This window comes from Microbispora sp. CL1-1 (assembly GCF_012034195.1).
Classification (GTDB): Bacteria; Actinomycetota; Actinomycetes; order Streptosporangiales; family Streptosporangiaceae; genus Microbispora.
Map to the genome: position 1 here is coordinate 1 of NZ_JAATEK010000053.1, position 47,855 is coordinate 47,855.

At 70.2% G+C, this 47,855-nt stretch carries 53 protein-coding genes and 2 pseudogenes; 29 read left to right on the forward strand and 26 right to left on the reverse strand.

All coding sequences use genetic code 11. The annotated features are described in order from the left end of the window. Nucleotides 1-35 precede the first annotated feature (35 nt). A pseudogene (locus HCK04_RS36035) lies at nt 36-287 on the forward strand (transposase); the annotation flags it as partial. Nucleotides 288-407: 120 nt separating this feature from the next. Here the strand turns inward: HCK04_RS36035 and HCK04_RS44475 are convergent. The 4 genes from HCK04_RS44475 to HCK04_RS36055 all read right to left on the reverse strand — a co-directional run bounded on the left by HCK04_RS44475 (nt 408) and on the right by HCK04_RS36055 (nt 2,102). Further along, complete coding sequence (locus HCK04_RS44475) at nt 408-527, reverse strand: DUF2637 domain-containing protein (RefSeq protein ID WP_142651873.1); 120 nt, start codon at nt 525-527, stop codon at nt 408-410. A 139-nt stretch (nt 528-666) separates the two neighbouring features. Beyond that, complete coding sequence (locus HCK04_RS36045) at nt 667-888, reverse strand: helix-turn-helix domain-containing protein (protein ID WP_142651826.1); 222 nt, start codon at nt 886-888, stop codon at nt 667-669. Beyond that, complete coding sequence (locus tag HCK04_RS36050) at nt 885-1,808, reverse strand: NlpC/P60 family protein (protein ID WP_142651827.1); 924 nt, start codon at nt 1,806-1,808, stop codon at nt 885-887. The genes HCK04_RS36045 and HCK04_RS36050 overlap by 4 nt, the downstream gene beginning before the upstream one ends. Before the next feature lie 15 nt (nt 1,809-1,823). Further along, nucleotides 1,824-2,102, reverse strand: coding sequence for a helix-turn-helix domain-containing protein (locus tag HCK04_RS36055; RefSeq protein WP_142651828.1), 279 nt, complete (start codon nt 2,100-2,102; stop codon nt 1,824-1,826). A gap of 191 nt (nt 2,103-2,293) precedes the next feature. On the opposite strand from HCK04_RS36055, the gene HCK04_RS36060 reads away from it, so the two are divergent. The 10 genes from HCK04_RS36060 (at nt 2,294) to HCK04_RS36105 (ending at nt 12,334) form a co-directional block, all read left to right on the forward strand. Further along, entirely contained in the window at nt 2,294-2,584 is a 291-nt protein-coding gene (locus HCK04_RS36060; RefSeq protein ID WP_142624562.1) for a hypothetical protein, read from the forward strand. Continuing rightward, nucleotides 2,581-3,198, forward strand: a complete 618-nt coding sequence (locus tag HCK04_RS36065) for a hypothetical protein (protein ID WP_142651829.1) — start codon at nt 2,581-2,583, stop codon at nt 3,196-3,198. The genes HCK04_RS36060 and HCK04_RS36065 overlap by 4 nt, the downstream gene beginning before the upstream one ends. 42 nt (nt 3,199-3,240) lie before the next feature. Then, a complete protein-coding gene (locus HCK04_RS36070) occupies nt 3,241-4,356 on the forward strand; it encodes a hypothetical protein (protein WP_142651830.1) in 1,116 nt (371 codons plus the stop codon). After that, nucleotides 4,353-5,801: an SCO6880 family protein gene (locus HCK04_RS36075; RefSeq protein ID WP_142651831.1), complete on the forward strand. Its 1,449-nt coding sequence runs from the start codon at nt 4,353-4,355 to the stop codon at nt 5,799-5,801. The genes HCK04_RS36070 and HCK04_RS36075 overlap by 4 nt, the downstream gene beginning before the upstream one ends. Continuing rightward, complete coding sequence (locus HCK04_RS36080) at nt 5,795-7,171, forward strand: hypothetical protein (RefSeq protein ID WP_142651832.1); 1,377 nt, start codon at nt 5,795-5,797, stop codon at nt 7,169-7,171. Before HCK04_RS36075 ends, HCK04_RS36080 begins: the two co-directional genes overlap by 7 nt. Further along, nucleotides 7,168-8,907, forward strand: coding sequence for a TraM recognition domain-containing protein (locus HCK04_RS36085; protein WP_142651833.1), 1,740 nt, complete (start codon nt 7,168-7,170; stop codon nt 8,905-8,907). The genes HCK04_RS36080 and HCK04_RS36085 overlap by 4 nt, the downstream gene beginning before the upstream one ends. After that, on the forward strand, nt 8,904-9,296 hold the full coding sequence (locus HCK04_RS36090; protein ID WP_142651834.1) for a DUF4913 domain-containing protein: 393 nt from the start codon (nt 8,904-8,906) through the stop codon (nt 9,294-9,296). The genes HCK04_RS36085 and HCK04_RS36090 overlap by 4 nt, the downstream gene beginning before the upstream one ends. Nucleotides 9,297-9,312: 16 nt before the next feature. Further along, a complete protein-coding gene (locus HCK04_RS36095) occupies nt 9,313-9,714 on the forward strand; it encodes a hypothetical protein (RefSeq protein WP_142651835.1) in 402 nt (133 codons plus the stop codon). 6 nt (nt 9,715-9,720) lie between these two features. Next, a complete protein-coding gene (locus HCK04_RS36100) occupies nt 9,721-11,295 on the forward strand; it encodes a hypothetical protein (RefSeq protein WP_142651836.1) in 1,575 nt (524 codons plus the stop codon). Between the two features lie 100 nt (nt 11,296-11,395). After that, nucleotides 11,396-12,334 carry a hypothetical protein gene (locus HCK04_RS36105; RefSeq protein ID WP_142651837.1) on the forward strand — a complete coding sequence of 313 codons (939 nt, stop codon included), beginning with the start codon at nt 11,396-11,398 and terminating at the stop codon, nt 12,332-12,334. Between the two features lie 24 nt (nt 12,335-12,358). On the opposite strand, the gene HCK04_RS36110 is transcribed toward HCK04_RS36105, so the two are convergent. The 7 genes from HCK04_RS36110 to HCK04_RS36140 form a co-directional block, all read right to left on the reverse strand. Beyond that, nucleotides 12,359-12,925 (reverse strand): HAD domain-containing protein, encoded by a 567-nt coding sequence (locus tag HCK04_RS36110; RefSeq protein ID WP_142651838.1) that lies wholly within the window; start codon nt 12,923-12,925, stop codon nt 12,359-12,361. A gap of 18 nt (nt 12,926-12,943) precedes the next feature. After that, nucleotides 12,944-13,594 (reverse strand): class I SAM-dependent methyltransferase, encoded by a 651-nt coding sequence (locus tag HCK04_RS36115; RefSeq protein WP_142651839.1) that lies wholly within the window; start codon nt 13,592-13,594, stop codon nt 12,944-12,946. Further along, entirely contained in the window at nt 13,591-14,511 is a 921-nt protein-coding gene (locus tag HCK04_RS36120; protein WP_205831148.1) for a phosphotransferase, read from the reverse strand. Before HCK04_RS36120 ends, HCK04_RS36115 begins: the two co-directional genes overlap by 4 nt. 66 nt (nt 14,512-14,577) lie before the next feature. Next, on the reverse strand, nt 14,578-15,324 hold the full coding sequence (locus tag HCK04_RS36125; RefSeq protein ID WP_142651840.1) for a hypothetical protein: 747 nt from the start codon (nt 15,322-15,324) through the stop codon (nt 14,578-14,580). A 44-nt stretch (nt 15,325-15,368) separates the two neighbouring features. Beyond that, the gene (locus tag HCK04_RS41580) at nt 15,369-15,521 is read right to left on the reverse strand and encodes a hypothetical protein (RefSeq protein WP_205831149.1); all 153 of its coding nucleotides are present in this window, start codon (nt 15,519-15,521) and stop codon (nt 15,369-15,371) included. A gap of 189 nt (nt 15,522-15,710) precedes the next feature. Further along, nucleotides 15,711-16,004: a hypothetical protein gene (locus tag HCK04_RS36135; protein WP_142651842.1), complete on the reverse strand. Its 294-nt coding sequence runs from the start codon at nt 16,002-16,004 to the stop codon at nt 15,711-15,713. A 58-nt stretch (nt 16,005-16,062) separates the two neighbouring features. Next, a complete protein-coding gene (locus HCK04_RS36140; protein ID WP_142651843.1) occupies nt 16,063-17,313 on the reverse strand; it encodes a helix-turn-helix domain-containing protein in 1,251 nt (416 codons plus the stop codon). Between the two features lie 111 nt (nt 17,314-17,424). Between HCK04_RS36140 and HCK04_RS36145 the strand changes: the two genes are divergently transcribed. Further along, nucleotides 17,425-17,985, forward strand: a complete 561-nt coding sequence (locus HCK04_RS36145) for a flavoprotein (RefSeq protein ID WP_142651844.1) — start codon at nt 17,425-17,427, stop codon at nt 17,983-17,985. 32 nt (nt 17,986-18,017) lie between these two features. Further along, a complete protein-coding gene (locus tag HCK04_RS36150) occupies nt 18,018-18,191 on the forward strand; it encodes a hypothetical protein (RefSeq protein WP_168066541.1) in 174 nt (57 codons plus the stop codon). A gap of 280 nt (nt 18,192-18,471) precedes the next feature. Here the strand turns inward: HCK04_RS36150 and HCK04_RS36155 are convergent, their stop codons facing one another. Genes HCK04_RS36155 through HCK04_RS36165 form a run of 3 tightly spaced genes read right to left on the reverse strand, consistent with a single transcriptional unit; the run spans nt 18,472 to nt 21,181 of the window. Continuing rightward, a complete protein-coding gene (locus HCK04_RS36155) occupies nt 18,472-19,788 on the reverse strand; it encodes a hypothetical protein (protein WP_142651845.1) in 1,317 nt (438 codons plus the stop codon). A 9-nt stretch (nt 19,789-19,797) separates the two neighbouring features. Further along, nucleotides 19,798-20,250 (reverse strand): hypothetical protein, encoded by a 453-nt coding sequence (locus tag HCK04_RS36160; protein ID WP_142651846.1) that lies wholly within the window; start codon nt 20,248-20,250, stop codon nt 19,798-19,800. 31 nt (nt 20,251-20,281) lie between these two features. Further along, the gene (locus HCK04_RS36165) at nt 20,282-21,181 is read right to left on the reverse strand and encodes a copper resistance protein CopC (protein ID WP_142651847.1); all 900 of its coding nucleotides are present in this window, start codon (nt 21,179-21,181) and stop codon (nt 20,282-20,284) included. Between the two features lie 337 nt (nt 21,182-21,518). Here HCK04_RS36165 and HCK04_RS36170 point away from each other — a divergent pair, with 337 nt between their 5' ends. The 5 genes from HCK04_RS36170 (at nt 21,519) to HCK04_RS36190 (ending at nt 25,363) form a co-directional block, all read left to right on the forward strand. Then, nucleotides 21,519-22,037, forward strand: coding sequence for a hypothetical protein (locus HCK04_RS36170; protein WP_142651848.1), 519 nt, complete (start codon nt 21,519-21,521; stop codon nt 22,035-22,037). A gap of 186 nt (nt 22,038-22,223) precedes the next feature. Further along, the gene (locus HCK04_RS36175; protein ID WP_168066543.1) at nt 22,224-22,904 is read left to right on the forward strand and encodes an SCO family protein; all 681 of its coding nucleotides are present in this window, start codon (nt 22,224-22,226) and stop codon (nt 22,902-22,904) included. After that, nucleotides 22,901-23,389: a copper chaperone PCu(A)C gene (locus HCK04_RS36180; RefSeq protein WP_142651850.1), complete on the forward strand. Its 489-nt coding sequence runs from the start codon at nt 22,901-22,903 to the stop codon at nt 23,387-23,389. Before HCK04_RS36175 ends, HCK04_RS36180 begins: the two co-directional genes overlap by 4 nt. Continuing rightward, a complete protein-coding gene (locus HCK04_RS36185) occupies nt 23,386-24,606 on the forward strand; it encodes a Dyp-type peroxidase (protein ID WP_142651851.1) in 1,221 nt (406 codons plus the stop codon). The genes HCK04_RS36180 and HCK04_RS36185 overlap by 4 nt, the downstream gene beginning before the upstream one ends. Before the next feature lie 40 nt (nt 24,607-24,646). Beyond that, complete coding sequence (locus tag HCK04_RS36190; RefSeq protein ID WP_142651852.1) at nt 24,647-25,363, forward strand: thioredoxin domain-containing protein; 717 nt, start codon at nt 24,647-24,649, stop codon at nt 25,361-25,363. 63 nt (nt 25,364-25,426) lie between these two features. Here the strand turns inward: HCK04_RS36190 and HCK04_RS36195 are convergent, their stop codons facing one another. Further along, complete coding sequence (locus tag HCK04_RS36195; protein ID WP_142651853.1) at nt 25,427-26,728, reverse strand: acyl-CoA dehydrogenase family protein; 1,302 nt, start codon at nt 26,726-26,728, stop codon at nt 25,427-25,429. A 137-nt stretch (nt 26,729-26,865) separates the two neighbouring features. On the opposite strand from HCK04_RS36195, the gene HCK04_RS36200 reads away from it, so the two are divergent. Both HCK04_RS36200 and HCK04_RS36205 read left to right on the forward strand, forming a co-directional pair. Continuing rightward, the gene (locus HCK04_RS36200; RefSeq protein WP_142651854.1) at nt 26,866-28,677 is read left to right on the forward strand and encodes a CoA transferase; all 1,812 of its coding nucleotides are present in this window, start codon (nt 26,866-26,868) and stop codon (nt 28,675-28,677) included. Beyond that, nucleotides 28,674-30,287 carry a class I adenylate-forming enzyme family protein gene (locus HCK04_RS36205; RefSeq protein WP_142651855.1) on the forward strand — a complete coding sequence of 538 codons (1,614 nt, stop codon included), beginning with the start codon at nt 28,674-28,676 and terminating at the stop codon, nt 30,285-30,287. The genes HCK04_RS36200 and HCK04_RS36205 overlap by 4 nt, the downstream gene beginning before the upstream one ends. Before the next feature lie 149 nt (nt 30,288-30,436). Here the strand turns inward: HCK04_RS36205 and HCK04_RS44480 are convergent. Further along, nucleotides 30,437-31,108 (reverse strand): annotated as a pseudogene (locus HCK04_RS44480) (sigma-70 family RNA polymerase sigma factor); the annotation flags it as partial. A gap of 40 nt (nt 31,109-31,148) precedes the next feature. Between HCK04_RS44480 and HCK04_RS36215 the strand changes: the two are divergent. Together HCK04_RS36215 and HCK04_RS36220 are read left to right on the forward strand one after the other, a co-directional pair. Beyond that, nucleotides 31,149-32,330, forward strand: coding sequence for an MFS transporter (locus HCK04_RS36215; RefSeq protein WP_205831150.1), 1,182 nt, complete (start codon nt 31,149-31,151; stop codon nt 32,328-32,330). Next, on the forward strand, nt 32,327-33,367 hold the full coding sequence (locus tag HCK04_RS36220; protein WP_142651856.1) for a sugar ABC transporter permease: 1,041 nt from the start codon (nt 32,327-32,329) through the stop codon (nt 33,365-33,367). The genes HCK04_RS36215 and HCK04_RS36220 overlap by 4 nt, the downstream gene beginning before the upstream one ends. On the opposite strand, the gene HCK04_RS36225 is transcribed toward HCK04_RS36220, so the two are convergent. The 9 genes from HCK04_RS36225 to HCK04_RS36265 all read right to left on the reverse strand — a co-directional run bounded on the left by HCK04_RS36225 (nt 33,286) and on the right by HCK04_RS36265 (nt 41,147). Further along, entirely contained in the window at nt 33,286-34,362 is a 1,077-nt protein-coding gene (locus HCK04_RS36225) for an FAD-dependent monooxygenase (RefSeq protein WP_168066545.1), read from the reverse strand. The two genes, HCK04_RS36220 and HCK04_RS36225, sit on opposite strands and share 82 nt — an antisense overlap. A gap of 53 nt (nt 34,363-34,415) precedes the next feature. Next, entirely contained in the window at nt 34,416-35,207 is a 792-nt protein-coding gene (locus HCK04_RS36230) for a zinc ABC transporter substrate-binding protein (RefSeq protein ID WP_142651858.1), read from the reverse strand. Beyond that, nucleotides 35,204-36,037, reverse strand: a complete 834-nt coding sequence (locus HCK04_RS36235) for a metal ABC transporter permease (RefSeq protein WP_142651859.1) — start codon at nt 36,035-36,037, stop codon at nt 35,204-35,206. The genes HCK04_RS36230 and HCK04_RS36235 overlap by 4 nt, the downstream gene beginning before the upstream one ends. Continuing rightward, on the reverse strand, nt 36,034-36,696 hold the full coding sequence (locus tag HCK04_RS36240) for an ATP-binding cassette domain-containing protein (protein WP_142651860.1): 663 nt from the start codon (nt 36,694-36,696) through the stop codon (nt 36,034-36,036). The genes HCK04_RS36235 and HCK04_RS36240 overlap by 4 nt, the downstream gene beginning before the upstream one ends. A gap of 323 nt (nt 36,697-37,019) precedes the next feature. Continuing rightward, on the reverse strand, nt 37,020-37,604 hold the full coding sequence (locus HCK04_RS36245) for a hypothetical protein (RefSeq protein WP_142651861.1): 585 nt from the start codon (nt 37,602-37,604) through the stop codon (nt 37,020-37,022). 172 nt (nt 37,605-37,776) lie between these two features. Continuing rightward, nucleotides 37,777-38,952 (reverse strand): cytochrome P450, encoded by a 1,176-nt coding sequence (locus tag HCK04_RS36250; protein ID WP_142651862.1) that lies wholly within the window; start codon nt 38,950-38,952, stop codon nt 37,777-37,779. Between the two features lie 135 nt (nt 38,953-39,087). After that, nucleotides 39,088-39,711, reverse strand: a complete 624-nt coding sequence (locus HCK04_RS36255; protein WP_142651863.1) for a copper resistance CopC family protein — start codon at nt 39,709-39,711, stop codon at nt 39,088-39,090. Further along, nucleotides 39,708-40,304, reverse strand: a complete 597-nt coding sequence (locus HCK04_RS36260; protein ID WP_168066547.1) for a copper resistance protein CopC — start codon at nt 40,302-40,304, stop codon at nt 39,708-39,710. The genes HCK04_RS36255 and HCK04_RS36260 overlap by 4 nt, the downstream gene beginning before the upstream one ends. 222 nt (nt 40,305-40,526) lie before the next feature. Then, nucleotides 40,527-41,147 (reverse strand): MFS transporter, encoded by a 621-nt coding sequence (locus HCK04_RS36265; protein ID WP_142651865.1) that lies wholly within the window; start codon nt 41,145-41,147, stop codon nt 40,527-40,529. Nucleotides 41,148-41,336: 189 nt separating this feature from the next. On the opposite strand from HCK04_RS36265, the gene HCK04_RS36270 reads away from it, so the two are divergent. The 4 genes from HCK04_RS36270 (at nt 41,337) to HCK04_RS36285 (ending at nt 44,057) form a co-directional block, all read left to right on the forward strand. Beyond that, nucleotides 41,337-41,909, forward strand: coding sequence for an MFS transporter (locus HCK04_RS36270; protein WP_142651866.1), 573 nt, complete (start codon nt 41,337-41,339; stop codon nt 41,907-41,909). A gap of 250 nt (nt 41,910-42,159) precedes the next feature. Continuing rightward, a complete protein-coding gene (locus HCK04_RS36275; protein ID WP_260617530.1) occupies nt 42,160-42,600 on the forward strand; it encodes a copper chaperone PCu(A)C in 441 nt (146 codons plus the stop codon). Further along, nucleotides 42,593-43,855, forward strand: a complete 1,263-nt coding sequence (locus tag HCK04_RS36280) for a Dyp-type peroxidase (RefSeq protein WP_142651867.1) — start codon at nt 42,593-42,595, stop codon at nt 43,853-43,855. Before HCK04_RS36275 ends, HCK04_RS36280 begins: the two co-directional genes overlap by 8 nt. 4 nt (nt 43,856-43,859) lie before the next feature. Next, a complete protein-coding gene (locus tag HCK04_RS36285) occupies nt 43,860-44,057 on the forward strand; it encodes a recombinase family protein (RefSeq protein ID WP_205831152.1) in 198 nt (65 codons plus the stop codon). Between the two features lie 500 nt (nt 44,058-44,557). On the opposite strand, the gene HCK04_RS36290 is transcribed toward HCK04_RS36285, so the two are convergent. Then, on the reverse strand, nt 44,558-44,995 hold the full coding sequence (locus HCK04_RS36290; protein WP_142651869.1) for a helix-turn-helix transcriptional regulator: 438 nt from the start codon (nt 44,993-44,995) through the stop codon (nt 44,558-44,560). A gap of 411 nt (nt 44,996-45,406) precedes the next feature. Here HCK04_RS36290 and HCK04_RS36295 point away from each other — a divergent pair, with 411 nt between their 5' ends. The 3 genes from HCK04_RS36295 to HCK04_RS36305 all read left to right on the forward strand — a co-directional run. Continuing rightward, entirely contained in the window at nt 45,407-46,255 is an 849-nt protein-coding gene (locus tag HCK04_RS36295; RefSeq protein WP_142651870.1) for a DUF2637 domain-containing protein, read from the forward strand. A gap of 12 nt (nt 46,256-46,267) precedes the next feature. Next, nucleotides 46,268-47,329 (forward strand): toprim domain-containing protein, encoded by a 1,062-nt coding sequence (locus HCK04_RS36300; RefSeq protein WP_142651871.1) that lies wholly within the window; start codon nt 46,268-46,270, stop codon nt 47,327-47,329. Then, nucleotides 47,298-47,855 (forward strand): hypothetical protein (locus HCK04_RS36305; RefSeq protein ID WP_142651872.1); only part of this gene is annotated, 558 nt, incomplete at its 3' end. The genes HCK04_RS36300 and HCK04_RS36305, both read left to right, overlap by 32 nt.

A 47,855-nucleotide genomic window follows, 5' to 3' on the forward strand; every position in this document is an offset into this window, starting at 1 on the left:
ACGCCTGAGCCTGGACCCGCGTCGACACCCACCGGCCCGGTCACCGGTGGCTGCTGATCCGTCGCGACCTGACCACCGGGGAACTGGCCTTCTACCGTTGCTACGCATCCACGCCGGTGCCGCTGGTCGCCCTGGTGCGCATCGCCGGCATCCGCTGGACGGTCGAGGAGTCCTTCCAGGCCGCCAAGGGCCAGGTCGGGCTGGACCACTACCAGGTCCGCAGCTGGAACGGCTGGCACCGCCACATCACGCTGGCGATGCTCGCCCTGGCCTTCCCCGCGGGCCTGGCCGCATCCCAGCCCGGCGGCGACGAAAAGCACCTGCCTTGACTATGCCGGAGATCCGTCGCCTGCTGATCAGGCCACCGCCCGCCGATGCCACTACCAGCGCAGACCTCACTCATGATCTCAAAATGTCACTGGAGTACTTAGGTGGTCCTCACCGTGCCGAAGGCAGAGTTCGTGCATGTGCTTGAACGAGACCACCGCTGCGATCAGCGCCAGAAGCGCGACACCCGCGATCGTCATACACCGGATGCGTCGCGCAGCCAGGGAGAGACCGGTTTCCACAACCGCTCACCTCTGGTCGAGTAGGAAGCGGGTGGTGAGGGCGAAGGGATGTGTAATTGGTTCGTCTCCCCCCTCCGACATCAACCCCCATGTGAGATCAAGGATTGCCCCCGAGCTGCGGCTCCACCCCAAGAAGCTTGAGCAGTTCGGCTGTAGGGACGAGGTAGGCGACGCCGACGCGGATGACGCGGCAGGGGAACTCGCCCTTCTTGGCCAGCTCGTACGCCTTGGTCCGCCCAAGCCCAAGAGCCCGGGCGGCGGTGAGCAGGTCGACCGTCGCAGGCAGTTGCTGCAGCTCGGCCAGGGTGAGGCCCTTCATTTCTTCTCCATCAAGCTTGCCGGCCGGGTGAACCCGACCACATCAGAACGAGCGGAATAGGACGCGTAGCGCACGACGTCTCCGGTGTGCGGCGCGTGGATCATCTGGCCGGGAGTGACGACGACCCCGACATGCCCGGGCCCGCCGGCTCCCGGGTGCATGAAGACCAGGTCGCCGGGCTGCTCCTGGCCGCGAGTGACAGTGGGCCCCTGGCGCCACTGGTCGGCGGCGACACGCGGCAGCAGGATTCCCGCGTACTGATAGGCGCGCATGGTCAGCCCCGAGCAGTCGAACGCGCCTGGCCCCTCAGCTCCCCACGCGTACGGCTTGCCAAGCTGCATCCGCGCGTAGGCGAGGACACGGCCGGCCACGGCAGTCCGCGCCGCAGGAAGCGCGCACAGCTCCTCCCCCACACCAGCCGAGCCCGAAGAGTAACCGCGGGCGAAGCCGAGGACCCGGCGGACGTACCAGTCGGCGTGGTTGTAGCGCCAGACGGCCCGGTACATGTCCGCCGGCGCCCCGTTCGCCTTCAGGTACTTCGCCGCCGACGGGATCGCGTCGGCCGGGTCGTAGACATCCGTTCGGCCGTCGCCGTTCCCGTCCACGCCGTACGCCGCCCAGGTCGTATCAAGGAACTGCATGGGGCCCATCGCGCCGGCGCGGTTCGCACCATCCCGGATGCCGACACCGGTACCGCGCCCGTGGTCGCTTTCGGCCTTGCCAATCCCCGCGAGCACTTGCCAGGGGATGCCGTACTTCTGCCCAGCCTGCTGATACAGCTGCAGGTAGTCCGGCGGGATGCCACCGTCCTGCCCCTGACCACAGCCAACGGAGCCGTTCAAGGCGGTGAACGCCAGGATCAGCCCGAGCGGTATCGCGATGAGCAGACCGGCGGCCGCCACGAGCAGCCGCGCGGTCATCGAGACCGGCCGGTGTCACAACTCCCGCGCAGCTCGGTCCCGAGCTTGCTGCGTCGCCAGCCGTCCGGCGCCCGGCCTGCTCTCCTCATTTCCACTGCCCCCCGCTATCGGATGGGGCTGTTGCAGCACGTCGAGGACCGCGTTCCACGAGTAGCGGTAGTCCTTGCCGGTCCGCAGCGCCGGGATCTGGCCGGCGCTGGCCATGCGGCGGACGGTCTGGGCCGACAGCCCGAGCTTGGCGGCCAGTTCCTTGGTGGTCAGCACATCCGGATCACGCCCAAGCGGATCGGTCATGGTCACTCCTCGTGGTCAGCGGTCACCGTTCAGTTTCCCCCACGCGACTGCGACAGCACGTCTTGTGAATACCTGAAGACGGATGCAGCCGTTTGAGACTGCTTGCGCTCTGGAATACCCACGGAGCGTGACAGTCACGCTACCGATTGCGACAATCCATCGACCCCATGTCAGCAAAGGGAGGGCAATCCATGCTGGTCAGCGCAGTTGCCGACATGCTTCAGGCGGGGCCGGTGCCGAATCCGGCGCCGATCGCACCGCCGGGCCTAGAGAGGCCGATCACGACCATCCTCGGCTGGGGCAAGTGGGGCGTCATCGTCGCGGGCGTCGCCGGCCTGCTCATCTGCGGCGCGCAGATGGCGATCGGCCGCAAGAACCGCTCGTCCTTCGCGGCCGACGGCGCGTCCGGCATCCCCTGGGTGCTCGGCGGGCTCAGCCTGGCCGCGACCGCCTCCGGCATCGTCGGGATGTTCCTCCGATGAAGGCGCCCGCCCTCGTCCTGGTGCTGCTGACGGCGTGCGCCTGCGGCACGTCGACAACACCGGCTCCCCCGGCCCGCCAGGCGCGCATCACCTGGCTGGACTTTCATGGAGTACGGCTGCCGCTGTCGGACCTCGACGGCCCGCGCGTGCTCGACCATGACCGCGCCAAGGGCTTCTCCCACACCCGGGAGGGTGCGCTGCTCGCCGCGCTGCACATCGGCGTACGGGCGAACTCGCAGTGGGGCCCGACCGTGTTCGAGCCCACCATCACCGAGCAGGTGGTCGGTCCGGACGCAGGTCGTCTCCTGGAGCAGACGCGGACCACATACGAGGAGAGCAGGCAGGAAGCCGGACTCCCCCAAGGCAGTCCGCTCGGCAAGGCCTACGTGGATGAGGAGGCCTACCGCTGGGAGTCCTACGCCGCCGATGCCGCCACCGTCGACATCGTCAGCGCCGGCCCGGACCGACGCGGCACCACGGTCCGAGCCACCACCCGCATCCAGGTCGTCTGGCGGGACGGCGACTGGCGCGTGGTCGCGCCACTGGACGGCGACTGGGGCAACGCCGCGACGGAGCTCAAGTCTCTCGACGGCTACACCCGCTTCAAGGAGTGACCAACCATGCCGTGCGAGAGCCTGCTTTCTCCAAGCTGTTCAGTGACCGAGTACGTCGCCGGCAAGGTGGCCGCCGGGGCCGCCAACGGCGTGCTGGGCGAGATCGCCAAAGCCATCCAGGACGGCGTGGCATGGGTGGTCGGCAACAGCATCTCCTGGTGGGTCAGGGTGCCCTCGCCCGACCTCGCCACCGAATCAGCCGTGGACCGTTTGCGCGAATGGACGTTGCCGATCGCGATCGCGGTCGCCGTACTCGGTGTGCTCAGTGCGGGCGGCAAGATGGCACTGACCCGCAAGGGCAGCCCGCTGGTCGACGTCGGCTCCGGCCTGGTCGTCATCGCGACGACCTCGACCATCGGCGTGCTGACGGCTTCGATGCTCGTCAAAGCTGGCGACGCCTGGTCCACCTGGGTCCTCGACACCGTCTCCCATGACGACTTCGGCCGGCGCCTCACGAAAATCCTGGCTCTGACCGGCGCGGCACCCGGTGTGGTGATCGTGCTGGGGGTCGTGGCCATCTTGATCGGCGTGGTGCAGGCCGTGCTCATGCTGTTTCGCGAGGCGGCCCTGGTCGTGCTCGCCGGCCTTCTCCCCTTGGCCGCCGCCGGGTCGATGACTGTGATGACCAAGCCGTGGTTCCGCAAGGTGACCGGCTGGATGCTCGCCCTGATCTTCTACAAGCCCGCCGTCGCCGCCGTGTTCGCCACGACGTTCACCATGGTCGGCGAAGGCAAGGACGTACGGACCATCCTCATGGGGTTCGCGATGATGCTCCTGTCGCTGATCGCCATGCCGGTGCTGATGAAGTTCTTCACGTGGACGACGGGCTCGCTGGCAACCGCCGGTGGAGGTGGCGGCATCCTCGGAGCGAGCGTCGCCGGAGCCGTCGCCCTCAGCTCCTTCCGCAACTCGTCTTCGTCCTCCTCCCCCACGGGCGCGAGCAGCCACGCCGATTACTTGTCATCCCAGCTCGGGGGCAGACGAGCGTCAACTGGCGCGCCCCCATCCTCTGGGACGACGACCGCGGGCTCGACGACGGCAGGAGCAGGTGCCAAAGCGGCGGGACCAGCTGCCGCCGCGGCGTCGACCGCGGCGAGTGGCGTGGCATCCGGCGCGAAGACCGCGGCGAACTCCATGCGAGAGGACCACCAGCGATGACGGACATCCGTACCTACGGAGGCTGGCGCCGACGGCGCGGGCTCGGCCTGCTCGGCCTGGGCACGACCGGGACGTTCGTCGCGCTGGGTGCGCTCACCGCACTGGTCCTCACCGTGTCCGTGGACCTCCGTGCCGCGCTCTACACCGGGCCGCCCACTGCCCTGGCTGGAGCACTGGTGCTTATCCGGGTCAGCGGCGTTCCCGTCGCCCACCTCGTCACGCGCCGGATCCGCTGGTCGTACGGCAAAGCCCGCGGTCACACCCGCTACCGCGCCGGAGTCGTCGTCGCTCACCCCCGCGCCTTTCAGCTCCCTGGGGTTCTGGCCGCGACTCGGCTGATGTCAGCCGAGGACGCCTTCGGCCGGCCGTACGGCATCGCGTGGGATCGCCGCACCGGGCTGTTCACCGCGACGCTGAAGGTGTCGCCCGCGTCGACCTGGCTGGCGGAGCGGTCGGACGCCGACGCCTGGGTGTCCAATTGGGGTGCCTGGCTGGCCTCGCTCGGACACATGCCGGCCGTCCGCTGGGCCACGGTCACCGTCGACACCGCGCCCGAGCCCGGCTCCGCGCTCGCCGACACCGTCGGCCGCGCGCTGTCCTCCACGGCTCCCGAGGCGGCGGCCCTGCTCATGCGGCAACTGGTCAGTACGGCACCGCGTACGGCGGCCCGCGTGAACACCTACGTGAGCGTGACGTTCGACCCGGCCCGCTCCCCCGCCGGACAGGGCGACATGAGCACGGCAATCGGCGAGCTCGGCCGCACCACCGACGCGCTGGCCTCCGCGCTCGGATCGTGCGGCGTCACCGTCACCGGCCGGGCGACCGCCGCCGAGCTGGCTGGAATCGTCCGTGCCGCATACGATCCCGCCGCCAGAGCCGACACCGCCCGCGCCGATGACCTGACATGGGCGGACGCCGGTCCGATCGGCGCCGAAGAGCACCCAGATCACTACCGGCACGACAGCGGGATCAGCGTGAGCTGGGCCTGGCACGAGGCGCCACGCCAGAACGTCCCCGCCGACGTACTCAGCCGCCTGGTCGCTCCGGGTCCATACCCGAAGCGGGTCAGTCTCCAATACCGTCCGTTGCCCGCCGCCGAGGCCACACGGGTGCTCGAAGACGAGGTCAACGCCGCCGCGTTCCGCGAGCAGTACCGCCGCCGGACCGGGCGGGACGAGACCGCCCGTGACGCCTACGACCAGGCCCGCGCCCGGCAGGCCGCCGCCGAGGAAGCCACCGGGGCCGGGGTCACGCTCGTGACGCTGTACGTCACCACCACGGTCACTCACGAAGAGGACCTGGCCCAGGCCGTCGCGGTCACCGAGGCCGCCGCGGAAGCCTCCCGAATCCGGCTGCGCCGCCTGTGGGGCAGCCAGTCCGCCGGGTTCGCCACCACCTTGCCCTGCGGCGTCTGCCCGGCCGAGCTGACCAGGAGGTCATGGTGAAGACTCCCGCACGCGGCTGGCGAGAGCCGTACGGCGGATGCGCCGTGCACGTGGAGGCCGGCGCGGAGTTCCAGGCGACCACGGCACAAGTGTGCGGCCTCTTCCCGTTCGTGGCCGGCTCGGGCTCCCCCGCCATCGGCACACCGATCGGCCGCCACCAGCTGTTCGGGGAGGTCGTCTGCCTCGACCCACTGGCCTGGCTGCGCGCCGGGCTGGTCACCAACCCGGGCGTGTTCGTCCTCGGCCAGCCGGGGACCGGCAAGTCGACCCTGGTCAAGCGGCTCATCGTCGGGGCCATCGCGTCCGGCTCGACCGCGCTGATCCTCGGCGACACCAAACCCGACTACACCATGCTCGTCGAGCACGTCGGCGGACAGGTCATCCGCGTCGGTCGCGGCCTCGACCGCATCAACCCCCTCGACGCCGGGCCGCTCGGCGCCGCCGTACGGACCCAGCGCGGGGCCGAAGCCGAACGCACCCGCTGGGAGCTGCGCGGACGGCGGCTCTCGCTGCTGATGGCGCTCTGCACGCTCATCCGCGAGGCACCGGTCAGCAACGCCGAAGAGGTCATCCTCGGCCGGGCCATCGACCTGCTCGACGAACGCCTCACCGCCCCGACCGTGCCCGACGTGCTCGCCGTACTCGAAGAAGGCCCCGAAGCGCTGCGATCGGCCGCGCGGACTGACGACCCGGAGCGATACCGCGAGCGGGTCAGCGACCTCGTCTTCACTCTCGAACTGCTCTGCACCGGTTCGCTTGCCGGCGTCTTCGACGGGCCGACCACCCGCCCCATCGACCTGACCGCGCCCGCGGTCTCCGTGGACATCTCCCGCGTCGGCGCGGCCGGCGACAAGCTCCTGACCGCAGCGATGCTGTGCACTTGGGCATACGGCTTCGCCATGGTCGACGGCACGACCGGCCACTCCTATATGGCGGTCATGGACGAGCTGTGGCGGGCGCTGCGCGGGGCGCCGGGTTTGGTCGAGTACGCCGACAGCCTGACTCGGCTCAACCGCGCCAAGGGCATGGCCTCCATCATGATCACTCACTCGCTTGCCGATCTGGAGGCACTGCCCACCGAGGAGGACCGGGCAAAGGCTCGCGGCTTCATCGACCGCAGCGCCATCACCGTGCTGGCCGGGCTGCCCCCGCGCGAGCTGGCCCGCGTCAGCGAGATCACCCGCCTGACCGGGCCGGAGCAGGAGCTGGTCGCCTCCTGGTCCGCGCCGGACACCTGGCAACCGGGCGCCCGGCATCCGGGTCGCGGCAAGTACCTCATCAAGACCGGCGACCGGCTCGGCATCCCGGTCGAGCTCGCGCTCGTCGGCGTCGAGCACGAGCTCTACGACACCGACCAGGCGATCCGATGACGAGAGCGGTGGGACCGCGCACCGGATTCACCCCGCACGGCGCGACCGGAGCGTGGATAGCGCTCTTCGCGGGGTGGGGCGTCGTTGCGTTCTTCGGCCTCATTTGGGTCGCCGCCCGCGTCGCGGCCGCCCTGTTCGGCGGGCGGGTCCGCGAGTTCGGCACCGACTTCGCATGGCGTGTGCTCGAAGGCCGTACGGCATCCGCCTGGCCCAGCACCCCGACGCTCGCCGTTGTCGTCGTTGCCGCCGTCCTCCTGACTACCGCGCTCGGCATCGTCGTGGCCGCCTGGTGGTTCGTCATCGGACGGCTGCCCGATCCGGTGGATCCGGTGGCCGCCCTCGCGGACAATCCCGGGCTCGCTGCGCTGAAGCCGGAGGCGGCAGAGAAGAAGGCGCGCGAGCTGCGGCCGTCCCTGTCCGGGGCGGTGATGCCCTGCGACATCGGGCTGGCGCTCGGCGACCTGATGCGAAGCGGGCCCACGCTGTACGCCTCCTGGGAGGACACCATCGTGGCCTTCATGGCCCCCAGGTCGGGCAAGACGACCTGCCTGAGCATTCCGTACGTGCTCTCGGCTCCTGGGCCGGTCATCGCGACGTCGAACAAGTCCGACCTGTGGGCGGCGACAGCCTCACTTCGTGCTGCCGAGGGCACTGTGTGGCTGTTCGACCCACAGCACATCACCTATCAGCCGCAAACATGGTGGTGGGACCCGCTACGCGGTCTCGCGACGGTGGAGGACGCTCACCGCCTCGCTGGGCACTTCGTCCTCACCGTCGACGACGGCACCAAGCGTGACCTGTGGGGACCCGCCGCGCAGGACCTGCTCTGCGCGTTGTTCCTCGCCGCCGCGTCCTCCGGCCGCACGATGCGCGATGTCGCCAAATGGCTCGACACGCCTGCCGTACCAACGCCGGTTGAGCTGCTGGAGGCCGCAGGCTTCTCCCTGCTCGCCTCGTCGCTGCGCGGCGCGCAGAACGGCGCGGTCGAGACACGCGACGGCATCTACCAGACAGCCCGCACAGCCGCCAAAGCACTGCGCGACGAGGCGATAATCTCCTGGGTCACGCCGTCGGCCCTGCCGGTCTTCGACCCGCAGGCTTTCGCCGCTGGAACCGACACCCTCTATCTGTTGTCGAAGTCGCGCTCGGCTGCCGCGCCGCTGATCGCCGCGCTCACCGACACCGCGATGCGGGCCGCCGAACGCCGGGCTGAGCGCATGGGCGGCAGGCTCGACCCGCCGATGGTCGTCTCCCTCGACGAGGCGGCCAACATCTGCCGGATCGCCGACCTGCCCGAGCTGTACAGCCACCTCGGCTCGCGCGGCATCGTCCCCGTGACGATCCTCCAGTCGTACGAGCAAGGCGTCACGGTGTGGGGCGAGGCGGGCATGGCCGCCATGTGGGGTGCGGCCACCCGCAAGGTCATCGGTGCCGGCGTCGACTCCCCGCGCCTGGCTCGTGACCTGGCCACGCTCGTCGGCCAGCACGACGTGCCCGTCCGTTCCGTCTCGTACGCCGACGGCCGGGCCTCGGAGCAGATCTCGCTGCGCCGGCAGGACATTCTCGAACCCGCCGCCATCCGCGCGCTCCCGCCGGGGACCGCGCTGCTGCTGGCCACCGGCGGACGTCCCGCCCTGATCTCACTGCTCCCCTGGTACGAGAGCCGCGACGCCGACCGGATCCAAGCCTGCCGTGACCGGCTCGAACGGCTCATCGCGGAAGGAGCGGCACGATGACCGAACCGGTCTACGAGACGGTCGAGGAATGGGTGACCGAGCGATTTGTCCCCATGTACCGGCGGACGCTCGGTGGGGAGTTCCGCTGGTGCGCCCAGTGGTGGAGGCACGCCGAGGCCATCTCGCGGCTCACGGCACTCTGGCACGCCTGGGAGGTGTTGCGCCTGGAAGCGGGCACCGGCATGGGCGTCTGGTACCGCGACCACCTCGACCACCAACTGCCCATCCTGCTCGGTGCCCGCGGCCCCTTCTATCAGTGCAGTGAGGACGAACACCTCGAACCCCATCTGGCCAACGTCGACCCCGCCCCGCCTGGCTGGTGGCCCTCTTCCACAGAATCCGCTTCGGATGGTCCGGCGGATGAGCCCGAGCTCGACAGTCATGTCTGAATCACTAGGAGGTCTCGTGTCCCTGATCGATGAGCTGTCCAAGGCGCACGCCGAGCTGGAGGCATGGCGCGACGTCGACACCGCTCTACACGCGTTCCTGGTCGCATCGGAGGCGGCCAGGGCCATGGAAGGCGCGAGTGATCCAGAGGAGTTTCCGGCATGGGTCTCGGCCGGAAGCGCCGCGTTCGAGGGTGCGTCCGCGCTCAGAGCGGTTCCCGCTACGGCGTACGAGATGCCGCTGGTCTTCAAGGACGCCGACGACCGGTCGGCTGTCACGGAGGCGATGGCGGCCCTGGGCGGGCTCCTCCGAGAGGTGATGGCCGAAAGGGCTCTCGATCTGAAGACCCCGGACGCCCGGCTCGCCGCGCTGACCGCCTCACGTTGCGGCACCCGCATCCAGCTTTTCCTGGGCGGGTGAGCGACCATGGCAACCGTCTTCGGCGACTTCTTGCGTGAGGCGTCCGAGCAGATGAACACCGCCGTCTATTGCGCCGAACGCTCCGTTTCCGGTGTCGCCGCCATCGCGACGATCGAGCCGGCGCGCCGGATGACGACGGTCCTACTCCGATACTTGGACGATCTCGCGCCTGAGCGCGCCCCCGCGCACGAGCGGCTGTCCCATCTGTGGGACCGAGTGAACCATCCACGCGTCCTGCTGCAGGAAGCCGACGTGATCCTGCGCGACCTCGACCGGCAACTCGCCGGCCGGAATCGCAACACTGCGCATCCCGTCCCGGTCCATGTCGCAGGCGCCGCGCTCGCCCTCGGCACCGGCCATGACCTGCTGAAGACGCACTACAACCCGCGATCGGACTGGGCGAACGCGATTGAGGACATGGGCGTCCGGCACGCGGTGCTGGACGTCGTGGCACGCCAGGCACAGCTCCTCGGCCGAGTCGTGAAGGCGGCCCGAGCCGAAGTGCGCAGGGCGGGTCTGGACAGCGTACGGCTCGACCGGTTGGTCACCGCCCTGCAGACCGCGGGTGACATCGCCTTCCGAGTGACGGCGCCGGGAGCCACCGAGACGCTGGCCGCCGTACCCCTCAGGGCGACCCGGCCGCCCTCGGCGCTACCTGCGACCGCTTCGGTCGAGCAGCTCTGCGCCGGGATCATCACGAACGCCGAGGGCATACGCACGGCCCAGCCCGAGGCGGGAGGACAGCTGTCGTCCGCGGACTGCCGACGTAACGCCACCGCCGCTGTCGTGGCCCTTCACTGCGCCTACCAGGCCGTCACAATGCTGACCCGGCGGCACACCGAACTGCATCCCGCCCGCGAACTGCTCGTCCGCCGCACGCTACGCCTGTCCGCAGAAGGCCTTCACCGTGTGCTCGACCGCTGGCAGGCCGTACGGCACCGCTGGCAGCGGCTCCTGTTCGACCAGCGACGCCCGAGCCCCGCGGATCACCTTGACCAGATGACCATTCGCCTGGGCCGTCTCATCTCGACCAACCCGGAGTGGACCTTCGAGCTGCGGAACCTGCCGACGCTGAAGTCCCCAGCCGAGCTGGCGCCGACGACCGCGGACATGTCGCAGATCCTGCTTTCCGTCCGGCACGCCGTAGAAGCCCTCGCCGTACTCGGCCATCGTGATCTGGCGCAGGTCACCGCCCCTGGCCAGATCGAAGCGATCCACGCGATGTCGAGAACCACCGCTGCCGTGAACGGCCAGGTGGGAGCATCCGGGGTACGAGCCCTCGTGGGGGCGTACCGAGACGTCGTCGGCTACACGAACTCGGTGCTTGCGGATCTCAATCGAGCTGCTCTCGATACGGCCACTCCTGGGGAGCGTCCGAGCGTCATGGTCGCGCTGTCCATCCTCGACCGCCGCCGAGATCCCGCCCTGGTCTCGGCACTCTTCGACGACACCACCGTGGCCAACAGCGCGACGGCATCGCAGTACACCTCGAACATCCGGGTGGCTCCCATCGGCGCGGTCACGGCAGCCTCAAGGTCCAACTCCGACGGCGGACGGCAGGCAAGCAAGCCGACGAGGTAGTGGCGGGGAGCGGGAAGACTTTGGTTGTCTCCCCGGCTCTCGTGCGCTCCGCCATCCTGGCCCTGGGCGGCCCGAGCCGAGCCGTGAGATCGTGACGGTCATGGCGACCGAAGATCCTCTGCGCCTTTTAGGACGGCTCCGGCTCGGCCGGGAAGAATATTGCCAGCGGCTGCTGACCATGCTGATCCTCGGCGGGCCCTATCCACGGTGGAATACGCCCAACGCTCCCTCGGACCGCGGAGCCCGTTTCCTGCTTGAGCTGGACGCGCTCTCGTTCGGCACCGGCGCCTGGGATGTTCGGCCGCAGTTCGTCGACGAGTTCGACCTTCCACGCCGACATGACGACGAACAGGGCGGAGCACCCGACTACGCGATGCTCTGGCCCGAGCGCCTGTGGATGATCGAGCTGAAGACCGAGACCGCAAGTCACCGTCGAGGACAGCTCTCGGGGTACCTCGACCTCGCCGAACATCATCATCCGGCTCGCCGCATCGACCTCAGCTACCTGACTCCGCCGATGCCTCACACACCGCCGGCCGCCCAGGCGCGGACGCGCTTCAACCACCTCACCTGGGCTCAGGTCACTCCGCTGATCACCGCTGTGTGGGGAAACGGCGACGACGCAGAGCGGCGCGTCGTCGAACTACTGCTGGCCGCCTTGGACAGCATCGGAACCGACTGGAGCACCTGGCGCACAGCCCGGCTCCAGGTAGTGCCAGGCACCGAGCTCGAGGCTCCCGTCGCTGACACGCAGCCGACGGCCGACCCCTTCAAGGAGGCGATGGCGCTGGTCGATGCCACCGCCAGGGACGGACGGCAACGGGCCCTCAGTCACGCGGTGACGGACCTGCAGGATCTGCAGGAGCTGCGCCTATCCCTACGGCAGGCCATCTGCGCCTCACCCGGCCCCTCCCCCATTCACCACGTACTGCCCTGGATCTGGAACGCCACGACCAGCGGCGGCACGGCACTCACCGCCGCTGGCGCGGAGACGGGATACGAACTGCGCCTATCCCGGTATCGCAAGCCCATCTGCTGACGGGCTGCTCGGGCGACGCTCGTATCAATCGCGCAGGGACGTGAAGGGCCGGGAGGGCATGCTGACGAGTTCGGCCATCCACGAACGGATCGTCTCCAGATGCGTCGGCAGCAGCCCGACTCTGGGATCCGGCTGGACGAGCAAGGTGGGAATTCCTGCTGCCGTCCGGCCTGCGGCCCAGGCGTGGTCGGCGGGGGTGAAGTCGTCGTCGATCCAGACGGCCTGAGCTGTGCCGAGCCAGGCCGAGACGTCGTCCCGTTTCCAGAGGTAGCCGTTGGGGTGGCTCGTCGTGATGTCCTGACGCGCCAGTTCGACATGCGCGAACGGCTCCAGGCCCAGCTTGGCGCCGATCAAGGGGCTGGCGTCGCCACGCCAACTGGTGCACCAGACCGGTGTCAGAGGCAGCTCGCTGATCAGCTCAGCCAGCATGGGCCCGTGCGTGGGATCCAGCCATATGGGAACCGGTGAGCCCGCGTCATAGCCGGTGGGTACGACGCTGTGCCTCACGTGAGTAGCCGGTCCGTTCCCCTCGCTGTCGGGGAACGGGATCAGCACGCCGTCGACGTCGATGAGCAGATAAACCTCGGGCACGACAGCCTCCTCGAACCGTCATGATTTACGGGCGACAACGAGCAAGGTGTTCGGGCCTGCCGGCGACTCACCCAGGTGCTGGAGGTCCTTGACCCGGAAACCGGCTGCCAACAGCAGCGCGACCCAGGCGAGCACGCTCGGCTCCCAGCGGCGGATCGGCATTCTGCCGCCGGACGGCAACAACAACGTGCTGTCCCGGTCACTGCGTCTGGGATGCGGAACGGCGAAGGCCAACACTCCGCCGGGCCGCAGCACCCGCGCGATCAACGGCACGAGCACATTCGGCGAGGTGAGTCCCACGGCGCCGAAGACGGAGTAGCAGATGTCGTGCGAATGGCACGACGCCTCCAGGAACTCAACCGCGTCGGCAGCGACGAAGGAGATCCCCGGCAGGTGCCCATAGCGCGTGCGCGCCCGTTCGATCTGCCTCTCCGAGATGTCGACGCCGACCCCAGTGGCGCCATGGACTCCTACAAGGTGCGCGAGGTGATGGCCCGGGCCACACCCCAACTCGAGAACGCGCGCACACGCGAGGTGTCCCAGGATCTCGGCTCCTGGCCCGCCGTCAGGCTCCGGCGTCCAATACATGCGAGGCGGAGCCGCCGCCGGCGCTGCCGACTCGACAGCCTGACGTTGCCGGGCGTGCTCCTGCCATGCCTGGCGGTTCATGGCGCGAGCAGCCGTACGGCTTCACGGAGGTGACGCCGAACGGCCTTGATGTAGACCGGATCGCTGCTCGGGTCGTTGATCCAGTGCACGGTCTGGTCCATGAACCACTCCACGATCCAGACCCGGTGCCAGCCGAGGGCCCACGCCTCGGCGGACAGGCCACCCCGTGGCGCCAAGGCCTCCTGCGATCCGCCGGCGGCGACGTAGGCTTCGATCAGCCGACGGACCCGTTGCACGTTGGCGGGCTGTTGAGTTCCAGGCCAGGAGGCCAAGTCGAGCAGGCCGGAGCCGTTGAAGGCGCGGGCGAAATCGAGCAGCCGCCATCCTGTCCGCCCGACGTGCAGCGAGCTGGGGTGGAACTCCGAGTGGCACAGCCCGAACGGCGCCAGCTCCGCCCCCTGAGCACGTACGGGAGCCACCTTGTCCAGCGCGGAGAGCATCTCGGCAATGTCGAGAGTGGATTTCCAGCGACGGACCTGCCGCAGGTAGTCCAGGTGGGCAAGCGCGCGCAAGGGCAGGGCCCGCAGTTCGTCGGCGTCGAGGGTCGTCGGCAGAATCTCCGAGGGGCGGACCCGGTGGAGTACGACCGCCGCCTTCACCCCGTCATCATCCGATGCCTCCCGGGCCGGTTCGCCAAGGTCCTGCATCAACATGCCGAGGATGCCGTCGCTGACGGCGGAGGCGTACAGGTCGGGGACGGGCACGCCATGGACAGCGGCCAGCTTGAGCGCCCGGTCCTCGCCGGTGAACGGCTCGGCGGCGAATTTGAAGATGGCCGTGGAGCCGCCGGGAAAGTGCAGGCGTTCCACCGCCGACAGCGACCAGGCACGCATCGGCTCACGTTTCGGCTCACCCGGAAACCTCGCCTTGGCGCACAACTCGGCGCACAGCCGGGTGACGGTCAGCTCATCCACCACGGTTACTCCTTTGGCATCTGAGGCGTACGGCCCGCGCTCACCGAAGCGCGGGCCGTACGGGAAGGGTCAGCTGGCGGTGCGGCAGGCGTAGACCTTGGCGAGCCACTCCTCGCGGAAGCTCGTCAGCTCGGTGCGGAAGGTCTGCATCGAGGCGCCGTACGGCACGCAGGCACCGCCCGACTGGTTGGGCACCGACTGGCAGCCATGGACCAGCCGGCCGCCGAGCGCGGCGTGCGCCTTGATCGACTCGATGCGGCGGTACTCGTTGAACCATGTGCCGTGGTAGACCTCGTCGAGCATGCCGCCCTCCTCCTCGTCCAGCTCGTAGACGACGGAGGTCGCGGCGGGGAAGAACCAGCATGGGCCGACGTTGGAGATGTGGCCGTCCAGCTCGACCTTGTTGAGCGCCATGAAGGTGGCGGCCTCGCGGAGCATCCGCAGGTGGTCGGCGGTGATCTGGGGCAGGCCGAGGGTGGGCAGGTGCTCCTCACGGAACAGGTAGCTGTAGACCTCCCAGGCCGTGGCCAGCACCCGGCCCGCGTCGGAGGTGGAGTAGCCGTGCTCCTGCACGAACTCCAAGGCAAGCTGTTCGACAGCGGTCTCCGCGGACTCCTCGATGCCGAGAAGCTGGCCGGCGACGAGGTTCCAGTCACACAGGAGCCAGGTGGAGTTCTCGAACCGGAAGAAGTACTTCTCGGGGTCGACCGTGATGGTGGCTCCGTCCACGGTGATCCCGGGGATGCGGTTCCAGCGTGGGTCGAAGACGACCGGCAATTCGACGGCGAACGCGTCGAGCTGGGCGCTCAGGGTCATTGAGGCACTCTCCTTCTGACGTGGGATTACTGGCGAAGGGGGAGCTATCGGGCCTGCCCGGCGAGCAGGCGTCGCCAGAGCTCCATGGCTCTGGCCGTCAGGAGCCACTCCGTCTCGCGTACGGACAGACCGGCCGGCTTGCGGACGGTGCGGCGGATGAACACCAGGCCGCCGGAAACGCACAGCTCGTAGACCACCGGCTGGCACTCACAGGTGTGCCGTCGTACCCGCAGGTGTGTGCACCGCGCCGTCGGTTTCCTCCACACGAGCCTTTCGCAGCCTGTCTGCGGTGGCGCGACGTGGACACCGTGGAACGGCGCGGGAAGCTGCGCGTCCTTGGGAACGCCGCGAGGTGCACCGTGCGAGACCATACGGGCGCACTCCGGCTAACGGTCTACCTCGGCCAGCACACGCTCGATGCGGTCTGCGGCCTCGGTGACGTTCGTGACGAGAGCGATCCGTTCGGGCCAGGGGAACCAGAAGCTCCACTCCCCCTCCGCATCCGGCACGATCATGATGTGTTCCGTGAGGACGGGAGCCTCAGGGTTCATCACGAACAGGTGGAGCGAAGACCCCTCACCGCTGCGGAGCCGCGCGGCGAAGCCCCGGCCTTCGAGTGCGGCGGCGAGCGACTGGAGCGCGTCGCGGACCACCGCCGGATCGGCAAGCTGCGTACTCATGGCGCGACCGTACGGCCGGCTCACGTGGGCAAACCCAACCAGCGGTTGGGGGTGGCATTCAGGCGATGACGCGGGCTCTTGTCGCGAGGTCCAGCAACAGAGCCGGAGGACGGCGCCTCGCCTCGATCATCTCGCCGATGGTCTGACGTGCGAGCGGGTTGAAGACGACGGTCTCCGTCGACTGTGTCTCCGACATCCGAAGGCAGGTGAGGGCTGCGTCGAAATCCCGCTGCCGCATGTGCCCTCGCGCCAGGTCGAGGAGGTGCTGCGCCCGCCGATTCGTCGAAGGGATGGCGGATACGGTGATGGCCTTGGCCCGGTCGATCGCCGCGCTGGAACGCCCTGTCTCCACCTCGATCGCGACGCCATAAATGGCGACGTTGGCCTGGCCGAACATCGTCAGAGGGTTGTGGTGAGCAGGACCGAGAGCGGAGGCGGCCCTGTGAGCGCGGTCCCAGTGCCGCCAGGCGTCGGCGCCGCGGTGGTTCTTCGCGCAGGCGATGGCGGCGAACAGGTGCAAGGAACCCCACGCCGACAGCACGGCCTGTGAGGAGCTCGACCTCGGCTCCAAGTAGGTCGCCGCGGTCGACGCCACCTCGAAGGCCTCGTCAGTCTGACCGCGCCCGAGTGCGGCCATCGTGGAGGTCCAGGCGGAGATCGCGATCAGTTGCGGATCATCGGTCTCCTCAGCGGCGACCATCGCGCGGTCGGCGGCGCGGGCCGCCAGCTCGGCCTCCCCGACGCAGTAGAGGAAACGCTGCGCGAGCTGGAAGGTCTCGGCGAGAAGCGCCCAGGTGCTGCGCCGCATGCTGGGCGCGGCCGCTCGGTGCAGGTTCAGCGCGTCTTGTAGCAGGCCGGGTGCCACCGCGCCCAAAGCGGTGTAGGGCCGAGCCGACCCGTGCCAGGCCGACCAAGCGACGGCCAGCCGACGCCGCAGCTTCTCGCTCTCGGCGGGCAGGTCTTTCACGGGTTGCGACGGATAGAGCGGCGTGGACAGCACCTGCCGAATGGCTGGGACGGCCTCGTGCCGGATCCTGCCGCCCTCGGTGACGGTGCACGTCATGCCCTGAAGCCGGTCTTCGACGATGAGGCTCAGATCTCGTACGCCGAGCACGTTCGCCAGGGCGACGAGGGTGGAGAGCTTGTCCAGGCGCTGCTCGCCGCGCTCGACCTGACGCAGCCACTCCTCCGTCCGTCCGCACAACTCCGCACACGCGCGCAATCCAAGGCCTCGGCGCAACCGAAGCACTCGGACGCGCCTGCCGATGCGCCGGTCCAGCTCTCCACTTTCCACGTGCTCAGTCGCCATGGCACGACCTCACGTTGGGGACGTAGTGTTCGCCTCGACCACGGTAACCGTGTCCGTGGGTCAGCGGATAGTAACCGATGGTGATCGCAGAGGAATGGGGAACGGCGGGATATGGCAGAAAGCAAGCCGGTTCTGTATGTGATCGCGTGCGGAGGCCGGCCGGCGGGTGAGCTTCCCGCCTTCGTCGAGCGCCTTGCGGCGGACGGCTGGACGGTCTGCATCATCGCGACGCCGTCAGCCACGAAGTTCACCGACGCCGAGCGGCTCAGCAAGCTCACCGGCTATCCCGTACGGCACGACTACAAGCGGCCCGAGGAGCCGGACGTGCTGCCCCCGGCGGACGCCATGGCGGTCGTCCCGGCGACCTTCAACACCACCAACAAGTGGGCCCAGGGCATCAGCGACACCTTGGCACTGGGCCTGCTGAACGAAGCCCTCGGGCTCGGCCTGCCGATCGTCGCCGTCCCCTGGCCCAACCATGCGCTCGCGAGGCATCCCGCCTTCCCCAGCAGCGTGGCCCGGCTCGAGGAATGGGGCGTACGGATAATCCTCGATTGGGACCGTCTCCCCGCCCCCAACTCAGGCGCCCCAGGAGCGGTCTTCTTTCCCTGGGACGATCTTTACGAAGCACTGCACGCCATACGCGAAGGCTTCGATTCTTCATCCAGCTGAAGCGGTTTCACTGCCCCGCTCTCCACATCACGGTGGCCGTCACACGCGAAGGCCTTTCGCCACACGCCCTGCAGGCCACCGTGGTCCGCTTCCCCGTCTACCCGGTCGGCGGGCTCATCGCGGTGCTCGCCACGCTGTACCTCATGTGGCGCTTCATGGCCTCCCGGTTCACCCTGCAACGCCGCCCACCACAACCACCGGCATGACGGGGACAGCAGCCGAAAGCCGCGCACTCGCAAGTTGCGGTGATAGCCCCCCGATACCCGGGCATCAGGGGGAGGCCGGGCATCGCTCACACGCCCGGTAAGGCGGGCAGGTCGGCTCCCAGCGGCCTGCTCATCGTCCCGCTCCCCGAGCGAATCGCCTGGTGAGCGGTGCCGTCTCCCTCATGCACGACCTGAGGTGCGGACAGGGTGTGACTACGGAGCCTGGGGCCTGTAGTAGCGGGCCCGGCTCTCGCGGTTCGTCACGGGCTCCCTTCGCGCCTCAGGCGGCGAACAGGAGAAGCAGCCCCACGACGGTGTAGACCACCATCAGCACGAGCAGGGGAATCTGCCCGAGCACGGCGGTCCGGCGGGGAAACAGGGCCAGCGCGCGGTCGTGCGCCAGGACGGTGCCCAGCACGTGGCCGATGACGATGACCGTGACCTGGAGGGTGGCGACCCCGGCCGGAGTGGTGCCGAACGCCTGGATGGTCCACCCGGCGGTGCCGAGCCAGTCCGCGCCGGTGTCCAGCGGATCGGACAGCAGGGCGATGGTCCGCTGCCCCTCCAGCAGGAACAGGGTGTAGTAGTGGGCGACGACGTATCCGACGGCTATCGGCACGATCGAATGAGCGATCTCGCCCGCCGTCATGCCGGGATCGGCCGCGCCCCATCGGCCGGCGAGCGCGGTCGCGGCCCGGTACGCCGCGAGCACCACAGCGATGACGGCCACCAGGCCCGCGGTGCCCGTGACCGGGGCCGGCACCGCGCTCTCCTGAACGAAGCGCACCCACACCGGGGCGTTGGACAGGCTGTCGTACATGGTGGAGCCCAGGAGCACGACCACCAGCGTCGTCAGCCCCGGCGCCGGTCGCAGCCCGGCCATGCCGTCGAGGGAGTTACGCCAGACCACGGCGCCGTCGCCGCGTCTCGCCGACGGGGCGAGCCTGCCCACGAGGTCGCTGTAGACCTCGAACGGATCGGCGTGGTCGAACCACCGGGAGCCGAAGACGACGGCTCCGGCGAGCATGAGCACGGCGTAGGCCGCGAGCCAGGCGCCGATGACCGGCAGGGTGGCCCGTTCGGGGGCGACGAGTTCCAGCCAGACGAAGGCGAACAGACCGGCGCAGGCGGGCCAGTATCCGACGCGAACGGGCAGTGGCCGCAGGCCGAGTTCGGGGTCGCGTCCGAGTCCCCTGCAGGCCAGCAGGTGCAGCGTCCGCAGCGGGCTCAGGCCGCGCCACACCGGGCCGAACAGCACCGACAGCGGCACCAGGCCGACCCAGAACAGGACGTAGAACGCCCCCGCCGTGGGGTTGTCGGCCCGATCGGGCCCGAAGATCAGCCCGATGCAGAAGTACGCCGCGACGACGAGCCCGGCGATCCGCCAGCCCCACCGCCAGGCCGGCGAGGTCACCGCCGTCTGGATGGCGGCGGGCACCGAGCGGGCAGCGGTGAGGGCGGCGTCCAGGCGCGGTTGTTTCCACAGCGCGCCGAGCGCTACGAACGACACCAGCAACGCGAGGGCCGCGCCGGTCAGCGCGGCCGAGAACGGGATCGGCAGGTCCTGACGGCCCCCGACGCCGTGAGCCAGCAGCATCCCGGCGGCCTAACGCACGACGAGCTGGAACAGCTGCAGTCCCGAGCCGTGGGTTTCCATCTCGAACAGACCGGTCTGATCGGCGACGAACTCGATGCTCGCCGGGGTGCCGGGCTGAAGCTCGGCCTCCTTGTCGTACCCGTGCAGATGCGCCTCGTCGGCGGCGTCGCCGGTGACCGTGATCCGCACCGTCTGGCCCTTGGTCACCTCGATCCGTCCCGGCGGCGGGGTGACCTTCCGACCGGCGATGGTGACCGTGATCTCCTTCACGGCCGAATCGGCGGGGGCGGCGGCTGCTGACTCCGCAGGGGCCGCGGGAGCCGATTCGGCGGATGCCGGGGCGGCCGACTGGGCGGGGGCGGCGGCATCCGACCCGCCGCAGGCAGACGTGGCCATCAGCAGGACCACGCCGAGCGGGAGCGCGGCGAGCAGCGGGCGCAGGCGGGCAGGGACGATCATCATGGGGGGGTTCTCCTGAAGGGGTGGTGGCGCGTCAGCGTCGCCTGGTGGATTTGGAACGCTCTGGGGTGCGCGACGACGCCGCGCGTGCGGGTTTCTTCGCCTGTGGGCGGCCGGAAGGCCGCCCGGGCGCCGGGGTGACGGGCGCAGGTCTCCGCGCTGCCCGCACCACCAGGACGCCCGCTCCGACGACCAGGACCGCGGGCACCAGCCATACCGACAACCCGCTGCCGGAGTCGCCCGGCTGCGCTGCCCTCGCGGCGGTGCCGGCCGTGCCGGTTTCGGGCACGGCGCCCTGACTGCCACCGGTTTCGGGAACCGCGGCCGCGCCGGCGCCAGCCTGTGGCGCCGCGGGGCCCATCGCCGCCGGGCTGCCCCCACTCTGCGGCGCCGGGGGCTGGGCGCCGCTTCCTGGCTCGGCCGAGGCGAGCAGGCTGGGGTCGGGCTCGTCGTCCGGGGCCTGCCAGCCCTTCGGCGGTCCCGAGGTCGGGCCCTTGTAGGTGAACCGCAGCTCACCCTGCACCGGCTCCCCGTCCGAGGCGATCGACAGATACCGGACGACGTACTCGCCCCGCTCCGGCCAGTAGGCGACCGGGATCTGCGCCGGGTATCCGGTGTTGTACACGCTCGGTTCCCAGAAGCCGTTCACCAGGTGATACTCCTGGACCGGCTTGTCGAGGCGCTTGGGTCCACCGTGCGTCCAGGGCCGGTCGACCCGGGCACCGCTGGGAGCGGTGACCGCGAAGTACGCGTTCGGAGCGGGCGCCTCGGTGAAGTAGAGCGCGAGGGACTCCATCGGCTCGCGCACCGTACTGTCCTTGACCGGTGTCGACATCGCGAGCTGGCCGTGGGCGGAAGCAGGCGCCGCCAAGGCGGCCATCGCCAGCACACCGACGATGATCAGCAGAAGCAACCGGCCCAACCAGCGCGCCATGGTCACTTCTGCTCTCCACGAAATACGGCCCCTGAATAGGGAGATTCGGCTCGGACCGATAAGACCGACAGCGACGAGATTACCGACTTTCACCACAAAAGAACACAACTTGGATCGCTGACAACAGAAGTAGATATGTTGCCGTTAGCGCTGCCGCGCGGGTCCGCCTGTAGACTGCTGCTCTACGCGGCGTAGAGCAGAGGTGGAGGTCGTGCGGCGCCCGCCTGGATGGTTTCGGCTGATGCGTGCCGGGGTTTTCGCCCTGGTGTGCGTTGGCCTGTCCCAGGTAGGTCATGATCTGATGGCCCCGCGGCCGGTGCCGGCATGGTCGGTAGGCATGGCATTAGGCCTGGTCACGATGATCGGCTACCGGCTGGCCGGTCACGAGCGGTCGACCCGCTGGCTTCTGGCGGCGGTGGAGGCGGTCCAGCTCTACCTACACGCGTGGTTCACCTGGACGACCCCGGCGGACGGAACCTACAGCGTCGGCGCACACACCATGATGCCGGGGCACACGGCCTCGGTGGCCCTCGCGCACGGCGCGATCCCCGCACATCACGGGATGTCTGTCCCGGCGATGTTCGCCGCGCACGCGGTGGCGGGCGCGTTGGTCGCCTTCTGGCTGTCGGTGGGTGAACGCGCGCTCTGGCGGGCCCTGCGTTCGCTGGCGTTCGCCGTCTCAGCCCACCTCTGCCGCGTTCTCGCTCTTATCGGGCCTGTGGCGATCCCCACCCACCCGGGCGCGGCGCCCGTGTCGCACGACGAAGACGATCTTTCGGCCACGACCGCGCTCCGGCACACCGTGGTCCGTCGGGGGCCCCCGAGGCGACGGCGTATCTCCCTTCATCCCGCCTGACCGCGCCGGATCTCGTCCGGGCAAGGCACCGCGTCGTCTGAAGCACCGGGCCGTCCACGGCCCCGGGCCGCCTGTGGTCGTCCTCGGCATCGTCCTGGTCAGGCGTGCCGTCAGCCTGCCCGAGAACGAGGAACGACCTTGACCCATCCACCAATTACTTCGGCGGCGCCCCGGCGAAGGTCCGCTGTGCGACGATCGGCGGCCGGGCTCGCCCTGCTGCTCCTGACCGGAGTGCTCGCCGGCTGCGCGGGATCGGCGGACACCGCCGCAGCGCCCGTACGGTTGCTCGGCCCCGCGCGCGAGTTCCACGGAACCTGGCTGGAGCAGCCGCTTCCCGAGCCCGACGTGACGCTGACCGACACCTCCGGCAAGCCGTTCGACCTGCGGCGAGACACAGCGGGCCGGCTCACGCTCGTGTACTTCGGCTACACCCACTGCCCGGACATCTGCCCGACCACCCTGGCCGACCTCGCCGCAGCCCTGAGAGATCTGACCGGACCCGAGCGCGACAAGATCTCCGTCGTCTTCATCACCACCGACCCCGACCGGGACACCCCAGGGGTCGTCAAGTCGTGGCTCGCGTCCTTCGATTCCTCCTTCGTCGGGCTCACCGGCGACTACGCGACGATCCGGTCCGCGGCCAAGTCGGTGGGGATCGCGCTGGAGCCGCCGGCGACCAAGAAGGGCACATACGAGGTGACGCACGGCGCCCAGATCATCGCCTTCGACGGCACCCACCGAGGCCGCCTGATCTTCAGCTCGGGCACATCGTCCGCCGATTACGTGGCCGACCTGCGCAAGCTGCTCGGGCGAGTCACGCTGGGAAGCTCCACACCGGGTGCCGGCGGCCAAGGAGCGGCGTCATGACCGCTCTCGCGAGAACCCGCACGCCTCTGATCGTCGCGGGTATCGTCGTGGCCGCCGTCGTGGCCGCGATCGCCTGGGTGTCGACCGGCCACGCCGGGCCTATGAAGATTTCCGATCTGCGCGTGACAGGGGCGTACGTTCCGCAACCGGCCTCCCCGGACGTGGCCGCCGCCTACTTCACCGTCACCAACTCCGGCAACGTCCCCGCCGTGCTCACCGGCGTCCACACCGACGTCTCCGACATGTCGATGATGCACGAGAACACCGGCACCACCATGACGATGCTCCACTCGGTGACCGTACCCGCACACGGCACCGTCGCTTTCAGCCCCGGCCGCTACCACATCATGATCGAGTCGCCGGCGCGGGCTCTGAAGCAGGGCGACCACGTGACACTCATGCTGAGCTTCGCCAAGCTCGGCCAGATCACGGTGACCGCTCCCGTTATGCCGGTGGGCTACCGTCCCCCGGCTCCGAATCCATGAGCGCCGCGGGCGCACCGCGCCGGTTCACCCGGCGCGGCGTGCTGGCGGCGACCTCGGCGGCCGGCGTCGCGGCCGTCGCGGGAGCGGTGGGCGGCGACGCCGCGGCCTCGGTCTTGCGAGGGGAGCGTGCCGAGGAGGTGGGCGGACGGCGCATTCCGTTCGACGGCGCCCACCAGGCCGGCGTCCTGGCCCCGGCCGCCGCACACGGGTGGTTCGCCGCCTTCGACCTGGCCCCCGGCGTCACGGCCCGCCAGTTGGAAGCTCTGCTGCGCACATGGACACGTGACGCCCGGCTGCTGACGGCGGGCGAGCCCGTGCCGGGAGACGACGCCATGGCGCTGGGTCACGGGCCGTCCTCTCTGACGATCACCGTGGGTTTCGGCGCCTCGCTGTTGCGCAAGTTGACGATGGCCGTTCCCGCCGAACTCGCCGCGATCCCGCCCTTCCCTCGCGACCAGTTGGACCCGGGGCGCGGCGACGGCGACATCGGCGTGCTGCTGACCGCCGACGACGCGGTCGTCGTCGCCCACGCCCTGCGGGCGCTGAGCCGTACGGCACGCGGAACGGCGGCCGTGCGATGGCAGATGAGCGGTTTCAACGCGGTCGACGGAGTCACCGTGGCCAAGGGAGCCACCCCCCGCAACCTCATGGGCCAGCTCGACGGAACGGGCAACCCGAAAGTGGGCGAGCCGGGGTTCGACACGCACATCTTCGCCACCGATCCGGGGTGGATGCGCGGAGGCAGCTATCTGGTGTTCCGGCGCATCCGGATGCTGCTCGACGCGTGGGACACCCTGTCACGCGAACGGCAGGAGCAGATCGTCGGGCGGCGCAAGGACACCGGGGCCCCGCTGTCCGGCGGCACCGAGTTCACCCCGTTCGACCTCGGCAAGCAGATCCCCGGCGGCGGGCTGGCCATCGGCCCCGGCGCCCACGTGCGGCAGGCCGCCCCCGCGTCGAACGGCGGGGCGACGATCCTCCGGAAGGGGTTCTCCTATTTCGACGGCTTACGGCCCGACGGCGCGCCGGACGCCGGGCTGCTGTTCCTCGCCTTCCAGCGCGACCCCAGGGACGGATTCACCCGGATCCAGCAGCGCCTGGCGCTGGCCGACGAACTCAGCCGGTTCATCGTGCACGAGACCAGCGCGCTGTTCGCCGTCCCACCCGGGACGAGTTCCCACGGCTACCTCGGCCAGAGCCTGCTGGAGGCTCTGTGACCGCGCCGCACGACCGAATCTCGAAGATCAGGAGAGATGCATGAGCACATCGAAGCGCGAGCGGCTGCGTCAGGAGCGGATCCGGCAGGCGCAGAGGGAGAAGCGACGCCGGAGACTGGTGCTCGTGTCCGTCTGCCTGGTGGTGCTCGTCGCCGCCGTGGCCACCATCCTCGTGCAGATGAACCGCACGAAACCCACGTCGTACGCCGGCGACCTCGCCCCCGTCAGCGTTCAGGAGGACGGGACGGTCGTCATGGCCCGATCCGGGACGACGAAGCCGGTGCTGGACATCTACGAGGACTTCCAGTGCCCGATCTGTAAGGAGTTCGAGCACATCAACGGCGCACAGATCAAGCAGTTCGCCGCGGAAGGCAAGATCAAGGTCGTCTACCATCCGATCGCCTTCGTCAATCCGCAGGGGTCCCTGCGGGCCGCCGCCGCCGCGCGGTGCGTACCCGGCGACTCCTGGACGGCCTTCCACGACGAACTGTTCGCCAAACAGCCGGACGAGCGGGTCGCCCTCACGGTCGACGACTTGAAGAAGTTCGCCGACGACGCCGGAATCACCGACTCGGCCGTGCTGTCCTGCATGGAATCCCAGAGGCATGCCGCCCAAGTCCAGCAGTACACCCAGGCGGCCTTCTCCTCCGGTGTCCAGGGCACTCCCACGGTCCTGCTCGACGGCAGGAAGCTGCCCGACGACCAGGTCCTCACCTCCAGCGGCCTGCGCGGCACGCTGGAGAACGCGACCAAGTAAGAGACGCGTGCCAACCCCGGCCGTTCCCCAGCGAGAAGACGGACGCCACGGCCGGGGCCGGTGTCAACGACGCCGCCGCGCCGGTTCAGGCGGTTCCGCGCATTCGCGATGGGCACCGGTACTGACGCCGTTGTCGACGCCTCCGGCCTGACGCTCATTGGCGACAGCCTCCGGCCGCGCCGCTTCCGCTGACCCGCCGCACCTTCCGGGGCTTTCGCGGAGCACCCGTCGGGCCGTCGCCGTGATGTGCAGCTCATCGGGCCCGTCGAGGATGCCGGCCGTCCGGCCGGTGCGGAACAGCCGGGGCAGCGCGGTGTCGGGACCCAGTCCTTCCGCACCGTGGACCTGGATGGCCGCGTCGGTCACCTGCCGCAACATGCGGGCGGCCGCGACCTTCGCCAGGCCCGTCTCTGTTCTCGCGTCCAGCCCCGCATCCAGACGGGCGACGGCCTCGAAGACGAGCGGCCGGGTCGTCCTGATGGCGAGCAGCGCGTCGAAGACGAGCTTCTGGACGAGCTGGTGATCGGCCAGCCGTCCCGTGGAGGTCCGCCGGTCACAGGCTCGCCCACACATGAGGGTGAAGGCGCGTTCGGCCTGGCCCAGCCAGCGTAGGCACCGAAGCAGACGGCCGAGCCGTACGCGCCGCGCCACCACGCGCAGGCCCTCGCCCTCCTCACCGACGAGGTGGTCGGCCGGCACGCGCACGCCGTCCAGGGCGATCTCCCACTGACCACCCGCACCGAGGACGGGCAACTCGCGCACCACCCGGAATCCCGGCGAGGACGTGGGGACGAGCAGCACCGACAGTCCGTTCTTGCCGGGCGGCGCGCCGGCCGTACGGGCGAGCACGGCGGCGAGGCTGGCAGCGGCAACGCCGCTGACGAACCACTTGCTGCCGCGTAACGTCCAGGAGCCGTCGGGCTCCCGAGTCGCGCGTGTCGTGGTGAGGGCCGGGTCGGATCCGGGGGTGCCCGGCTCGGTCATCGCGTTGCACAGCGACAACCGCCCATCGGCGACCTGCTCGCGGTACGCGTCGTGCCCGGCCAGGGTCACCAGGTCGAGCAGCGCCGATCCACCGAGCACGGCGGGGCCGTGGTCGCTGGCGCCCTCCGCCTCGGCGACGTGCGCGTACTCCAGCAGGGACAGTCCTGCCCCGCCCAGGTCGCGCGGGAGCGCCAGCCCCCACAGGCCCTCGGTCCGAGCCTGCCGGGTGAGCCGCTCGGTCAGTTCCCGAGCGCGCCTGCCACCGGCGTCGAACGTGTCCTCGTGCGGGACGATCCGATCGCGGACGAACGCGCTCACTCGCTCGCGCAGTGGGCGGACATGCGGCGGGCAGGCCGGTTCGCCCCATTCAAAGTCCGACATTGCAACCTTCCAGACATTCCGGGAACTCGGCGAAATATCCGTACGACTCCTCCACGGGACACGTCGCCGAAAGACGCCGACGAGTTCCACACGCGGCATGCACGGCTCGCGGGGCCTCACCGCGGGGAAGGAGAGTCATGGCACATCCCGAGACGATTCGATCGGCCCTCCCGCTCACCGACGCCGTGGTGCGTACGGGCGGCCCGCCCTCGCTCACCTCGACGATCGCGCGCCAGCTCCGCCTTCTGGGAGCACATGACCTCGAAGGAACACCGACCGGGAGCGATGGGGTCGTGACGCTCACCGGCGTGGACGGAAGCCTCAGCGCGGAGATCGCCTGGGCCGGCGTCACGCCGGCGGAGGAGGTGACCGACGAGGCCACCGCGCAGGCCGCCACCGGGGTGGCGCACGTGCACGGCCGCCGGGACGGCACACCCCGCGGGCTCGCGGTCGACTACTTGTCCATGGCCGCCGGAGTCCTGGCGTCGCAAGGGCTGCTGGCGGGCCTGATCGGCCGGTATCGCGGCCTGGCCGTCCAGAGCGTGCGCACCGCCGTGGACCTCGCCGGGCTGCTCGCCGTGGCCCAGTATCTGGCCTGCGCGGCGGCCGAGGAGGACGAGGCGGTGCCGCTCGCCCCGGGCGGTCCGCCGTTCACCACCTCTGACGGCGTCGTCTTCGAGGTCGAGACGCTGGACTCACGGGTGTGGGTGACGTTCTGGCAGCGCCTCGGGACGACCGAGCGCCTCGCGGGCTCTGCCTGGCGGTCCTTCCAGTTCCGGTACGCCACCGCGTGCTGTCCTCTGCCGCCCGAGTTGCACGCGCGGGCGCGGGCGCACACCTGGGATAACGTACGGGCCGCCGCGGATCGGTCAGGCGTGTCGCTGTGCGTGCTCACCCGGCTCGTCGACCGCCTGACCGATTCGCGCGCGGACGCGCCCTGGCTGCTGTCCCTTCTGGGACCGGGCGCCACGGCGGGTGCGGCCGGCAGGCCGGCCTCCGCCGACATCGCCCGGCCGCTCGCCGGATTCACGGTCGTGGAGGCCGGCCGGCGCATCCAGGCCCCGTTGGCGACCTGCGTTCTGCGCATGCTCGGAGCCGATGTCATCAGGATCGAGCCGCCCGGTGGCGACCCGCTCAGGGGCATGCCGCCGACCTGCGGCGGACTGTCGGCGCGCTGGCTGGCGCTCAACCGGGGCAAGGGGGCCGTCGAGATCGACATCAAGTCGGCGGCGGGGCGTGCCGAACTGCTCGACCTCGTCGCGGGCGCCGACGTATTTCTGCACAACTGGGCTCCCGGCACCGCCGAGCGCCTCGGCCTCGACGACGGCGATCTGTCGGCCGTCAACCCCCGGCTCGTGTACGCGTACACGAGCGGCTGGGCGGGACGGCTGCCCGACGCGCCGCTGGGCACCGATTTCATGGTCCAGGCACGCTCGGGCCTCGCCGAGGCCGTGCGGCCGTCGGGCGAGGCCCCGGCCCCGTCGCTGATGACGCTGCTCGACGTCTTCGGCGGCCTCATCGGGGCCGAGGCCGTGCTGGCCGGGCTCCTGCTGCGCGAACGGGAGCGGCGGGGCGTACGGGTGGACTCCTCGCTGCTGGGCGCGGCGGAGATGCTCACCGGGCCCGCGCTACTCCGGGCCGCCCGAGGTGAACAGCCCCGAGCCCCGGAGAGATTCCGGCGGCCCCTGCGCACCGCCGACGGCTGGGTCGCCGTCGCCGACGACGACGTCACCCGGGCGCAGGAGCTCACCGGTCCCCGCGGCCGGCTGAGCGACCAGGGCGAGATCACCACGGCGGAGGCGGTCCGCTTCCTTCGAGCCGAGGGCGTTCGCGTCACGGCGGTGACAGCCGCGCTCGACGCCATGACCGGCGATCCGCGCTTCGCCGCGGCCCTCACCCGTGACGCGCACGGGGCTCTCATCGTGCCGACCCCCTGGAGGTTCTCATGACCGCTCAGCTGATCGACCTCGTCCCGGCCACGCTGCGCCGGGAGTGGGCCGCCGAGGGCACCTACCCCGATCTCGACCTGTACGCGCTGTTCCGGGCGCACCGTGTCGCCGATCCCGGCCGGATCGCGGTCGTCGACGCGGCGGGACACCTGAGCTATGCCGAACTCGACATCCTCACTCGCTCCGCGGCGGCGGGCCTGCGGGCGCTCGGCGTGTGCGAGGGCGACGTCGTCGGAGTCCAGTTGCCCAACGGCGCGGACGCCGTGATCGCCGACCTGGCGCTGGCCGCCCTGGGCGCCGTGGCGCTCCCCTTCCCCGTCGGCAGGGGCGCCTCCGAAGCGGTCTCGCTGCTCGGCCGCTCCGGGGCGAGGGCCGTCATCGCCGCCTCGGAGCATCGGGGCGTCCGCCATGCGGCCGATCTGGTGGCGGCGGCGGAGCGGCTGCCCGCGTTGCGGTTCGTCGTCGCCGTGGGACCGGGCGAAGCGCCCGCGGGCAGCGTGCCGTGGGCCGAGTTGACGGCCGGGTACGACCCGGGGTTCGTCCCGGCCCGGCCCGATCCCGACGAGGCCGCCCGCATCCTCGTCTCCTCCGGCTCCGAGGCCGATCCCAAGATGATCGCCTATTCGCACAACGCGCTGGCCGGCGGGCGCGGCAACTTCCTCGCCACCCTGATCGAGGACGGCTGCCCTCCGCGGTGCCTGTTCCTGGTCCCGCTGGCCTCCGCCTTCGGCAGCAACGGCACCGCCGTCACCCTGGCCAGGCACGGCGGCACGCTGGTGCTGCTCGACCACTTCACCCCCGAGCACGCCCTTGCCGCGATCCGCGACCACCGGCCCACGCACGTGCTGGCCGTACCGACCATGGTCCGCAAGATGCTCACCGGACCGGTGCCGGAACCGATGCCGCCGATGACCGCGCTGGTCCTCGGCGGCGCCGACCTGGACGCCCCGACCGCCGCGGCGGCCCGTGAGCGGTTCGGCTGTCCCGTGGTCAACCTGTACGGCTCGGCCGACGGGGTGAACTGCCACGGCGGCCTGCGGCCGGAGCCGCCGGCCGCGGGGCCCGGCACCGTCGTCGGCTCACCGGATCCGCGGGTCACCGACATCCGCATCGACCCGCTCGAGAACGACGACCCGGTGGGAGAGATCATCGCCCGTGGCCCGATGACTCCCATGTGCTACGTCGGGGCGCCCGAATTGAACCAGCGCTACCGAACCGCCGAGGGCTGGGTGCGTACGGGCGATCTGGGACTGATCGACGAGCACGGGCGTCTGCGTCTGGTGGGCAGGCTGAAGCAGATCGTCATCCGAGGAGGACTCAACATCAGTCCCGCCGAGGTCGAGCGAGCCGTGGCCACTCATCCCGGTGTGGCCGAAGCGGTCTGCCTGGGGGTGCCCGACCCGGTGTTCGGTGAGCGGCTCGCCGTGTGCCTCGTCGCGCGGCCCGGTATGACCGTCGACCTCCCCGGCCTGTGCGCGCATCTCGCCGCGCATGGCCTCGACAAGCGCAAGCACCCCGAGTCGCTGCTCGTCGTGGAGTCAATCCCGCTCAACCCCGCCGGCAAGCCCGACCGGCGGGCGCTGCGCGATCGCTTGCTGACATCAGGCTGAGCGACTGCTGGGGCCGGAGCTGCCTCCGGCCCCAGCAGTGTCCGCGGCGCGAGCGGATCAGGCCGCTCGTTCGGCGGCAGCAGGGATGCGACGAGTTGACGACGGGCCCGCGCCACCCGCGAGCGCACGGTGCCCACCGGACATCCGATCAGCACGGCGGCCTCCGCGTACGACAGTCCCATGAGCTGAGTCAGGACGAACGCCTCACGCCGCTGGGGCGGCACCCGGGAGAGCAGGTCGTCGAGGGCCACGCCATCCTCGTGACCGGGCAGTCCGCGCGGCAGGCACCGTTCGGCCGCACTCTGCCAGTCGGCGACGTCGGCGACGGCGGGCCGCACCGCCGCCGAGCGGAACATGTCGACGACGACCCTCCGGGCGATCGACAGCAACCAGGTGCGTGCCGACGACCGGCCGGCGAACCTCGGCAGACTGCCGAGCGCCCGCACGAAGGTCTCCTGGGTCAGGTCGTCGGCGGCCTGCACGTCGGACAGATAGGCGACGAAGCGGCGCACGTCAGGGTAGAACGCGCGGGCGAACGCCTCCACGTCCTCGGAGGTCCCTTCGCGTGCGGCCAGGGCGAGCCGTGAGCCGGTGGTCGTCGGCAGATCGATGGTCACTGGTGACAGAGAACATGGTGAGCGTTCCTTCCGTCCCGGGCGGTGGCTGAGCAGCTCGGAGGATGCGGCGTCGGGTGACTGGTGCGCGGACAGGTCGCCGGGACGAGGCGGCGGCCCGCGCGTCCGGCGGGACGGCGTCACCGGAATCCCTCCGTCCGGGAACTCACCGGGGCCCACCCACGACTTCTGGTGCGCGATCGTCACGCGCTACTGCGGGCGGAATCCCGGGCGAGAGGAGAAGGCCATGCGAACGCCGGTGCGTCCGCCGAACGAGGCGGCCGGGACGAGGAGCGTCACCGCACTGCTCACCGCTGTGATGGGCGTCTCCATGGTGCAGTTGTTCCTCATCGGGGCGCTCGGCCCGCGTCTGGTGGAGGCGGGCGTACCGCGCGCGGTGCTCGGATTGACGACCACGGCAGGCTTCGGCATCGCCGCCGCGCTGTCGTTCACGGCGGGCCGATGGGTGGACCGGCTCGGTGCCCGCCGGTGCCTCGTCGCCCTGCTGGTGATCGCGGCCGCGGCCCTGGCGCTGATCTCCGTCTCCGGCGGGTCGTGGATGCTCCTGCTGGCGGTGGCGCTGGGCGGGCTTCCGCAGGCGCTGGCCAATCCCGCCACCAACAAGGTGATCCTGGCCGTGGTCGAGCCCACCCGGCGCGGCGCGGTCACGGGCTGGAAACAGTCCGGCGTCCAGCTCGGAGCGCTCGCGGCCGGACTGCCGCTGGCCACTGTCGCCGTGTGGGCGGGCTGGCGGGGTGCGGTCGCTGTCTCGGCGGCCATCGCCCTGCTCATCGCGGTGTGGGCGACACGCGCCCTGCCGCCCGACCCCGCGCGGGCCGACTCGCGGCGCCCGGCCGCGCCGCCCGGGAGGGGCGTCGCCGTCCTGGCCTTCTTCTCCTTCCTCCTCGGTTGCGCCATCGCGGCGGTCAACACCTACCTGTCGCTGTACGGGGCACAGCGGCTCGGTCTGAGCCCGGTGGTCGCGGGGTGGCTGGTCGCGGTGCTCGGCGTCACCGGTGTCGCGGGCAGAGTCGGCTGGGCACGCCGGGCCGGACGCATCCCCCGGGCCGACGCGCTGCTCGCCCCCCTGGCGGCCGGCGCCTGCGCGGCCGCCCTGCTGCTGTTCGCCTCCGGAAACGTGTCCCTCCTGGTATGGGCGGGGGCAGCCGTCGTCGGGGCCTTCGCCGTCGCCGCCAACGCCGTCAGCATGGTCGCGGTGATCAGGTGGGCGGATCCGCGTACGGCCGGCCGCGACTCCGCGCTCGTGTCGTCCGGTTTCTTCGCCGGCTTCGCCGCCGGGCCTCCCCTTTTCGGGATCGTCGTCGACGCCACCGGCTATGGCCCGGCGTGGCTGCTGGTCGCCGGCGAGTTCGCCGCGGCGGCCGTCGTCGCGGCGCCTGCGTGGTTCGGATCGAGGGCACACGCGTGAGCTGGGAGCGGCGGGCCCTCGGCCAGATCCTGGAACGGGTGGCGGAAACGGAGTCGCGAGCCGCGACACGGTGGCCGCTGTACGCCGACCCGGCGTCGGGAAGCTGGACGACCACCGCTCGCGGTTCATGGGCGGGCGGCTTCTGGACTGGTCTGTTGTGGTTGCGGGTCGTCGTGCATGGGGACGAGGGCGCCCATGCCGCCGCGAGCAGGCGGACGGCGGCTCTGGCTCCCTGGGTCGAGGCCGACACCGCAGCCCGCGGCCTTATCTTCTGGTACGGCACCGCCCTGGCACGCGACTGCCCGGAGTCTGAAGCGCTGCGAGAGCGTGCGGCACAGGCCTGCCTGGACGCCTTCGATCCCGCGCTGGGAATGGTGCCGTGGGGCACGGCGTTCGGGGGCCCCCGTGAGCTGGCCAGGGTCGACGCCCTGCCCGGCCTGGTGCCCCTGCTCGGCCTGGCCGGGTCGCCGGGGGACGCCGCCGCCGGTGCGCAGTTGCGCCTGCAGATCGACCTGACGGACGACACGGCTGTCCCCGCGTGGGCGCTCCAACCGGACGGCATGTGGCGGGCGCATCCCGAGCCGCCTCCCGGCTGGAGCCGCACCATCGGCTGGCTGGCGCTCGCCTGCGCCGACGCCGCGCACACGGGGCGGGTCCTGCCACCCGGCGATCTGCGCCGGATCCTCGCCCGGCCCTGCGTCGCGGCCCGTTTCGCGCCCGGCTCGCCCGCGGTTCCTCCCGCCTCGGCCGTGCGACAGGGCAGTCCGCCCGACACCTCCGCCGCGGCCATCGAGGCCGTAGCAGCCCTCAAGCTGGCCGCGCTGGCCGAGGGCCGGGTCGCCTCCGCCCTGCGCGACCGGGCGGCAGGTGTGCTCGCCGAACTGGTGGGATCGCATCTGCGTGACGGCCGTCTGCTCGACGGCTGCTACGACCTCGTCCACGGTGTGGCCACCCGTCATGAGCTGGTGTGGGGAGACTTCTTCCTGGCCGCGGGCCTCGCGATGCTCATCGGGGCGATCGGACCGTTCGCCTGCTGAGCGTCGCGTCCAACCACCGCGGCGAGCTTCCAGGCCAGGTTGTCGGCGTCCTGGATGCCGCAGTTCTTGCGAAACCCGCCGTACGGAGTCATCGGGTGGGCGGCGTCACCGGCCAGGAAGACAGGGCCCGACCGGTAGCGATCGGCGAGCATGGCCGAGGCCGTCCACTCCTGCGTCGCGACGACCTTCACCTCCAGGTCCGGCACGCCCGCGGCCTGCCGCACCAGATCGGCGCAGTCGTCCGCGGTGAGCCCGTCGACGGACCGGCGGGTGGGGTCGTGCACGAGGTTGAACAGCCATCGGCCATGGTTGTCCACAGTCATGAACGTCCCGGTCAGGGCCGGGTCCGCGATGCTGTAGACCAGGCTGAGCCAATCGGCGACGTGCGGGCGCAGGTCGGCCTCGAACAGGATGTCGAGGTTACGGCTCAGCACTCGGTCGCCTGGCATGGCGATGCCGAGCATGCCCCGTACGCGTCCGGAGGCTCCGTCGGCGGCGAGCAGGTACGCGGCGCGGAGAATGCAGGGCCGGCCGTCCGCGCCCGTCAGCCGCGCGGTGACGCTGTCGGGGTCCTGCTCGAAACCGGTCAGCTCCCATCCGAAGAGCACCCGGGCGGGAGCGAACGACTCGGCGTGCTCACGGAGCAGCGGCTCCAGCACGTCCTGGGACCTCGCCGCGGTGAAGGTGGAGCTGAGCGCGGCCCTGGCCGGGTCGGGCACGTTGCTGTTGCGGGTGTGCTCGGCGGCCGTCAGCGACGCGCCGAAGTAGAAGTGCAGGCTCTCCTCGCGGGGCACCCGCGCCGCCACGACCCGGTCTTCCAGGCCGTAGCCGCGCAGCACCTCCATGGTCCGGATGCTGAGCGCCCGGCCCTTGGGAAAGGGTGAGCTCGCGGGGTGTCTTTCGACCAGTGTCGAGGCGACTCCGGCGCGGGACAGGGCGATCGACGTGCACAGGCCGACCGGTCCGCCCCCGACGATGAGCACGGGTGTGTCCACGAGATCCTCCAGGGCAGGGGCGGCCACGGGCAGGGCCGCCCCTGGTCGGCGCGTCAGCTGAGTGCGGCGGTGAGGGCGTCGGCGTTGCGCTGGAACACCTCCAGCAGGTCGAGCCCCTGGCCGGGGAAGTTGTCGATGACCACCCGTTTGGCGTTGACGTTGGCCAGGGCGTCGCCTCCGGGCATCGCGGAGTTGTCCAGAATGAGCTGCGGCTTCTTGGCGGCCAGCTCGGAGATCTGACTCACCGTGGGCGGCTGGGGGCCGTAGGTGCCCGCAGGAGTGGTGCCCGCGAGGTCGGCGGCCCAGGCGACGAACGCCTGGGTGACGACGACCGGCGGGGTGCCGCCCGCGGCGGCGCTGACCTTCTGCTTGAGCGCCGCATACTTCGTGTCGAAGGAATCGATCCACTTCGTGGCGGCGTCAGCCGTGCCGAACTCGGCACCCAGCCGCTGGACCTGGCTCTTGACGGTGGCGGGCGCGTTGTCCAGCGTCAGCGCGATCAGCTTCGCCTTGGATCCCGCCGCATCCTTGATCTTGCCGGCGAACCCTTCGAAGTCCGCATAGAGCACGACGTCGGCCTGGGCCACCTTGGCCAGGTCGGACGGCTTCGGGTCGTAGTCGGGCGCGTGCTGAACGCCGGGAGGGACGATGACGGCGACGTCGGTGGCTCCCGCTGCCCTGGCGAAGCCGGCCTCCCATGTGGACGCGGCCACGATCTTCAGTCCCTTGGCTGTGGCGGCGGGAGTCGCCGCCGTACCGCTCTGGTCGCCGCCGCAGGCGGCGGTGGCGAGGGCGACGACGGCGGTCACGGCGGCCACGAGGCGTAGTCGGTGCAGGGTAATCATCGGGAGATGGCCTTTCTTCGTTGGGAGTAAACGGCGGGTACCGCATGGAGGAGGAGGGTGCACACCCCGCCCAGGAGCACGAGCGTGGGGCCCGGCGGGAAGTCCAAGATCAACGAGACGAAGAAGCCGCCCACGTTGAACGCGAGGCCGAAGATCACCGACCAACGGATCATGGCGGGCAGGGAACGGCCGACGCGGCGTGCCGCCAGGGCCGGCAGCAGGGTCAGCGCGTCGACGAGGAGGGCTCCGGTCAGCCGGATCGCTGACGCGATGGCCACGGCGACCACGACCAGCAGGATGAGGGTCAGCCGTTCGACCGCGACCCCCGAGCACAGCGCGAGCTCCCGATCGTGCAGGAGCAGGGCAAGATCACGGCGGCGCAGGGCGTACAGCAGCGGGACGACGACCGCGAGCGCCGCGAGCGCGAGCACGTCGGCGGGCCTGGTGGCCAGGATCGACCCCCACAGCAGTTCGAAGGCGCCGTTGGCGTTCACGCCCGAGATCGACAGCACCAGCAGCGCGGCGGCGACCGCGAGCGTCATCAGCAGGCCCATCGCCCCGGACAGGCCGGTGGCGCTGCGGGCGAGCGGGGTCAGCGCTCCGCCGGTCAGCCCGCACAGCACAAGAGCGCACAACAGTGGGTCGAGCCCGGTCAGCAGCCCGATCGCGATGCCCAGCAGCGCCACGTGCATCATCGCGAAGCGGACCGGCATGATGTCGAGCCCCACGATGAAGACCCCGACGATCGGCAGCGCGACGGACCCGAGCACCAGGGCCACCAAGGCCAGCCGTACCGACGGGATGTCAAGCAGGACGCCGAGCGAGCTCACGCGATCTCCCGCAACCGTCCGGCCGCCATCTCGGCCACCCGGCCACTGGCCTCGACCACGGCCCGATCGTGCGTGACCACCACGACCGTCACCGCGAGCCCGGCGAGCACGCCCGCCACCTGCTCCTGCCCCGCGAAGTCGAGCGCGGCCGTCGGCTCGTCGGCGAGCACCAGCCCCGCGCCCGCCGCCACCTGGCCCAGAGCACGCGCCAGGTAGGCCCGCTGCAACTGGCCACCCGACAGCGTGCCGAGCGGGCGGTCGAGCAGGTCGCCGACGCCCAGCTCCTCGGCGGCACGGACCGACCGCTCCATGTGGCCGCCGCTCGCGAGCAACTCGCTCACCAGGAGCGGGAAGCGGCCCGCGGTCTGCCGCTGGGGCACCCAGGCCACCTCCGATCGGCGCCGGGCCCAGTCGGCCGTCCCGCTCGCCCGGACTCCGCCGACCTCGATCAGGCCGCTGGTCTCGCGGTGCAGGCCGAGGATCGCGCGGAGCAACGTGCTCTTGCCCGACCCGTTGGTGCCGGTGATGGCCAGATGCTCGCCGGGGGCCAGGTCGAGATCCACGCGATCCACCGCGGCGAGCCGGCCGTGCCGGCAGGTGACACCGGCGAGGCGGAGCGGGGTGGCGCGCGCGTACAGACCTCGGGGAGGTGATGACATGGTCATGCTCCTGCGGAAGGTGGGTAGGCGTGACCGACCGCGACCCGGCGCGGACCACGGCGAAGGAACCGGCGGACCAGGCGGTCGACCGGGAAGTGAAGCAAGCTGACGACTGACGCATCCGGTGATGCATCCGGCGCCAATCAAAGGCGGGATGACCGCGCGGCTACACCGGAAGGCGGTCGCGCGACCGGAATAGGCGTGTCATCGCCTACGCCGACGGAGGCGCACGGAATGATGCGGCGTACCCAGGATGGCATTCCGCCTTGTCACCCGATCGCGACACCGAGGCAGGAAAAGCCCATCAAGGACGTCGACAGATGTCAGCCGGCCAGGACGGACACGGGCGGCCCACGTCGGTGGATCGCTGAGACGATCTCCCGCCTGCCGCCGTACGCCCGCGCACACGCGATCGGCGAGACCTGCTTCACCGGCGTCGTCACCGGCGTGGCGCCGCCGAGCAGCCAGCGCAGAACCGTGACCGAGCCCATGGCCAGCAGGCACAGCAGGAGCCAGATCGCGACCTCGCCGCGGTAGAGCCACCAGCCGGAAATCGTCCCGATCACGAGATGCACCAGCGCCATGCCGATGCCGAGATGCCCGTGGTCGGCGTGCGCGCCGTGGGCGAGATGTTCCGCGCTTGACGTCGCCGTCCGGGCGAACAGCTCGTGAAGAAGCGCCTGAGTGCCGATGCTCGCTGTGAGCAGGACCTCGGGCCGGGGCTCACGCCCGCTGAGCGCGTACGCGAGCACCGTGGCCGCCAGGGCCCCGGCGCCCAGAATGCCCGGCGGCACGGAGCCGCCCCCGGCGAAGGCATGGCCGGCCGCGGAGATGACGACGCACACCGTCGCGAAGACGAGGGCTCGCGCCATGCGCAGCACCGGATGCCGGGGGGACACGAACATCATCCTGTCAGCCTGACGCCTTGCCGAGAAGACCCATCGGCATCAGCGTGATGAACGTCGCCTGTGGATGTGCGGACGCGTTCGGCCTCGCAGCCCTGTCGCTCCGTGGGTTGTTCGGACATCGGTAGGTGGCCGGGGAACGACCGGAGAGCCGGTCGTTCCCCGGCGAGCGGTGCTACCAGGCGACCGGCAGGGAATCGAGACCGTAGACGATGGAGATCTCGCGAAAGGCGAGTTGCTCGAACGGCACGGCCAGCCGCAGACCGGGAAAACGGCGTAGCAGCGCGGGGAAGGCGATGCGCATCTCCATCTGCGCCAGAGGAGCCCCGATGCATCTGTGGATGCCGTGTCCGAAGGCGACGTGAGGGCTCACCTTGCGCCCCGGGACGGCCAGGTCCATGTCCGTGCCGAGAGCGGGATCGCGATTGGCGGCGGTCAGTGAGCACAGCACCATCTGCCCCTTGGCGATGGGCTGCCCGGCCAGCACGAGATCCTCTCGGGCGAAGCGCGGGAAGGCGACCTGAACAACTGTCAGGTACCGCAGGAGCTCCTCCACGACCTTGTCGACGTGGTCGTCGGTGTCGCGGACCAGGGCGGCCTGCTCGGGATTGTCCAGCAGCCACAGTGTGCCGAGAGCGAGCATGCTGGTGCTGGTGTCGTGCCCGCCGGTCAGCAGGCCGTCGGCCAGACCGGCCAGCTCGCGATCGCTCACCTCGTCACCGTGCTCGCGCAGCAGCGTGCCCAGTAGGCCGTCGCCGGGGTTCGCGCGTTCCTTGGCGACCAGATCGGTCAGGTAGGTGATCGAGTCGTTGACCGCCTGGATGGACGCTTCGGGACCGGCGGACAGGTCGAACCTGTCGGCACTCATCCGGAGGAAATCAGACCGGTCGCCGTACGGCACGCCCAGCAGTTCGCAGACGACGAGCGACGGGATGGGAAGGGCGAAAGACTGGACCAGGTCCGCCTCACGCCCGGCCTGCTCCATCGCGTCCAGGTGGTCGTTGACGATCTTTTGGATGCTGCCGTCCAGCCGCCGCAGCCGCCGCATGGTGAACTCGGGCGTCAGCAGGCGCCGCAGCCGCGTGTGCTCGGGCGGGTCGCGGAAGCCGAGACCGCCCGGGTCTTCCTGGTTCGCTCCCGCGGCGATCACGTTCGCGAAGTCGTTGCTGAACCGGGCCGCGTCGCCCAGCACCGCCCGGACGTCGTCATACCGGGTCACCAGCCAGACGGTGGACCCGTCGGGCATCCGCATCGGGAAGACGGGCTGCTCGGATCGAATGCGTCCGAGCTCCGCCACAGGATCGAAACCCTGACGGAGGAACTGCATGAGGGGAAATTCGTCATCTGCCATCGAAGATGATCCTTCGTACGAAAGGCGCGCCGGCTGTCACATCGGCCGGAAGCCGGCGCGGACGATGGAAGGCCGGAGGGAGACGTCGCATCAGCGGCTGTCCGGTCCGGAAACTGGTCTTGGGAAATACGGCGGTCAGGAAGGGGTGTCCCCGCCGGCGGGTTTCCTTCTCCGCCACATCAGCAGTGCCACGGCTCCGGCGAGTGCCAACCCGGCCATGACCGCCCATGTCCAGCCGGGGAGGGCGCCCTGCTCGTCCGTCTCGCCCGTCGCGCTCACGGGTGTGCGGGCCGGAACCGGGCTGGGCACGGGGATACTGGACACGGAGGTGCTGGAAACGGAGACGCTGGACACCGGGGTGCTGGACACGAGGGTGCTCGGCAGCGCAGCCGACGAGGAACCCACGATGAAGGGGATCTCTCCTTCGATGGGGCGGCCATCGGCGGAGACGACCCGCCAGACGACGGTGTAGCTGCCGGAGGGAAGCGGCTCGTCGACGTCCACAAGCACCTTGGCGCCGCGGGTTCGGGGTGTGCCGGAGGGGAAGCGCTGCCCGGCCGCGTCGTGCAGGAGCACGACGGGATAGCGCACATTGTTGTTGAACTCCAGCTCGATGAGGTCGAGGCTGGAGACCACGGCGTTGCTGGCGGGTGTGCTCGATCGCAGGGTGTCGTGTGCCAGCGCCGGTGCGGCGAATGCTCCCAGGACGGCGCTCAGAAAGCCGAGGAGGAGAAACGCTCTGGCTGTTTTCCTTGTCACCCGCGTTCACCGTTCTCGGGACCCGATGGGCGGTCCTCCACGTCGTCCGGGAGCGGTGGCGTCGGCGGTTTCCTGCCCCGCGCCACCAGGACGGCGGCCACTCCGAGAACCACGACCGCGGCCACGACCGCCCAGATCCAGCCGGGTGTGCCGGTCTCCTGACCTGGGCCTTCCTCTCCGGCCACCGGGGAGGCGACGGGCGCCGTCCCTCCTGCCGATGCCGCCGACGAGGATCCGACGATGAACGGTATCTCCCCTTCGATGGGGTGGCCGTCGGAGGAGACGACCCGCCAGGCGATGGTGTAGCTGCCCGGTGAAAGCGGGCCTGCGACCCCTTCCACCACCGTGGAGCCGTCGACGCGCGGAGTCCCCGATTCGAAGCGACGCCCGGCCGCGTTATGAAGAACGACCACGGGAAAACTGACATGCGCGCTGAACTCCAGCTCGATCTCATCGAGGCCGGAGACGACGGCGTTCGCAGCGGGTGTGCTCTTCTTCAGACTGTCGTGCGCAGACGCGGGTGCGGCGAACACCACCGCGAACAGGCACGAGATGCCGAACAGAAAAACCGCTCTGACCGAGGGATGCTTCACGACAGGCTCCAGGCATGCGGGGAGGTCGTGGCCCGGCGTGTGACGGTGGACGGCGGTGTCATCGGGGTATCTCCAGTCGTCGTGTGTGGGTACCTGCGGGCGCGCGGGCCGTACGGACCGGGATGAGTGGTCCGCGGGTCGTCGGGACGAGCCGCTGCGGGCAGGCGTGACGTCCGACCGGATAAGCCGCGCGAAGGAAACCTCAGAAGGGTTCGGAGAGGATCACAGGAACACGAGAACCGGCGGTCCACGCCGTACGACGGCGTGTCGCAGGACAGCCTCACGCCGAGGTTCGCGGTCAAGGTTGTACGACGCGAGCCGGGGGCGGGGGCGTATGCGGGCAAGGAACTGGAACAGCGTGAGCAGCGCCCGGAGCCAGTGGATCGCGCCCGTGCCGATCCTGTGCAGGATCGACCACAGCGCCGCTTCGCCCCGCGACAGCCACCACCCCGTGATCAGCGCCGCGGTGAGATGCGCGGTGAGCATCCCGGTGCCCACCCCCAGCCGGTGCGTGTGCGCCACGGCCGTTGTCTCCGTCGAGAGCGCGAGCGACCCGAGGAGTTCGTGCAGGAAGACCTGCGCTGCCAGGAGCAGGCCGATGACGACCAATGGTGACCGCTCCCGGCCCGCCGTCGCCGCGGCGACGGTCATGACGCCCGCTCCGCCGATGAGAAGTGCCTGGGGAGTCGGGGCGGCCCCACCGGCGAACCAGTGCGCGCCCACGGCGAGGAGCACGCAGACGACCGAGAAGGCGGCCGACCGCGCGAGTCGCAGAGGTAAGGCGGCGCGCATGACGAAGACGACTATCGCACAGAGGCTGGTCGGCCCCAAGACCGCCGCCATCCGTTCGCTCGGTCGGGCTCGGTCTGGCACACGAAGGGGAGAACCGGTGCCGGACGACAGGGTGAGCGCCTTGGTTCCTTCATCCTCATCGACCGCTCGCGCTCCTTCACGAGGCATTCGGCCCGATTATCACGATTTGCGCCGCATGCACTGAGGGACGGGGAGGCGGTGTGCGATGATTGCGGCGCCATGACAGCCACGATGCCCTTCCGTGCCATACGGGCCGCCGCGTTCGCCGCGGTCTCGGTGGCGCTCGGCGTCGGGGCGCATGCTGTCGGCGGCGGGTCGGTCTCCGTGGTCGCCGTTCTCATGGCCCTGCTCATCGCCTTCCTGCCCGCGCACGCCCTCGCGCGGCGTGAGCGGACGCTGGCCGTGATCCTGCCGGCGCTGGTGGCCTCGCAGGCGGCGCTCCACCTGCTGTTCTCGTTCGTGCACACCCTGGAACCGAGCGTCGCCGGTTCCGCGATGAGCGGCGGGCACGTCCATTCCGGGTTGGTGCCCGGCCTGGGCATGCTGGTCATGCACGGCTGGGCGGTCGCGCTGACGGCGGTCTGGCTGGCGCATGGTGAGGCGCTGCTCTGGGCCCTGCTGCGCCGGCTGGCCGTCCAGCTGCGGATCGTGTTCGCCGTCTTCCTGGACCCGGCGTACGGCGCGATCGTCGTCCCGGTGATCGAGCACCGGGTGGTCGCGCGGTCGGTCCTGCTCGGCCATTCGATGGGTCGGCGCGGCCCTCCTGGCACCGTTCGCACTGTTCCTGCCTGACCGGCATCTGGTCGGCGGGCTCTCTCTGATGTAACCAGCACCCCGTAGTGGCGGGGTGCGTCGGTGTGCGCTCGCGCGCGCCGAATTCGTTCAGTGCAGCGGTACCAGTACCGGCTCTCAGCCGGGTGAAGGGATCTTCATGTTCTCCCGCGTCATGCTCGTCGTTCTCAGCTTGGGCGCAGTGACGGCCACGGCCGCCTGCGGCTCTGAGGAGGCGTCCTCCGTATCAGCGGCTGCTTCGCCCGCTGCGGTGGCGGCCTCCCCGTCGTCCACCTCTGCCCCACTCAGCATCACCGACCCGTGGGTCAAGACCGCCAAGAAGGGGATGACCGCCGCCTTCGGCACCCTGGTCAACAACTCCGATTCGGACATCACCGTCATCGCCGGCAGCACTCCTGCGGCACCCAAGGTGGAGTTGCACGAGGTCGTGGAGTCCGAGGGGAAGATGGTGATGCGGCCGAAGGAGGGCGGTTTCGTGGTCCCCGCCCACGGCTCCCACGTCCTGCAGCCCGGCGGCGACCACATCATGGTCATGGACGTGCCTTCCGAGATCAAGCCAGGGTCCGAAGTGCCGTTCACGCTGGAGCTTCAGGGGGGCGGCACCTACACCTTCACGGCTCTGGGCAAGGACTTCGCGGGAGCCAAGGAGAACTACCAGCCGGGCGCCGACATGGGCGGCATGGATGAGTGAGCGGCTCAATGGGACAGATGACGTCTCCCGCCCGCGACTGAGCCGCAGGGCGCTGCTGTCCGGCGGCGCCGTGGTCGCCGCCGCCGCGACGAGCGGGGCCGTCGTGGCGCGGGCGAGCGCCGACGCCGACGACACGGGTACGGCGGGCCGTACCGCCGATCTGGACGTGAACTCGCCCCGGGCGACGGCGGTGGAGCCGTTCTACGGCGCCCACCAGGCCGGTGTCGCGACGACTCCGCAGGCGCACGCCGCGTTCGTGGCGTTCGATTTGCGGGCGGGCTCGGACCGGGAGAGCGTGGCGCGGCTGATGCGCGTGCTCACCGACGACGCCCGGCGCATCACTCAGGGACAGCCCGCCCTCGCCGACACCGAGCCCCATCTGGCCGTGCTGCCCGCCCGATTGACCGTCACCTTCGGCTTCGGACCGGGTCTGTTCGCGGCCACCAAGACCTCCGATCAGCGGCCGGAGTTCATCGCTCCCCTCCCCGCGTTCGGCATCGACCGGCTGAAGAAGCGGTGGACGGGCGGCGACCTGCTCGTCCAGATCTGCGCGGACGACCCGCTCACCGTCACCCATGCGCTGCGGGTGCTCGTCAAGGACGCCCGGTCGTTCGCGAAGGTCCGCTGGACCCAGCGGGGCTTCCGGCGGGCCGCGCACTCCCAGCAGCCCCACACCACCCAGCGCAACGTGATGGGACAGCTCGACGGGACCGTCAACCCCGTCGCCGGCACACCCCACTTCGATCGGGCGGTCTGGTTCGCCGGGGAGCAGGAGTGGCTGCGCGGCGGGACCACCCTGGTCCTACGGCGCATCCGCGCAGAGATGGAGACCTGGGACGCCGCCGACACGGTGGCCAAGGAGTTCACGATCGGCCGCCGCCTCACCGACGGCGCCCCGCTCACCGGCGCCCGCGAGCACGACGAACCGGACTTCGCGCGGCTCACCCCCGCCGGGCTGCCGGTCATCTCCGAATACGCCCACATCCGGCGAGCACACGTGGCCGACCCCGGCGCGCGTATCCTCCGTCGCATCTACAACTACGACGAGGGCGTTTCCCCCGACGGCACCGCCGACACCGGGCTGCTGTTCGCCTCCTACCAGGCCGACATCGCCCGGCAGTTCATCCCGGTACAGGAGCGACTTGCCGAGGCGGACCTGCTGAACGAGTGGACCACACCGATCGGTTCCGCCGTGTTCGCCATCCCTCCCGGCTGCGACCCCAATGGGTGGATCGGAGAAACCTTGCTGTCATGACGCGGTGCCGGCCAAGGCCGGGCGGATCGCCGCCACCCTGAATGCCCGCGGAGTGCCCTGCCCGTCCGCCCATGACCGCGCGCGGAACTCTCACCGCTCCGGCGAGATGCGGACGGACGGCACCACGTCCATCCTCCGCAACCCTCGCTACACCGGCAACCAGGTGTGGAACAAGCAACGCGCGACCGAGGTGCTGACCTGATGGACCCCCGTGGCGTCGCCACGGGGGTCCATCACGTCAGGCAGCGTGATCCCGGGTCCGCACGGACTTCGAACGTGTCCAGTTCGCTCCTGTGATCCTCGGTACACCACGGACCTATGCGTTCAGAGGGCTGCTGCGCTGCGGCCTCTGTCAGCGGTCCATCAAAGGGTCGCGGACCAACAACCGGTCCAATTATCGGTGCCGCCGGGGGTGTCGCGATACTGGCGCTGATCGCGGTGGTCGTGTCATTCAGGCACATGCACGAGCCCTGCCTCCGCCACTGTGAGGACCACCTCGCGGCCAGCAGGAAAACGCCGGCGATCGTCGTACGCTAGATCTGGCGTACCGCAAGGGAGTTCGGGGCCATCACTGCTCAGGCCTCCTCGTCCAGGGAGAGGTCAGCGGCAGCGATCCGCGCATAGTGATTTGATTCCAGACCCCCACCGACTCGAGCCCCTATAGAGCAAGATCATGGTGTGCTACATAGGTACACCGAACCTTCAGTGACCTCTGCCGCGTTCGAGGCGGGCGGCACTGATGATGAAGTCGGCCACGAGCTGGCGGCCGCCGTCGGACATCTCGACCAGGGCGCGGAGCGCCTCACGGTTGAGGCCAGACTCGCCGATTAAAGAGGACGCCACTACCTGGTCGGCCGTCGCCTCGGCATCCTCGTCGTCGCCGAAGTAGCCGATCGGCACGCCGAAGAACTTGGCCAGCGCCTTCAACGTCTTGAGCTGGGGGTTGTCCGACCTGCCCGTCCGCAGCTTCCAGATCGTCGTCGAGGACAGCTCCTCGCCCGTCGCCTCCGAGATCGCCGCCGCCGCCTCGAGGTTGTTCTTCGGCGGTCGACTACCTGCCGGCCAGCGGTTCTGGATCAACCACTCGATCTTGTCGGCAAGAGACCGCGTGGTGTTCGCCGCGCTTCGGTCGTCAGCCACTGCTCACCACATCAAGTTGGAGCGACACGCGCCCTGCTTCATCGCTTTTAGTTGACAGTCGGTGACGGAGAGTGCCTATCCTGCTCTCGTCATCAACTTTAGTTGATGGAGTCCGCCTCTCCACGCCCGAAGGTTACCGATGCGAGCCACACCGATGCGAGCACCTGACGAGAGCAAAGCTCGTCATGAACGACTCGTCCGCCTCGGCCTTGAGGTCAGCCGCCACCGGCCAGCCCGGCTGATCCGCCGCCGTAACGGCCAGTGGGCCCTCACCGTCGGCACCGAGACTGTGTACTGCGCGGGTGCCGAAGGCGTCTACGCCTATGTCACCCATCACGGCCTGATCCTCTCCCCCGCTAACGACGAGGGCGTCGCCCGAGCCGCGACCCACCTTGCAGAAGGTGGCGGCCGGTGACCCGCAACCTCACCCAGGCCGTCGCCCTGGCCGCGTGCGTCGTGGCTCCGCTCGTGGTCGCCCTGGCCGTACTCGGCGGGATCGGTTCTTTCGCCACCCTGCGTCACCTCGCCGAGCCGTGGTTCGGCCCGCAGGCGTGGATTGTCCCGATCGGCATCGACCTCGGCATCCTCGCCCTGCTGGCCTGGGACCTCCTCATGGAGTTCGCCGACCTGCCCTGGCCGGTCCTGCACTGGATCGCCTGGGCGTTCATCACCGTCACCGTCATCCTCAACATCGCCGCCGCGCACGGCGACCCGATCGCCGGCCTGATGCACGCGGCCATGCCCGTCCTGTTCGTCACGGTGATCGAGGGAATCCGCCACCTCATCCGCCGGTGGGTCGGCCTGGCCACGGGCACCCGGCGTGAGCGGGTACCTTTCTCACGCTGGCTCCTCGCCCCCGTCTCCAGCTTCATGCTCTGGCGGCGCATGGTGCTGTGGAACGTTACGAGCTACCCCCGCGGCCTCCAGCTCGAATACCTGCACCTCGAGGCCGTCTCCGCGCTCCACCAGGCGCACGGCCGCTGGCTGTGGCGGTGGAAGGCGCCCCTGTCCGAGCGGACCGCCGTACGACTTCAACTCGCGGGCGCGGCCTTTCCGACTCCGCAGATCCCACAGCAGCAGGACTCCGACGACCAGCTCATCCAGGCTGCTCAGGCCATCGTCGCCAGGGCCGAGCAGCGCGGCGTACGGCTGAGCCAGATGGACCTGGCCGCCCAGCTCCGTGCTCAGGGCCACCGCATCGCGAACGAGCGGCTGCGCTGGCTGGCCACCGCCATCGGGCTCCGCCGCGAGCCGGTCTAAGGACGCGACCTCATGCTCCTCGCTATCCACGAGCACGCCGAACGCTTTTTCCAGGCCCACGTCTCCACCAGCTGGGTCCCCGACTACCTGCGTCAGCGTGGATTCGACGACGACGTGCAGCGTCATTGGCGCATCGGCTACGCCCCGAACGAATGGCGAGCGCTGACCAGACACCTGCGCAGCCTCGGCTTCCCTGACACCGCGATCGAGGCCTCCGGCCTGGCCCGGCGGACCACCCGCGGCATGCTCATCGACTTCTTCCGCGACCGGGTCATGTTCCCCATCACCGAGCGCGACGCGACCACGATCGCCTTCATCGGTCGCAGCCGTACGAGCGAACCCAAATACCTCAACAGCCCGAACACGCCTGTCTACGGCAAGGGACGGGCGCTGTTCGGCCTGCACACGCTCAGCGCCGGGGCCAAGCCGGTCATCACCGAAGGCCCCCTGGATGCCATCGCCGTCACCGTCGTCGGCGGGGGTCGTCTGGCCGGGCTCGCCCTGTGCGGCACCAGCCTCACCCCCGACCAGGTCAGGGCTCTCGACGCAGCCGCCGACCTGCGCGCCGACGGTGTGCTGGTCGCCTTCGACGGCGACCGCGCCGGGCGGCAAGCCGCGGCACGCTCCTACTCGCTACTCAAAGACGCCGGTACGGCGGAAGCCTTCGTGCTCCCATCGGACTGGGATCCGGCTGCGGTACTCAGCGACGCCGGCCCCCAAAGGCTTGCGGCACTGCTTCGTGTGCGAGTACGGCCCCTGGCCGACCTGGTGACCGACGCCGCCATCGAGCCCTGGCACGACTTTCTGCAGTACGCCGAAGGGCGTGTCGGCGCACTTCGCGCCGCCGGTGCGGCTATCGCCACGATGGCACCCCGTGACGTCGCCCGGCAGGTCGCCCGTGTCGCCGCGCAGCTCAACTTCGACCACGCGACCGTCACCGAGACCACCACCGATTCGGTGACCGCCCAGCTGGCCCTCGCCGATTTCCCGACAGCGCCCACATCCGGCAGCACGACCACACGCTCGGGCGAGAGGAGAGCGAATGAACGACCACTACGCGGACCCACTCCGTGAGGCAGCCGCCCACGGCATGCAGAAGGTAGTGCAGGTCACCCCTACTGCCGCGGCGGCAGTTCAGGTGTGGCTGCACGTGAAGGCCCAGCGCGTACGCGAACAGGCCGAGCGGGAGCGTCAGGCAGCAGACGCCCTGCGCACCAAGCAACGCGCCGCCCATCGGGCGGCACGACTGCAGTGGCTGCCCGCCAACGACCCGGCATGGTTGCGCACCGCCGACCTGCTGCAGGTGAGCCGCGCCTGGGGAGCGGCCCTGCCGTACGCGACGAACGACCCGGGCGCCGAGCGCGCACTGTTGAGATGCGAAAGCCGACTGCGAGAGCTCCACCCGTACGCAATGAACCGCTATGACCGGCTGCGAGTCGAAGGACATACTCCCGAAGCGGCCATGCGGGAAGTCACCCCGTTGTTCGCCCGAGAGCCATGCCCACGAACCGGATATCCAGCGCCCGTTCGGCCTCAGCTGCCTCCGGTCGTGAGGCTCGCCCAGGAGGACTTCCCGCACACCATCGACAAAGTTGTCGAA

Excerpts from the sequence above, each read along its gene's own strand:
- HCK04_RS44475 (WP_142651873.1), bottom strand. The coding sequence starts at position 527 with ATGACGATCGCGGGTGTCGCGCTTCTGGCGCTGATCGCAGCGGTGGTC.
- HCK04_RS36045 (WP_142651826.1), bottom strand. The coding sequence starts at position 888 with ATGAAGGGCCTCACCCTGGCCGAGCTGCAGCAACTGCCTGCGACGGTC.
- HCK04_RS36050 (WP_142651827.1), bottom strand. The coding sequence starts at position 1,808 with ATGACCGCGCGGCTGCTCGTGGCGGCCGCCGGTCTGCTCATCGCGATA.
- HCK04_RS36055 (WP_142651828.1), bottom strand. The coding sequence starts at position 2,102 with ATGACCGATCCGCTTGGGCGTGATCCGGATGTGCTGACCACCAAGGAA.
- HCK04_RS36060 (WP_142624562.1), top strand. The coding sequence starts at position 2,294 with ATGCTGGTCAGCGCAGTTGCCGACATGCTTCAGGCGGGGCCGGTGCCG.
- HCK04_RS36065 (WP_142651829.1), top strand. The coding sequence starts at position 2,581 with ATGAAGGCGCCCGCCCTCGTCCTGGTGCTGCTGACGGCGTGCGCCTGC.
- HCK04_RS36075 (WP_142651831.1), top strand. The coding sequence starts at position 4,353 with ATGACGGACATCCGTACCTACGGAGGCTGGCGCCGACGGCGCGGGCTC.
- HCK04_RS36080 (WP_142651832.1), top strand. The coding sequence starts at position 5,795 with ATGGTGAAGACTCCCGCACGCGGCTGGCGAGAGCCGTACGGCGGATGC.
- HCK04_RS36085 (WP_142651833.1), top strand. The coding sequence starts at position 7,168 with ATGACGAGAGCGGTGGGACCGCGCACCGGATTCACCCCGCACGGCGCG.
- HCK04_RS36090 (WP_142651834.1), top strand. The coding sequence starts at position 8,904 with ATGACCGAACCGGTCTACGAGACGGTCGAGGAATGGGTGACCGAGCGA.
- HCK04_RS36100 (WP_142651836.1), top strand. The coding sequence starts at position 9,721 with ATGGCAACCGTCTTCGGCGACTTCTTGCGTGAGGCGTCCGAGCAGATG.
- HCK04_RS36105 (WP_142651837.1), top strand. The coding sequence starts at position 11,396 with ATGGCGACCGAAGATCCTCTGCGCCTTTTAGGACGGCTCCGGCTCGGC.
- HCK04_RS36115 (WP_142651839.1), bottom strand. The coding sequence starts at position 13,594 with ATGAACCGCCAGGCATGGCAGGAGCACGCCCGGCAACGTCAGGCTGTC.
- HCK04_RS36125 (WP_142651840.1), bottom strand. The coding sequence starts at position 15,324 with ATGACCCTGAGCGCCCAGCTCGACGCGTTCGCCGTCGAATTGCCGGTC.
- HCK04_RS36135 (WP_142651842.1), bottom strand. The coding sequence starts at position 16,004 with ATGAGTACGCAGCTTGCCGATCCGGCGGTGGTCCGCGACGCGCTCCAG.
- HCK04_RS36140 (WP_142651843.1), bottom strand. The coding sequence starts at position 17,313 with ATGGCGACTGAGCACGTGGAAAGTGGAGAGCTGGACCGGCGCATCGGC.
- HCK04_RS36145 (WP_142651844.1), top strand. The coding sequence starts at position 17,425 with ATGGCAGAAAGCAAGCCGGTTCTGTATGTGATCGCGTGCGGAGGCCGG.
- HCK04_RS36155 (WP_142651845.1), bottom strand. The coding sequence starts at position 19,788 with ATGCTGCTGGCTCACGGCGTCGGGGGCCGTCAGGACCTGCCGATCCCG.
- HCK04_RS36160 (WP_142651846.1), bottom strand. The coding sequence starts at position 20,250 with ATGATGATCGTCCCTGCCCGCCTGCGCCCGCTGCTCGCCGCGCTCCCG.
- HCK04_RS36165 (WP_142651847.1), bottom strand. The coding sequence starts at position 21,181 with ATGGCGCGCTGGTTGGGCCGGTTGCTTCTGCTGATCATCGTCGGTGTG.
- HCK04_RS36170 (WP_142651848.1), top strand. The coding sequence starts at position 21,519 with ATGGCATTAGGCCTGGTCACGATGATCGGCTACCGGCTGGCCGGTCAC.
- HCK04_RS36180 (WP_142651850.1), top strand. The coding sequence starts at position 22,901 with ATGACCGCTCTCGCGAGAACCCGCACGCCTCTGATCGTCGCGGGTATC.
- HCK04_RS36185 (WP_142651851.1), top strand. The coding sequence starts at position 23,386 with ATGAGCGCCGCGGGCGCACCGCGCCGGTTCACCCGGCGCGGCGTGCTG.
- HCK04_RS36190 (WP_142651852.1), top strand. The coding sequence starts at position 24,647 with ATGAGCACATCGAAGCGCGAGCGGCTGCGTCAGGAGCGGATCCGGCAG.
- HCK04_RS36195 (WP_142651853.1), bottom strand. The coding sequence starts at position 26,728 with ATGTCGGACTTTGAATGGGGCGAACCGGCCTGCCCGCCGCATGTCCGC.
- HCK04_RS36200 (WP_142651854.1), top strand. The coding sequence starts at position 26,866 with ATGGCACATCCCGAGACGATTCGATCGGCCCTCCCGCTCACCGACGCC.
- HCK04_RS36205 (WP_142651855.1), top strand. The coding sequence starts at position 28,674 with ATGACCGCTCAGCTGATCGACCTCGTCCCGGCCACGCTGCGCCGGGAG.
- HCK04_RS36215 (WP_205831150.1), top strand. The coding sequence starts at position 31,149 with ATGCGAACGCCGGTGCGTCCGCCGAACGAGGCGGCCGGGACGAGGAGC.
- HCK04_RS36230 (WP_142651858.1), bottom strand. The coding sequence starts at position 35,207 with ATGATTACCCTGCACCGACTACGCCTCGTGGCCGCCGTGACCGCCGTC.
- HCK04_RS36240 (WP_142651860.1), bottom strand. The coding sequence starts at position 36,696 with ATGTCATCACCTCCCCGAGGTCTGTACGCGCGCGCCACCCCGCTCCGC.
- HCK04_RS36245 (WP_142651861.1), bottom strand. The coding sequence starts at position 37,604 with ATGATGTTCGTGTCCCCCCGGCATCCGGTGCTGCGCATGGCGCGAGCC.
- HCK04_RS36250 (WP_142651862.1), bottom strand. The coding sequence starts at position 38,952 with ATGGCAGATGACGAATTTCCCCTCATGCAGTTCCTCCGTCAGGGTTTC.
- HCK04_RS36265 (WP_142651865.1), bottom strand. The coding sequence starts at position 41,147 with ATGGCGGCGGTCTTGGGGCCGACCAGCCTCTGTGCGATAGTCGTCTTC.
- HCK04_RS36270 (WP_142651866.1), top strand. The coding sequence starts at position 41,337 with ATGACAGCCACGATGCCCTTCCGTGCCATACGGGCCGCCGCGTTCGCC.
- HCK04_RS36280 (WP_142651867.1), top strand. The coding sequence starts at position 42,593 with ATGAGTGAGCGGCTCAATGGGACAGATGACGTCTCCCGCCCGCGACTG.
- HCK04_RS36300 (WP_142651871.1), top strand. The coding sequence starts at position 46,268 with ATGCTCCTCGCTATCCACGAGCACGCCGAACGCTTTTTCCAGGCCCAC.